This is a genomic window from Rhodococcus daqingensis (assembly GCF_042665615.1).
In the GTDB taxonomy this organism is placed as follows: domain Bacteria; phylum Actinomycetota; class Actinomycetes; order Mycobacteriales; family Mycobacteriaceae; genus Rhodococcus_G; species Rhodococcus_G daqingensis.
On record NZ_JBHTCS010000016.1, the window covers coordinates 115344 to 168373 of the forward strand.

At 69.6% G+C, this 53030-nt stretch carries 50 protein-coding genes (1 of these 50 only partly in view); 33 read left to right on the plus strand and 17 right to left on the minus strand.

All coding sequences use genetic code 11. The features are described 5' to 3' along the window. The 5 genes from ACFQS9_RS13850 to ACFQS9_RS13870 all read left to right on the plus strand — a co-directional run. Positions 1 to 407: the 3' portion of an ABC transporter substrate-binding protein gene (locus tag ACFQS9_RS13850; protein ID WP_378405662.1), read on the plus strand. 397 nt of this gene lie to the left of the window's left edge; only the last 407 of its 804 coding nucleotides appear in the window; its start codon lies beyond the left edge, outside the window; its stop codon occupies positions 405 to 407. A 20-nt stretch (positions 408 to 427) separates the two neighbouring features. Beyond that, positions 428 to 1417, plus strand: coding sequence for an amino acid ABC transporter permease (locus ACFQS9_RS13855; RefSeq protein WP_378405568.1), 990 nt, complete (start codon positions 428 to 430; stop codon positions 1415 to 1417). Further along, on the plus strand, positions 1414 to 2175 hold the full coding sequence (locus ACFQS9_RS13860; RefSeq protein ID WP_378405570.1) for an amino acid ABC transporter ATP-binding protein: 762 nt from the start codon (positions 1414 to 1416) through the stop codon (positions 2173 to 2175). Before ACFQS9_RS13855 ends, ACFQS9_RS13860 begins: the two co-directional genes overlap by 4 nt. Before the next feature lie 65 nt (positions 2176 to 2240). Then, positions 2241 to 3086 carry an SPFH domain-containing protein gene (locus ACFQS9_RS13865; RefSeq protein WP_378405572.1) on the plus strand — a complete coding sequence of 282 codons (846 nt, stop codon included), beginning with the start codon at positions 2241 to 2243 and terminating at the stop codon, positions 3084 to 3086. A 4-nt stretch (positions 3087 to 3090) separates the two neighbouring features. Further along, positions 3091 to 3252: a type II toxin-antitoxin system antitoxin gene (locus ACFQS9_RS13870; protein WP_378405574.1), complete on the plus strand. Its 162-nt coding sequence runs from the start codon at positions 3091 to 3093 to the stop codon at positions 3250 to 3252. Between the two features lie 11 nt (positions 3253 to 3263). Here ACFQS9_RS13870 and ACFQS9_RS13875 read toward each other — a convergent pair whose 3' ends face one another. Beyond that, a complete protein-coding gene (locus tag ACFQS9_RS13875) occupies positions 3264 to 4127 on the minus strand; it encodes a class I SAM-dependent methyltransferase (protein ID WP_378405576.1) in 864 nt (287 codons plus the stop codon). Positions 4128 to 4345: 218 nt separating this feature from the next. On the opposite strand from ACFQS9_RS13875, the gene rpsA reads away from it, so the two are divergent. Beyond that, positions 4346 to 5821, plus strand: a complete 1476-nt coding sequence (gene rpsA, locus ACFQS9_RS13880) for a 30S ribosomal protein S1 (RefSeq protein WP_378405578.1) — start codon at positions 4346 to 4348, stop codon at positions 5819 to 5821. A 76-nt stretch (positions 5822 to 5897) separates the two neighbouring features. Here the strand turns inward: rpsA and ACFQS9_RS13885 are convergent, their stop codons facing one another. Both ACFQS9_RS13885 and ACFQS9_RS13890 read right to left on the minus strand, forming a co-directional pair. Next, a complete protein-coding gene (locus tag ACFQS9_RS13885) occupies positions 5898 to 6143 on the minus strand; it encodes a hypothetical protein (RefSeq protein WP_378405580.1) in 246 nt (81 codons plus the stop codon). Positions 6144 to 6266: 123 nt separating this feature from the next. Continuing rightward, the gene (locus ACFQS9_RS13890; protein ID WP_378405582.1) at positions 6267 to 6479 is read right to left on the minus strand and encodes a hypothetical protein; all 213 of its coding nucleotides are present in this window, start codon (positions 6477 to 6479) and stop codon (positions 6267 to 6269) included. Positions 6480 to 6602: 123 nt separating this feature from the next. Between ACFQS9_RS13890 and coaE the strand changes: the two genes are divergently transcribed. Beyond that, a complete protein-coding gene (coaE, locus tag ACFQS9_RS13895) occupies positions 6603 to 7823 on the plus strand; it encodes a dephospho-CoA kinase (RefSeq protein ID WP_378405584.1) in 1221 nt (406 codons plus the stop codon). Between the two features lie 28 nt (positions 7824 to 7851). Here the strand turns inward: coaE and ACFQS9_RS13900 are convergent, their stop codons facing one another. Beyond that, the gene (locus tag ACFQS9_RS13900; protein WP_378405586.1) at positions 7852 to 8361 is read right to left on the minus strand and encodes a ribonuclease FAU-1 family protein; all 510 of its coding nucleotides are present in this window, start codon (positions 8359 to 8361) and stop codon (positions 7852 to 7854) included. Between the two features lie 80 nt (positions 8362 to 8441). Between ACFQS9_RS13900 and uvrB the strand changes: the two genes are divergently transcribed. Together uvrB and ACFQS9_RS13910 are read left to right on the plus strand one after the other, a co-directional pair. Then, the gene (gene uvrB, locus ACFQS9_RS13905) at positions 8442 to 10604 is read left to right on the plus strand and encodes an excinuclease ABC subunit UvrB (protein ID WP_378405588.1); all 2163 of its coding nucleotides are present in this window, start codon (positions 8442 to 8444) and stop codon (positions 10602 to 10604) included. 74 nt (positions 10605 to 10678) lie between these two features. Further along, the gene (locus tag ACFQS9_RS13910; RefSeq protein WP_378405590.1) at positions 10679 to 11545 is read left to right on the plus strand and encodes an SCO6745 family protein; all 867 of its coding nucleotides are present in this window, start codon (positions 10679 to 10681) and stop codon (positions 11543 to 11545) included. Positions 11546 to 11558: 13 nt separating this feature from the next. Here the strand turns inward: ACFQS9_RS13910 and ACFQS9_RS13915 are convergent, their stop codons facing one another. After that, positions 11559 to 12497, minus strand: coding sequence for an ABC transporter permease (locus ACFQS9_RS13915; protein WP_378405592.1), 939 nt, complete (start codon positions 12495 to 12497; stop codon positions 11559 to 11561). Continuing rightward, on the minus strand, positions 12494 to 15307 hold the full coding sequence (locus tag ACFQS9_RS13920) for an alpha/beta fold hydrolase (RefSeq protein ID WP_378405594.1): 2814 nt from the start codon (positions 15305 to 15307) through the stop codon (positions 12494 to 12496). Before ACFQS9_RS13920 ends, ACFQS9_RS13915 begins: the two co-directional genes overlap by 4 nt. Before the next feature lie 148 nt (positions 15308 to 15455). Here ACFQS9_RS13920 and ACFQS9_RS13925 point away from each other — a divergent pair, with 148 nt between their 5' ends. Next, positions 15456 to 15908, plus strand: coding sequence for a universal stress protein (locus ACFQS9_RS13925; RefSeq protein ID WP_378405596.1), 453 nt, complete (start codon positions 15456 to 15458; stop codon positions 15906 to 15908). Positions 15909 to 15977: 69 nt separating this feature from the next. Here ACFQS9_RS13925 and ACFQS9_RS13930 read toward each other — a convergent pair whose 3' ends face one another. The 4 genes from ACFQS9_RS13930 to ACFQS9_RS13945 form a co-directional block, all read right to left on the minus strand. Then, positions 15978 to 18278: a HelD family protein gene (locus tag ACFQS9_RS13930; protein ID WP_378405598.1), complete on the minus strand. Its 2301-nt coding sequence runs from the start codon at positions 18276 to 18278 to the stop codon at positions 15978 to 15980. Between the two features lie 135 nt (positions 18279 to 18413). Next, positions 18414 to 18821, minus strand: a complete 408-nt coding sequence (locus ACFQS9_RS13935) for a DUF4440 domain-containing protein (RefSeq protein ID WP_378405600.1) — start codon at positions 18819 to 18821, stop codon at positions 18414 to 18416. Then, complete coding sequence (locus ACFQS9_RS13940; protein WP_378405602.1) at positions 18818 to 19579, minus strand: DoxX family protein; 762 nt, start codon at positions 19577 to 19579, stop codon at positions 18818 to 18820. The genes ACFQS9_RS13935 and ACFQS9_RS13940 overlap by 4 nt, the downstream gene beginning before the upstream one ends. A gap of 51 nt (positions 19580 to 19630) precedes the next feature. After that, positions 19631 to 20320, minus strand: a complete 690-nt coding sequence (locus ACFQS9_RS13945; protein WP_378405604.1) for an MBL fold metallo-hydrolase — start codon at positions 20318 to 20320, stop codon at positions 19631 to 19633. A 170-nt stretch (positions 20321 to 20490) separates the two neighbouring features. Between ACFQS9_RS13945 and uvrA the strand changes: the two genes are divergently transcribed. Continuing rightward, positions 20491 to 23415, plus strand: a complete 2925-nt coding sequence (gene uvrA / locus ACFQS9_RS13950; protein WP_378405606.1) for an excinuclease ABC subunit UvrA — start codon at positions 20491 to 20493, stop codon at positions 23413 to 23415. A gap of 542 nt (positions 23416 to 23957) precedes the next feature. Here the strand turns inward: uvrA and ACFQS9_RS13955 are convergent. Together ACFQS9_RS13955 and ACFQS9_RS13960 are read right to left on the minus strand one after the other, a co-directional pair. After that, positions 23958 to 24377, minus strand: a complete 420-nt coding sequence (locus ACFQS9_RS13955; RefSeq protein ID WP_378405608.1) for a DUF1801 domain-containing protein — start codon at positions 24375 to 24377, stop codon at positions 23958 to 23960. A 73-nt stretch (positions 24378 to 24450) separates the two neighbouring features. Further along, entirely contained in the window at positions 24451 to 24795 is a 345-nt protein-coding gene (locus ACFQS9_RS13960) for a DUF1844 domain-containing protein (RefSeq protein WP_378405610.1), read from the minus strand. A gap of 291 nt (positions 24796 to 25086) precedes the next feature. On the opposite strand from ACFQS9_RS13960, the gene infC reads away from it, so the two are divergent. The 8 genes from infC (at position 25087) to ACFQS9_RS14000 (ending at position 31861) form a co-directional block, all read left to right on the plus strand. Then, on the plus strand, positions 25087 to 25791 hold the full coding sequence (gene infC, locus ACFQS9_RS13965) for a translation initiation factor IF-3 (RefSeq protein WP_378405664.1): 705 nt from the start codon (positions 25087 to 25089) through the stop codon (positions 25789 to 25791). Between the two features lie 54 nt (positions 25792 to 25845). Continuing rightward, positions 25846 to 26040, plus strand: a complete 195-nt coding sequence (rpmI, locus tag ACFQS9_RS13970; protein ID WP_378405612.1) for a 50S ribosomal protein L35 — start codon at positions 25846 to 25848, stop codon at positions 26038 to 26040. Between the two features lie 68 nt (positions 26041 to 26108). Beyond that, positions 26109 to 26498 carry a 50S ribosomal protein L20 gene (rplT, locus tag ACFQS9_RS13975; protein ID WP_027503191.1) on the plus strand — a complete coding sequence of 130 codons (390 nt, stop codon included), beginning with the start codon at positions 26109 to 26111 and terminating at the stop codon, positions 26496 to 26498. Positions 26499 to 26521: 23 nt separating this feature from the next. Continuing rightward, positions 26522 to 27334 (plus strand): TrmH family RNA methyltransferase, encoded by an 813-nt coding sequence (locus ACFQS9_RS13980; RefSeq protein ID WP_378405614.1) that lies wholly within the window; start codon positions 26522 to 26524, stop codon positions 27332 to 27334. Between the two features lie 64 nt (positions 27335 to 27398). After that, positions 27399 to 28469 carry a phenylalanine--tRNA ligase subunit alpha gene (gene pheS, locus ACFQS9_RS13985; protein ID WP_378405616.1) on the plus strand — a complete coding sequence of 357 codons (1071 nt, stop codon included), beginning with the start codon at positions 27399 to 27401 and terminating at the stop codon, positions 28467 to 28469. A gap of 64 nt (positions 28470 to 28533) precedes the next feature. Then, a complete protein-coding gene (pheT, locus tag ACFQS9_RS13990) occupies positions 28534 to 31020 on the plus strand; it encodes a phenylalanine--tRNA ligase subunit beta (protein WP_378405618.1) in 2487 nt (828 codons plus the stop codon). 112 nt (positions 31021 to 31132) lie between these two features. Then, positions 31133 to 31603, plus strand: a complete 471-nt coding sequence (locus tag ACFQS9_RS13995) for a hypothetical protein (RefSeq protein ID WP_378405620.1) — start codon at positions 31133 to 31135, stop codon at positions 31601 to 31603. 66 nt (positions 31604 to 31669) lie between these two features. Beyond that, positions 31670 to 31861: a hypothetical protein gene (locus tag ACFQS9_RS14000; protein ID WP_378405622.1), complete on the plus strand. Its 192-nt coding sequence runs from the start codon at positions 31670 to 31672 to the stop codon at positions 31859 to 31861. A 58-nt stretch (positions 31862 to 31919) separates the two neighbouring features. Here the strand turns inward: ACFQS9_RS14000 and ACFQS9_RS14005 are convergent, their stop codons facing one another. Next, entirely contained in the window at positions 31920 to 33572 is a 1653-nt protein-coding gene (locus tag ACFQS9_RS14005) for an acyl-CoA dehydrogenase family protein (protein ID WP_378405624.1), read from the minus strand. A 31-nt stretch (positions 33573 to 33603) separates the two neighbouring features. Continuing rightward, positions 33604 to 34224 (minus strand): TetR/AcrR family transcriptional regulator, encoded by a 621-nt coding sequence (locus ACFQS9_RS14010; RefSeq protein ID WP_378405627.1) that lies wholly within the window; start codon positions 34222 to 34224, stop codon positions 33604 to 33606. A gap of 124 nt (positions 34225 to 34348) precedes the next feature. On the opposite strand from ACFQS9_RS14010, the gene ACFQS9_RS14015 reads away from it, so the two are divergent. The 12 genes from ACFQS9_RS14015 to ACFQS9_RS14070 all read left to right on the plus strand — a co-directional run bounded on the left by ACFQS9_RS14015 (position 34349) and on the right by ACFQS9_RS14070 (position 48567). Further along, positions 34349 to 35875, plus strand: a complete 1527-nt coding sequence (locus ACFQS9_RS14015) for a class I adenylate-forming enzyme family protein (RefSeq protein WP_378405629.1) — start codon at positions 34349 to 34351, stop codon at positions 35873 to 35875. A gap of 95 nt (positions 35876 to 35970) precedes the next feature. Further along, positions 35971 to 36459 carry a DUF420 domain-containing protein gene (locus tag ACFQS9_RS14020; RefSeq protein ID WP_378405631.1) on the plus strand — a complete coding sequence of 163 codons (489 nt, stop codon included), beginning with the start codon at positions 35971 to 35973 and terminating at the stop codon, positions 36457 to 36459. A gap of 56 nt (positions 36460 to 36515) precedes the next feature. Then, on the plus strand, positions 36516 to 37589 hold the full coding sequence (argC, locus tag ACFQS9_RS14025) for an N-acetyl-gamma-glutamyl-phosphate reductase (protein WP_378405633.1): 1074 nt from the start codon (positions 36516 to 36518) through the stop codon (positions 37587 to 37589). Continuing rightward, a complete protein-coding gene (gene argJ, locus ACFQS9_RS14030; RefSeq protein ID WP_378405635.1) occupies positions 37586 to 38824 on the plus strand; it encodes a bifunctional glutamate N-acetyltransferase/amino-acid acetyltransferase ArgJ in 1239 nt (412 codons plus the stop codon). The genes argC and argJ overlap by 4 nt, the downstream gene beginning before the upstream one ends. Continuing rightward, entirely contained in the window at positions 38821 to 39741 is a 921-nt protein-coding gene (gene argB / locus ACFQS9_RS14035; protein WP_378405637.1) for an acetylglutamate kinase, read from the plus strand. Before argJ ends, argB begins: the two co-directional genes overlap by 4 nt. Before the next feature lie 97 nt (positions 39742 to 39838). Continuing rightward, a complete protein-coding gene (locus tag ACFQS9_RS14040) occupies positions 39839 to 41017 on the plus strand; it encodes an acetylornithine transaminase (protein ID WP_378405639.1) in 1179 nt (392 codons plus the stop codon). Beyond that, on the plus strand, positions 41014 to 41967 hold the full coding sequence (gene argF, locus ACFQS9_RS14045) for an ornithine carbamoyltransferase (protein WP_378405641.1): 954 nt from the start codon (positions 41014 to 41016) through the stop codon (positions 41965 to 41967). The genes ACFQS9_RS14040 and argF overlap by 4 nt, the downstream gene beginning before the upstream one ends. Continuing rightward, a complete protein-coding gene (locus ACFQS9_RS14050; RefSeq protein WP_378405643.1) occupies positions 41964 to 42482 on the plus strand; it encodes an arginine repressor in 519 nt (172 codons plus the stop codon). The genes argF and ACFQS9_RS14050 overlap by 4 nt, the downstream gene beginning before the upstream one ends. A gap of 70 nt (positions 42483 to 42552) precedes the next feature. Beyond that, positions 42553 to 43752 (plus strand): argininosuccinate synthase, encoded by a 1200-nt coding sequence (locus tag ACFQS9_RS14055; protein WP_378405645.1) that lies wholly within the window; start codon positions 42553 to 42555, stop codon positions 43750 to 43752. Between the two features lie 2 nt (positions 43753 to 43754). Continuing rightward, a complete protein-coding gene (gene argH / locus ACFQS9_RS14060; protein WP_378405647.1) occupies positions 43755 to 45197 on the plus strand; it encodes an argininosuccinate lyase in 1443 nt (480 codons plus the stop codon). A gap of 103 nt (positions 45198 to 45300) precedes the next feature. Continuing rightward, entirely contained in the window at positions 45301 to 48276 is a 2976-nt protein-coding gene (locus ACFQS9_RS14065; protein WP_378405648.1) for an acyl-CoA synthetase, read from the plus strand. Positions 48277 to 48348: 72 nt separating this feature from the next. After that, positions 48349 to 48567: a Trm112 family protein gene (locus ACFQS9_RS14070; RefSeq protein ID WP_378405649.1), complete on the plus strand. Its 219-nt coding sequence runs from the start codon at positions 48349 to 48351 to the stop codon at positions 48565 to 48567. Between the two features lies 1 nt (position 48568). On the opposite strand, the gene ACFQS9_RS14075 is transcribed toward ACFQS9_RS14070, so the two are convergent. Genes ACFQS9_RS14075 through ACFQS9_RS14085 form a run of 3 tightly spaced genes read right to left on the minus strand, consistent with a single transcriptional unit; the run spans position 48569 to position 50675 of the window. Beyond that, complete coding sequence (locus ACFQS9_RS14075) at positions 48569 to 49183, minus strand: TetR/AcrR family transcriptional regulator (protein ID WP_378405651.1); 615 nt, start codon at positions 49181 to 49183, stop codon at positions 48569 to 48571. Continuing rightward, positions 49180 to 49935, minus strand: a complete 756-nt coding sequence (locus ACFQS9_RS14080) for an ABC transporter permease (RefSeq protein WP_027503212.1) — start codon at positions 49933 to 49935, stop codon at positions 49180 to 49182. Before ACFQS9_RS14080 ends, ACFQS9_RS14075 begins: the two co-directional genes overlap by 4 nt. Beyond that, the gene (locus ACFQS9_RS14085; protein ID WP_378405653.1) at positions 49932 to 50675 is read right to left on the minus strand and encodes an ABC transporter ATP-binding protein; all 744 of its coding nucleotides are present in this window, start codon (positions 50673 to 50675) and stop codon (positions 49932 to 49934) included. The genes ACFQS9_RS14080 and ACFQS9_RS14085 overlap by 4 nt, the downstream gene beginning before the upstream one ends. Positions 50676 to 50785: 110 nt before the next feature. Between ACFQS9_RS14085 and ACFQS9_RS14090 the strand changes: the two genes are divergently transcribed. Together ACFQS9_RS14090 and tyrS are read left to right on the plus strand one after the other, a co-directional pair. Next, entirely contained in the window at positions 50786 to 51412 is a 627-nt protein-coding gene (locus ACFQS9_RS14090) for a DNA-3-methyladenine glycosylase (protein WP_378405655.1), read from the plus strand. Then, complete coding sequence (gene tyrS / locus ACFQS9_RS14095; RefSeq protein WP_378405657.1) at positions 51409 to 52683, plus strand: tyrosine--tRNA ligase; 1275 nt, start codon at positions 51409 to 51411, stop codon at positions 52681 to 52683. The genes ACFQS9_RS14090 and tyrS overlap by 4 nt, the downstream gene beginning before the upstream one ends. Positions 52684 to 53030 lie beyond the last annotated feature (347 nt).

Genomic DNA, 53030 nt, shown 5'->3' on the forward strand with positions numbered 1-53030 from the left:
TCCGGGTCGGCGTGCAGACCACCACGACCGAGGACATCGACGAGGTGCCCGCGAAGAGCGAGGCCTGCGTGGCCGCGGGCAGGCCGCCGATCAAGAAGCTGAAGTTCGACAGCCAGGACGACGCCGCCAACGCGTTGATCCTCGGCCGGGTGGACGCACTCTCGGCCGACTCGCCGGTGACCGCGTACGCCATCAAGCGCAGCGGTGGACGGCTGGAGGCGGCCGGTGAGGTGTTCGATTCGGCGCCGTACGGCTGGCCGCTCGCAAAGGGGTCGCCGTTGGCGCCCGCGTTGCAGCGGGCCATGCAGCACCTCATCGACGGCGGCCAGTATCAGCAGATCGCGGACAGCTGGGGAGTCGGGTCGGGGACGATCACGCAGTCGCAGGTCAACGGGGCGGCCGGCTGAGCCGGGGAAGGTGGAGACCGATGCCAGCAGTGAGTGAGAGCGCCGACCCCGCGAGAGGTGGGTCCGCGGAACCGGAAGCGATCAAGGCGATTCCGCTGCGCAGGCCAGGGCGCTGGATCGCCGCCGCGGTCGTCGTGATCCTGCTGGGGCTGTTCGTGTACGGCGCCGCGACGAATTCCGCGTTCAGCTGGGATGTCTACGGCCGGTACCTGTTCGACCGACGGATCTCCGCGGCAGCGTGGAAGACCATCGAGCTGACGGTGCTGTCGATGGCGCTGGCGGTGGTGCTCGGCGTCCTGCTCGCCGTGATGCGGCTGTCGCCCAACCCGGTGCTGCGGACGTCCGCGTGGGTCTACCTGTGGGTGTTCCGGGGCACCCCGGTGTACGTGCAGCTGGTGCTCTGGGGCCTGTTCCCGTCCATCTACAAGACGCTGGACCTGGGCATTCCGTTCGTGCACCAGTTCGTGCACATCGAGCTGCAGGGCATCGAGGCGGCGTTCCTGTTCGCGATCATCGGGCTCGGGCTCAACGAGGCCGCCTACATGGCCGAGATCGTCCGGGCGGGCGTCAGCTCGGTCAGTGAGGGGCAGACCGAGGCGTCCACCGCGTTGGGCATGTCGTGGTCGCAGACCATGCGCCGGACGGTGCTACCGCAGGCGATGCGGGTGATCATCCCGCCGACCGGCAACGAGCTGATCAGCATGCTCAAGACCACCTCGCTGGTCATCGCAGTGCCGTACAGCCTCGAGCTCTTCGGCCGCCAGCGGGACATCGCGGCCGTGAACTTCCAGCCGATCCCGCTGCTGCTGGTGGCCGCGACCTGGTACCTGGCGATCACCAGCATCCTGATGATCGGGCAGTTCTACCTGGAGCGGTACTACTCGCGGGGCCTCTCGCGCACGCTCACCGCTCGTCAGCTGCAGGCGCTCGCCGACGCCCAGGGCAAGCCGGTCGTGATCATGCCGCCGCCCGACACCCTGCCCGACACACCAGGAGGCGAACGACGATGACCCCGATGGTGAAGGCGGAGCGGGTCTGCAAGAACTTCGGTGCGCTGAAGGTGCTGCGCGGCGTGTCGCTGGAGGTCGGGCGCGGTCAGGTCATGTGCCTGGTCGGGCCGTCCGGGTCCGGGAAGTCGACCTTCCTGCGCTGCATCAACCACCTCGAACAGGTCAACGCGGGTCGGCTGTACGTCGACGGCGACCTGGTCGGATACTCCGAGCGCGGCGGCAAGCTCTACGAGCTGCACCCGCGGGCCGCGTCGCTGCAGCGCCGCGACATCGGCATGGTGTTCCAGCACTTCAACCTGTTCCCGCACCGCACCGCGCTCGAGAACATCATCGAGGCGCCGACGCAGGTGAAGAAGGTCCGCAAAAAGGACGCCGTCGAACGCGCCCGCGACCTCCTCGATCAGGTCGGGCTGAGCGAGAAGGCGGACGCCTACCCGGCGCAGCTGTCCGGTGGTCAGCAACAGCGGGTGGCCATCGCGCGGGCGCTGGCGATGGACCCGAAGCTGATGCTGTTCGACGAGCCGACCTCCGCACTGGACCCGGAGCTGGTGGGGGAGGTGCTCGGGGTGATGAAGAACCTCGCCCAAGAGGGGATGACCATGGTGGTGGTGACCCACGAGATGGGATTCGCCCGCGAGGTCGCCGATCAACTGGTGTTCATGGACGGTGGCGTGGTCGTGGAGTCCGGCAGCCCGAGGGAGATGCTGGCCAACCCGCAGCACGATCGGACCAAGCTGTTCCTGTCCAAGCTCCTGTAGTGCACCCACCCGACGGCGCGCTATCATTGTGATATCACTTTGATAGCGGACAAGAGGTGGGTGACATGGAGCGTCGGGCGTTTCGGTTGAACGGGTTCGCGGTGCTGCTCGGGCTGGCGATGCTCGCGGCGGTGGCCGCGGCGGCGGCGTTCGTGGGCATCGCGGGGGCCGTGGCGGCGATCGTGCTCGCGGTGGCGGTCGTGCTCCTCGCGACCGGCTTCACGGTGATCAACCCGAACGAGGCCCGGGTCGTCCAGTTCTTCGGCCGCTACGTCGGATCGGTCTCCGATGCCGGGTTCCAGTGGGTGGTGCCGCTGACCACCAAGCGCCGGGTCACCCTGCGGGTGCGCAACTTCGAGACCTCGAAGCTGAAGGTCAACGACGCGGCGGGCAATCCGGTCGAGATCGCCGCCGTGGTCGTCTACAAGGTCGTCGACAGCGGCAAGGCGTCCTTCGCGGTCGACGACTACGAGGAGTACGTCGCGATCCAGTCCGAGGCGGCGGTCCGGCACCTGGCCACCACGCATCCCTACGACTCGGACCGGGCACAGGACACGAGCCTGCGCGACGGCACCGAGGTGGCGGCCGAGCTCACCGCCGAGCTCAGGGACCGGACCGACCTGGCCGGTGTCGAGGTGATCGAGGCGCGCATCACCCATCTCGCGTACGCGCCGGAGATCGCGCAGGCGATGCTGGTGCGCCAGCAGGCGGCCCAGGTGGTCGCGGCCCGCACGATGATCGTCGAGGGAGCCGTCGGGATGGTCGGCCTCGCGCTCGAGAGGCTCGGCGAGCAGGGCGTCGTCGAGCTCGACGAGGAGCGCAAGGCGAACATGGTGTCCAACCTGCTGGTGGTCCTGTGTGGGGACAAGGCCACCCAGCCCGTCGTCAACGCGGGCTCGCTGTACTCCTGATCCCATGGCCGAGCGCAAGAAGGTGCTGCTGCGGCTGGACCCCGCGGTCTACGACGCTATCGCCAAGTGGGCGGCCGACGACCTGCGCAGCGTCAACGCGCAGCTGGAGTTCGCGCTGCGACGGGCGCTCGACGAGGCCGGCCGCAGGCCCCGCGACCCCGACTGACCCGCGCGAGGTCAGTCGGGTTTGCGGCTGACGAAGATCGCGGTGCCCGGGAAGATCTGGCCGCGCAGCGGACTCCACTGACCCCATTCGCGATCCAGCCACTCCGGCCAGTCGGGTTCGACGATGTCGCGCACCTCGAGCCCCGCCGCGACGAGCTCGCGCACCCGGTCGCCGATCGTGCGGTGGTGCTCGACATAGGTCGGCGTGCCGTTCTCGTCGACCTCCACGTAGGGCGTCCGGTCGAAGTACGGCATCGTCGCGGTCAGGCCCGTCGGGCCGGGGTCGTCGGGAAAGATCCAGCGGATCGGGTGGTTCACCGCGAACACCCACAGCCCGCCGGGGCGCAGCACCCGGGCCACCTCGCGCATCACCAGTGCCGAATCGGCGACGAAGGGAACCGCGCCGAAGGCGGAGCAGACGATGTCGAAGCTCGCGTCCGCGAACGGCAGCGACTCCGCGCCGGCCTGGACCAGGGGCACCCGGGGCCCGCCCTTCGCCATCGCGTCGCGGCCGCGGGCGAGCATGCCCATCGACAGGTCGAGCCCGACCGCCCGTGCGCCCTGGCCTGCGAGCCAGCGCGCGCACGGCGCGGAGCCGCAGCCGACCTCGAGCACGTCCCGGCCCGCGACGTCGCCGAGCAGGTGCACATCGCCCTCGTGCAGGCCTTCCGGGCACCAGACGAACTCGCCGCCCGTCGAGTCCACACCCAGGAACTCGCCGTGCGTGCGGTGGTAGTCGGCGGCGTCGGCGTCCCACCAGGCACGACTGGCCCGCTCGCTGTCCGCCGAGTCGAGCCGGTCGCGGCTCACGCCGCTGGTGCCGAGGATCGAGTTGGCCTCGCCGTGACGGTCGTCCGGACCGCTCTGCTGTGTCATCGCTGCTGCATCATTCGTCGACCCCGGGCATGGGGTCCACAGTAGGGTTTCCCGTCTGCGCCGACGCACCCGGGTTTGCCCAGCTCGCCACAGGTCGCGTACCCTAATCCACGCGAGTGTCTGCCGGGTGGTGCCGGATTCGGCGCGGCCGGTGGGGATTCGCGAGTCTGACAGAACACCATCAACCGACTACCCAACCGTCCGGAGCAACTCAACACATGCCCTCCACCACCGTCACCTCGCCGCAGGTAGCCATCAACGACATTGGCTCCGCCGAGGATTTCCTCGCCGCCATCGACGCCACGATCAAGTACTTCAACGATGGTGACATCGTCGAGGGAACCATCGTCAAGGTCGACCGTGACGAGGTCCTGCTCGACATCGGTTACAAGACCGAAGGCGTCATCCCTTCCCGCGAGCTCTCGATCAAGCACGATGTCGACCCCAATGAGGTCGTTTCCGTCGGCGACGCCGTCGAGGCTCTTGTTCTCACCAAGGAGGACAAGGAAGGTCGACTGATCCTGTCGAAGAAGCGCGCACAGTACGAGCGCGCCTGGGGCACCATCGAGGAGCTCAAGGAGAAGGACGAGGCCGTCAAGGGCACCGTCATCGAGGTCGTCAAGGGCGGCCTGATCCTCGACATCGGCCTCCGTGGCTTCCTGCCCGCGTCGCTGGTCGAGATGCGTCGTGTCCGCGATCTGCAGCCGTATGTCGGCAAGGAGATCGAGGCCAAGATCATCGAGCTCGACAAGAACCGCAACAACGTGGTCCTGTCGCGTCGCGCCTGGCTCGAGCAGACCCAGTCCGAGGTCCGCAGCGAGTTCCTGCACCAGCTCCAGAAGGGCCAGGTCCGCAAGGGCGTCGTGTCCTCCATCGTCAACTTCGGTGCCTTCGTGGACCTGGGCGGCGTCGACGGCCTCGTGCACGTCTCCGAGCTGTCCTGGAAGCACATCGATCACCCGTCCGAGGTCGTCGAGGTCGGCAACGAGGTCACCGTCGAGGTTCTCGACGTCGACCTGGACCGCGAGCGCGTCTCCCTCTCGCTCAAGGCGACGCAGGAAGATCCGTGGCGTCAGTTCGCCCGCACCCACGCCATCGGCCAGATCGTGCCCGGCAAGGTCACCAAGCTCGTTCCGTTCGGCGCCTTCGTCCGCGTCGAGGAGGGCATCGAGGGCCTGGTGCACATCTCCGAGCTGGCCGAGCGCCACGTGGAGGTTCCGGACCAGGTTGTCGGCGTCGGCGACGATGCGCTCGTCAAGGTCATCGACATCGACCTCGAGCGTCGTCGTATCTCGCTGTCGCTGAAGCAGGCCAACGAGGACTACAACGCCGAGTTCGATCCGTCCAAGTACGGCATGGCCGACTCGTACGACGAGCAGGGCAACTACATCTTCCCCGAGGGCTTCGACGCCGAGACCAACGAGTGGCTCGAGGGCTTCGACAAGCAGCGTGAAGAGTGGGAAGGCCGCTACGCCGAGGCCGAGCGTCGCCACAAGATGCACACCGCTCAGATGGAGAAGACCGCCGCGGACGAGGCCGCCGAGGCCGCCAACGCCGCCGCCGGCTACTCCTCCGAGACCGGATCCTCCGAGGCCGGCGAGTCCGCCGGTGCCGCTCCGGAGTCCGCTGGTGGCTCGCTCGCCAGCGACGCACAGCTCGCCGCACTGCGCGAGAAGCTGTCCGGCAACGCGTGATCCGATGACCCGCTAGCCGGGTCTCGCAGAGCGACCCCGGTCCTGTCCAAGGACCGGGGTCGCTTTGTCTTCCTGGTCAGGCTCCCGGACTGGAAGCGAGTTCGTCGAGCATGGCAGCCTTCTCCACCAGGTCGTGTTCGGTGGGGTTGTCGCCATCCGGTAGTTCTCGGACGAGGTCCTCGAGGGTGACGATCACCCACGACGAACGCTTGGCCACCTCGTCTCCCGAGAGAACCTTGATCGAGCCCTCCTCCAGCACCAGTGCCGGCTGCGAGAGGGAGCTGTCCAACAGCAGTCGAAGATCGTCGGCTTTGACAGTCATGTCACCAACGGTAGGACGCGGTGGCGTCGACCGCATTCGAATCTGCGTACGCACCAAAGACGAGTGACCCCGCCCGGATCCGGGCGGGGTCACTCGTCTTTGGTGGGATCTGGAGGAGTCCGATCAGCTCACGGCCGCAGGCGCCCAGGCGCTCTGCATGACGGCGGTGCGCTTGCGCATCGTGGCGAAGCTGTGGCGAGCGGGGCTGATCATCTGCGTGAACCAGTTGCGACGGTGCTCGGCCAGCGCGGAAGCGACCTCGGGAATCAAGATGCAATGCACCCCGTCGACGATGCCCAGACGGTGCCGACCCTGCAGGATGTAGTGGCTTTGCATGGATTTCCCTTTTTCTCGAGATGGGTGGCCTGGGGGTCAGTCCGTAGGATACCGAGTCATCGGTAATCCTGGTGCATTTGGGGCTGGTGTGCTTCGGCGTGTTCAGGTGTCAGACTGGTACGCGTGTTGAGAATCGGCCTCACTGGAGGTATCGGAGCGGGTAAGTCCACGGTGTCGAGGATCCTGACGGACCTCGGTGCCGTTGTCGTCGACAGTGACCTGGTGGCCCGTGAGGTGGTGGAACCGGGCACCGAGGGTCTGGCCGGGCTCGTCGCGGAGTTCGGTGAATCGATCCTGCAAGCCGACGGCCGATTGGATCGGCCTGCGCTGGCCGCCCGGGTGTTCGGCGACGATGCCGCGCGGGCCCGCCTGAACGCGGTGGTCCATCCGCTCATCGGCAGGCGCACGACCGAACTCGTCGAGTCCGCCGCCGCGGATGCCGTGGTGGTGCAGGACATCCCGCTTCTCGTCGAGGGCCGGATGGGCGCATTGTTCAATCTCGTGATCGTCGTCTACGTGGACGCGGAGGAGCGGGTGCGGCGCCTGGTCGAGCTGCGCGATGTGCCGGAGCACGACGCCAGGGCTCGCATGGCGGCGCAGGCCACCGACGAGCAGCGGCGGGCCGCGGCGGACGTCTGGCTGGACAACAGTGGGCCGCCGGGGAGCCTCGATGCCGAGGTGAAGGCGCTCTGGGAGCGGCGGCTGGTGCCCTTCGAGGAGAACCTGCGGTCCGGAGCGGTGGTCCGGGTCCACCCGACCCTCGTGCCCGCCGACCCGTCCTGGCCGGACCAGGCGCGTCGTCTGATCGAGCGCCTGCGGTTGGCGTGCGGACCGACGGCGCTGAGTGTCGACCACATCGGCTCGACCTCGGTTCCCGGCCTGGACGCCAAGGACGTCATCGACGTGCAGATCACCGTCGACAGTCTGGCCGCGGCGGACGCGCTGGCCGGCCCGCTGGCCGCGGCCGGATACCCGCGGATCGAGTCCATCACCCGTGACGATCCGAAGCCGGACTACGCCATCGGCGGCGAGGCCGATCCGGCCCTGTGGGACAAGCGGTTCCACGGCGGCGCCGACCCGGGCCGTCCGGTCAACATCCACCTTCGGGTGGACGGCTGGCCCGGGCAGCGGTTCGCGCTGGTGTTCCGGGACTGGCTGCGTGCGGACCCGGCGGCGCGCGCGGAGTATCTCGAGGTGAAGCGGAGGGCACAGGATCGTGCCGCGGGAGCGGCCGACTACGACGAGGCCATCGCGGCATACGTGGACGCGAAGACCCCGTGGTTCGACGCCGCGTACCGGCGGTCGATGGAGTGGGCCGAGCGGACCGATCGGTCGCCGTCCTGAGGGTCGGCCGATCGGCCTGCCCGCCCGGTCAGCGCCAGGTGATCGGCATCCCGACCGAGGCGAGCCAGGCGTCGAGGTCGTGACCGTGCGCGGCGATCCCGTCCGCCGCGGTCATCGCCCGGTGGATCGCTCGCTCGGTGGTGGCGGCGTCGAGCAGCCCGGCCGAGTGCGCGGCGATCAGCTCGTCCACGTCCAGTAGCTCGGTGTCGCGTCCGGTCCGGACCACGAGGTCGAGGTAGTGGTCCTCGGATCGCCACACCCCGTCCGCCACGGTGAACTCACCGATGTCGACGTAGTGGTTCTGATCGCGCGCGTGATACGGGTGGTAGTGGAAGATCGACGCCCGCAGACCGAGCGCCGGGAGGAGCCAGGACTCCAGGTAGTGGAAGTGCGCGTGGTCGGAGGTCCTGGCCATGTACAGGCCCCACGGTTCGAGCCGGTAGTGATCCACCGGTCGAACGAAGCCCTTCGGATCGGTGTTCGTCTTGTCCGCGAGGGAGAAGGACTCAATCTTCGGGGCGTGCACTTCGCCGTCCATGGCTGTTGAACCTACCCGGCGGGACGGGCTCCCGATGAGGATGCCGAGAGCATGTCGGTGCCCCGGCCTACTCTGGATCCATGGCTTTCGCATCCGAGCATCCCGTGGTGGCGCACTCCGAGTTCCGGCCCGTCGGGGACATCGAGCGGTCCGACGGGCGGTTCCAGGTGGTCAGTCCGCACCAGCCCGCCGGCGACCAGCCCGCGGCCATCGCGGAACTGGAGCGGCGGATCCGGGGGGACGAGAAGAACGTGGTGCTGCTCGGTGCCACCGGCACCGGCAAGTCGGCGACGACGGCCTGGCTGATCGAGAAGCTGCAACGGCCGACGCTGGTGATGGCGCCGAACAAGACCCTCGCCGCGCAGCTCGCGAACGAGCTGCGTGAGATGCTGCCGCACAACGCCGTCGAGTACTTCGTCTCGTACTACGACTACTACCAGCCGGAGGCGTACATCGCGCAGACGGACACCTACATCGAGAAGGACTCGTCGATCAACGACGACGTCGAACGCCTGCGCCACTCCGCGACCTCCAGCCTGCTGTCGCGTCGTGACGTGGTCGTGGTCGCGTCGGTGTCGTGTATCTACGGCCTCGGTACCCCGCAGTCCTACCTGGATCGGTCGATCCAGCTCGACGTCGGCGTGGAGGTGCCCCGCGACGCGCTGCTGCGCCTGCTGGTCGACGTGCAGTACAACCGCAACGATCTGTCCTTCACTCGCGGTTCGTTCCGCGTGCGTGGGGACACGGTGGAGATCATCCCGTCATACGAGGAGCTCGCGGTTCGCATCGAGTTCTTCGGCGACGAGATCGAGGCGCTGTACTACCTGCACCCGCTCACCGGCGATGTGGTCCGCCAGGTCGATTCGGTGCGGATCTTCCCGGCCACCCACTATGTCGCCGGTCCCGAGCGAATGGAGCGCGCGGTCAAGGACATCGAGGCGGAGCTGGAGGAGCGGCTCGCGGACCTGGAGGGGCGGGGCAAGCTGCTCGAGGCGCAGCGGCTACGGATGCGGACCAACTACGACATCGAGATGATCAAGCAGGTCGGGTTCTGCTCCGGGATCGAGAACTACTCGCGGCACATCGACGGCCGCGGTGCGGGCACGGCGCCCGCCACGCTCATCGACTACTTCCCCGAGGATTTCCTGCTCGTCATCGACGAGTCGCATGTCACCGTTCCGCAGATCGGGGCGATGTACGAGGGCGACATGTCCCGCAAGCGCAACCTCGTCGAGTTCGGGTTCCGGCTTCCGTCTGCCACCGACAACCGACCGCTCACCTGGGAGGAGTTCACCCAGCGGATCGGGCAGACCGTCTACCTGTCGGCCACGCCGGGCAAGTACGAGCTCGGTCAGGCGGGAGGCGAGTTCGTCGAGCAGGTCATCCGGCCCACCGGCCTCCTCGACCCGGAGGTGGTGGTCAAGCCCACCAAGGGCCAGATCGACGACCTGGTGCACGAGATCCGGGAACGCACCGAGAAGGACGAGCGGGTCCTGGTGACCACCCTGACCAAGAAGATGGCCGAGGACCTCACGGACTACCTGCTGGAGCTGGGGATCCGGGTTCGGTACCTGCACTCGGACATCGACACACTTCGCCGGGTGGAGCTGCTCCGACAGCTGCGGCTGGGGGAGTACGACGTGCTCGTGGGCATCAACCTGCTGCGCGAGGGCCTCGACCTGCCGGAGGTGTCGCTGGTCGCGATCCTCGACGCCGACAAGGAAGGCTTCCTGCGCAGCTCCACGAGCCTGATCCAGACCATCGGCCGCGCGGCGCGCAACGTCTCCGGTCAGGTGCACATGTATGCGGACAAGATCACCGATTCGATGGCCCACGCCATCGAGGAGACGGATCGTCGCCGGGAGAAGCAGATCGCCTACAACCGGGAGATGGGGGTCGATCCGCAGCCGCTGCGCAAGAAGATCGCCGACATCCTCGACCAGGTCTACGAGGAGGCCGACGACACGGCCGCGGGCGTCGACGTCGGTGGCTCGGGACGCAACGTGAGCCGCGGGCGCCGTGCCCAGGGGGAGGCGGGCCGGGCGGTCAGCGCGGGCGTGTACGAGGGCCGGGACGTGAAGTCGATGCCGCGGGCGGAGCTGGCGGACCTGGTCAAGGAACTGACCGATCAGATGATGAACGCGGCACGCGAGCTGCAGTTCGAGTTGGCCGGTCGATTGCGCGACGAGATCCAGGACCTCAAGAAGGAACTGCGCGGGATGGACGCCGCCGGCCTCAAGTAGGCCGTGGGCCGGGCGGTGTCGTCGCCGGCGACCGGGCCGGAGGCGTCCCGGTCGCGCCCGCTACGGTCGAGCACATGGACGCACGGACGGCGGGGCAAGCGGCCCGGACCCTTGATCTGATCCACGGCATGTCGTACTTCGCGCCGGAGGTGAACGAGAGTCTCGTCGCTGCGGGTCTGAGCCCGGGCCGCATGTGCTACTTCGCGGGGCGGTCCGCCGCGATGGGTGCGGTCGGCGCCGGCGTGGTCGCCGCGACGTTCTACAACTTCAACCCGGCGGCGATCTCGCCGGTGATCCCCGTGGCCTGGACGCAGGCTCGACCGGAGGAGGTCGTGGCGGCCCGGTACCGCGGGGTGGACGCGGCGATGCGACGGATCTTCGGCGCCGAGGCGATCGCGGCGCCGGCCTTCGACGAGGCCGCGGCGCTCGCCGCGACCGCGGCGCGCGCCATCCCCGACGCGGCCGGCCGCCCGCTGTACGCCGGGCACGCCGGGACCGCCTGGCCGTCCGAGCCGCATCTCGTGTTGTGGCACTCGCTGACGCTGCTCCGCGAGTACCGCGGTGACGGTCACATCGCGGCCCTGCAGACGGCGGGACTCTCCGGCCTCGAGGCGCTTGTCACGCACACCGCGACCGGCACCGGGTTCCAGGAGCAGTTCGCCAAGTCCCGTCGCGGCTGGTCCGACGAGCAGTGGAACGAAGCCGTCGACTCGCTCACCGAGCGGGGTCTGCTCGATGCGGGCGGGGAGCTCACGCCGGCTGGCTGGGAACTGCGCGAATGCGTCGAGGACCTGACCAACGAGATGGCGGTGGCGCCGTGGGCATCGCTCGGCGAGGAGGCGGCGGCGCGGCTGCTCGAACTCGGCACCGGGCTGCGCGCGGTCCTGGTGGCGCAGGAGGTGTTCCCGGACGGGGTGTACGGGTCGGCGGTGCCGCGCTGACCGTCGGCGCTGCCTAACTCGTGATGTCCTTGACCGCGAACTTCTGCCAGGCCACCAGACCGAACACCGCCGCGTAGGCCAGCGCGGAGAACGACCCGAGCACGATGTCGTGCCAGTCCACCGTCGGCGCCAGCAGCCTCGTCCAGGCGAACGAGAAGTGTCCGGGCAGGTAGTCCCGCCACTGGCCGAGCGCGGTGATCTGGTCGAGGATCTGCACCAGGATGGACACCATCACGGTGCCACCGACCGCACCCAGCGGCGCATCGGTGAGCACCGAGAGCAGCAGGGCCAGGCCCGCGACCCAGGTCAGGTTCACCGCGATGTAGGCGAGCGCGACGAGCAGCCGTCCCACCGCCTCGCCGTAGCCGAGGGAATCGCCGAACGGGGTCACCAGCGGCCCCGTCCCATACAGGGCGGTGCCGAGCGCGAGCGCCACCCCGAACAGGATCAGGATCGACAGCACGGACAGGGCCGCGGACACGATCGCCTTCTGCTGCAGCAGCCGGCTGCGCGGCACGGGGATGGCCAGCAGGTACCGCAGCGACGACCACGACGCCTCGCTGGCCACCGAATCGCCGAAGAACAGTGCCACCACCACGATCAGCAGGAAACCGACCGACATGAACAGGCAGAACACGGTGAAGTTCACGCCGCCCCTGGTGCCGAGTTCGATCAGGTCGACGGCTCCGGAACCGGAGTCCGACCCGCCGATGGCGAACGCGACCGCCAGGATCACCGGCAGCAGCGCCAGGAACCCGAGGGCCAGATGGGTTCTCCTGCGCTTGAACTGTCGCTTGAGCTCGGTGCGCAGCGGCAGGGTGTGCGACGCCCGGTAGCCGTCCGCCCGGCCGTCGGTATGGGACGTGACGGCACCGCCGTCGGTGTGGGACGTGACGGCACCGCCGTCGGTGTGGGACGTGACGGCACCGCCGTCGGTATGCCTGCTCGTCATGAATCCTCCCGGTCGTGCTCGCGATGGTCGGACACGTCCACCAGCCGGAGGAACACGTCCTCGAGGCGCGTCGTCTTCGACAGTCCCCGCACCCCGATGCCCGCACCGACCAGGGTGTTCACCAGCGCCGCGGGGTCGGTCCGGCCGAGATCGACCCGCAGCCTGGGGTGTTCACCCTCCATCAGGCGTACCGGCCCGAGCCCGTCGACCGACTCGAGGACCGTGGCCGCCCGGACCGGGTCGTCGACCCGCAGCTCGGTGGCGCCCTCGGTGGAGGTGAGTTCCTCCACGGTGCCGGAGCTGATCACCCGGCCGTGGTTCATCACCACCACGTCGGTACAGGTCTGCTCGACCTCCGCCAGCAGGTGGCTGGAGACGAGGACGGTGCGTCCGGTGCGCGCGTAGTTGATCAGCACCTCGCGCATGGCGCGGATCTGCGGCGGGTCGAGTCCGTTGGTCGGTTCGTCGAGAACCATCAGGTCCGGCAGCCCCAGCATCGCCTGGGCGATGGCGAGCCGCTGCCGCATCCCCTGGCTGTAGGAGCGGACCTTCCGTTCGATCGCGTCGCCGAGGTCGGCGATCTCGAGCGCCTCGTCCATCCGGGCCTCGGCGGACGGCCGCCCGGTGGCCTCCCAGTACAGCCGCAGGTTGTCGATGCCGCTCAGGTGCGGGAGCAGGCCGGACCCCTCGACGAAGGACCCGAGCCGGGAGAGCACGGGCGCGCCGGGGGTGACCTTGTGCCCGAAGACCCGGATCTCGCCCTCGCTCGGGGTGATCAGTCCCATCAGCATCCGCAGCGTGGTGGTCTTGCCTGCCCCGTTCGGGCCGAGCAAGCCGAGGACCTGGCCGCGGCGGAGGGTGAAGCTCACCCCGTCGACCGCCCGGAACCCGTTGTCGTACGTCTTGCGGAGGTCGGTGATGACCAGGGGCGTATCGACGAGGGAGGGTTCGACCTCGGCCGCCACGCGGCGCCGACGCCGGATCGCACCGATCGTCACGAGCAGCGCGGCCCCGCCCAGGATGCCGGCGATGCCGATCAGCGGGGCGACCGGCAGCGAGCGGCTCGACGTGGTCGCCGGCACGCTCGGAACGCGCAGTGCGGCGTCGGGGTCGAGGGCCACGGTGTACTGCGCCGGGCTCAACGGATTCGCGTAGGCCTGGTCCGTGGTGGTGACGACCACTTCGATGTGGTGCCCCTCCGGCACCTGGTACGCGAGCGCGGGGAGTGTGACCGAGATCGGGAGTGGTCCGGCGGCCGCACCCTCGGGCAGCCGGATCGCGGAGACCCCTCCGCCGGGCAGGGTCCGCCCGCCGTCGGGGCTCACGTCGTACAGCTTCGCGAACAGCACGCCCTCCCCGGGGGCGGCGGCGGTGGTGATGGTGAGCCGCACCGACGTGCCGCCGGTGATGGTGAGTGGCCGATCGAGCGGTGCGGTCGCAAACGAGGCGGACTGGCCGGGCGGGTCCGCGGCCAGCTCCACCGCCGGTCCGCCCGCTGCGTTGAGACTCGACAGCGCCGCGCCGAGGCCCGGGACCGCGGACAGCGCGGCGGGCGAGGCGCCGGGCGGCCGCAGGATGCTCTGCGAAGCGGGTCCGGCGAGAGGGAGCTCGATCGCGGGAGCCGGCGGCGCGCCCGGAACCAGGCCCGGATAGTCCGCCGCCGTCATCCGCCGGTAGGAGGGCCGACCCTGATCGGTCGGGGTGCCGGGTAGCGAGAACACGAACTCCTCGTCGACCTCGCCGGATCCGCGCAGCCGCGCGGACAGGAATCGCGCCGTCGCGGACTCACTGAACCGGGTGCCCTCGCCCCCGGCGTCGTGTCCACCGGGGAACCACCGCACCTGGACGGGGGTTCCCGCCGCCGCGATCTGCCGTGCGGTCGCGTCGGACTGGTCCAGTCCGAACAACGTGTCCTGTTCGCCCTGGATCAGCAGCGTGGGTGCGGTGATGCCGGCCGCGACCGCGGCGGGGGAGTGCGCGCGGAGCAGTGCGAGCAGTTCCGGGCTCGGCCTTCCGGACACCGCGGCCGCCGCATACTCCCGGCAGAACTCGATCGCGAATCGCCCGCACGGACCGGGTACCTGCCGGGGTTCGCCCCCGTTCGTGCCGGCATCGAGAGGTGCGGCGCCCGCGCCGAAGAAGATGCCCGCCCAGCCGCGCTTGAGCACGCCGGGGCCACCGTACCCGGCCGCCGCGGGCGTCGACGGCGCCATCGGCTCGGTGGTACCGAAATTCGGAAACAGGGCATGGCCCAGGTCATTCCACGTGATCGCCGCGGCGATCGCATCGATCCGCGGGTCGAGTCCGCCGAGCATCAGTGACAGTGCGCCGCCGTAGGATCCGCCCGCGACGCCGATGCGTGGGTCGCCGGGACCGTCCTGCTGTACGTCGCCCCGCGCGGCCAGCCAGTCGACCAGACCCCGTGCATCCGCAACCTCACGATCCGGATCGTTCAGCGAGATCTGCCCGGTGCTGAGCCCAAACCCCCTGGCGCTGTACGCGAGCACCACGAACCCGTCGTCCGCGAGCGCACGCGCCTGCGCGGCGACGGAATCCTTGCTGCCGCCGAATCCGTGCGCGAGCAGGACGGCGGGTGCCGGGGTTTGCTGTGGAAGATACAGGCGGGCATCGATTTTGACCTGATCGGTGTCCGTGGGGTCGGCGGGGAGTGTCAGGGTGACGTCCTCCGTGACGGGTGCCGGATGGTCGGCGATCGACCTGGTCACGACGACACTGCCGACGCCGACGGCGACGAGGGCGGCGGCCACGACGATCCGGGTCCTGATTCCACGCGGCCGGGGGATTCGCATGAGATCTAATGTAGCGAGGCGGCCCCGATGTGCGTTGTGCCGCAATTCCCCCTAACCCGATCGCGATCCGGCTAGGGTCTTTCCCAGCGGCCGGGCTGTCCGTGATTCTGCGGGGCTCCGGTGAGACCTGAGCACCTTGGAGGAATGAATGAGCGCCTACCGCACCATCGTCGTCGGAACCGATGGCTCGGATTCGTCTCTGAAGGCAGTGGACAAGGCTGCGTCGCTGGCGTCGGATGCCGGCGCGTCCCTGGTCATCGCCTGCGCCTACTACCCGGCGGACCCGAAGGACATCGAGGCCGCGCAGGACACCCTCCGTGAGGACGCCTACCAGATCACCGGTTCCGCGCCGACGTTCGAGATCCTGCGCACCGCCCGCGAGCGGGCGCACGCGGCGGGAGCGACCAACGTCGTCGAGCGCGCGGTGGTCGGTGCCCCGGTGGACTCGCTGCTCGCCCTCATCGACGAGGTCAAGGCCGACCTGCTGGTGATCGGCAACCGTGGGCTGAACACCCTCACCGGGCGTCTGCTCGGTTCGGTGCCCTCCGATGCGGCGCGCAAGTCCACGTCCGACGTCCTGATCGTGCACACGGTCCGCTGACCACCCGCGTTCTTCCCGCCCCCGCCGGTTTCTCCGGCGGGGGCGGTTTTGTGATCGGGGTCGCGAAAACTATTCGAGTACAGAGAGTTTGGACAGTCCGTCGGGCAGAGGATGCGCGTGTACGACGCCGAGTCGCTGGGTGGCGCGGGTGAGTGCGACATAGAGGTCGTTCAAGCCGCGCGGCGACTCGTCCACGATCAGGCTCGGCTCCACGATCAGGACCGAGTCGAATTCGAGTCCCTTCGCCTGCCGGACCGAGAGCACGCTCACCGACTCGGAGATCAGATCCAGGTACTCGTCGACGCCGGACTCGCTGGTCAGGACCGCGACGAGGCCGGGGCCGGTCTCGGCCGCGACCAGTCGGCGGACCTGCTCGGCGACGGCGCCGACCGGAACTCGCCTGGCCCACGGCCGCGTCCCCGAGTCGCGCACGGAGCGGGGGACCGTCTGGGTGGGGTCGATCCGGGCGAGCACGTCCTGCGCGACCGCCATGATCTCGGACGGCGTGCGGTAGTTCACCGTGAGCTCGGTCAGCTTCCACCGCCGGGCGACATACGGCTCGAGCACGGTCTGCCACGACGAGCTGCCGGCCGGATCGCCGGTCTGGGCGGTGTCGCCGACCAGGGTCATCCACCGATTGGGGATGCGCCGCATGAGCATTCGCCAGGCCATCTCCGAGAGTTCCTGCGCCTCGTCGACGATCACGTGCCCGTAGGTCCAGGTGCGATCGGCGGCGGCGCGCTCGGCCGCGGTCTGGGACTGACGCAGATCCTGGCGTTGGGCGAGCTGGCTCGCGTCGATCAGGTCGTAGGCCATCAGGATCTCGGGATCCAGCTCGTCCTCGAGGTCCTGCGGGGCCGAACCGGTGAGGATGTCCAGCGCACCCTGGGCGTCGGCGATCTGCGCCCGCCATTCGCGGTTCGCGCGCTCCCGTTCGGCCGCGTCGTCGACGCCGAGCAGTTCGGCGAGCTCGTCGAGCAGGGGAGCGTCGGCGGCACTGAACCCGGCGACCCCGGTGCGGTGCAGCAGCTCGCGGTGGTCGGCGCTGAGCTCGCGCGCCGCCGTGGCCAGGCGCTTTCGGGAACCGAGTAGGTCCGCGAGCACCCGCTGCGGCGTCAGCTGCGGCCACAGCCCGTCGATGGCGGCCATCACGTCCTGGTCGCCCCGCATCTCGTCTCTGATGTCGGCGACGTCATCGCGGCTGAGCAGGTTCGCTCCGCCGAGGACGTTCGATCCGATCCGGGCGGCATGCTGATCCGCCAGGGCCTCGATCACCGCCGAGACGAAGATCGGCCGGGCGAGGTTGTGCGGGCGCCGCGACGAGCGGGCCCGTCCGCGCGCGCGGGCGACGATCTTGCGATCGAGGGTGATCGGATAGGAGTCGAACGTCAGCCGGATCGGTTCCGGTGGGGTCTCCTGCCGGTCCCGGACCGCCTGCTTGAGGACCTCGACCATCGCGAGGGAACCCTTGACCTCGCCACACTCGAGCGAATCCTGATGTGTGGCACGCACTCCCGGGTAGAGGTCGCCGATGGTGGAGAGCAGCACGCCGGTCTCGCCGAGCGAGGGGAGCACCTGTCCGATGTAGTCGAGGAAGGTGTCGTTGGGTCCGACGATCAGCACCCCGCTCTTCGCGAGCTGCTGCCGGTAGGTGTAGAGGAGGTACGCGGCCCGATGCAGCGCCACCGCGGTCTTTCCGGTTCCGGGTCCGCCCTGCACGACCATCACCGACTTGTGTTCGGAGCGGATGATCGCGTCCTGCTCCGACTGGATGGTCTCGACGATGTCGTTCATGTGGCCGGTCCTGGCGGCGTTCAGTGCGGTGAGCAGGGCGCTCTCGCCCGCAACGCCGCCCGCGCCGTCGAGGGCGCCCGCCCGCTCCGCGGTGGCCAGGTCCAGGTACTCGTCGCCGAGCCCGGTGACAGTCCGGCTGCGGGTCCGGATGTGCCTGCGCCGGGTGACGCCCTCGGGCGCGGCCGGGGTGGCCAGGTAGAACGGCCGGGCCAGCGGGGCCCGCCAGTCCAGCAGGAGCGTCTCGTAGTCGTTGGACTCGTCGAGGATGCCCACCCTGCCGATGTAGCGCCGCGCGTCGCCGTCGGGGCGTTCGGTGTCCGGATCCTGACCGTCGAGGTCGATGCGGCCGAAACAGAGCCCGTTCTCCGCCGCGTCGTACTTGGCGATGTCCTCGGTGTACATCAGGCTGAACGACTCGCGCTCGCTGCGGGCCTGCGGTGTGCCGCCCTTCTCGAGGAGCACCTTGCGCAGGCGGGTGGCGGCATAGTCGCGCAGCGAATCCAGACGGTCGTACAGCATCGTCACGTACTGCTGCTCGCGCTCACGTTCGTCGTGCTGCAGCGCCTCGTCTGGCAAGTGGTCTCCTCGGACGGAAGGGAGGGAAAAGTGCCCAGCGAGTCTAGTGGGCAGGCGACCCGGACGCAGAAGTCCCAGGTCGGCGCGCTGGTCGGGGCAACGCGGTGTGGTCCGGGGCATCGCCGGGTCGCCTGGTCAGGCGGCGAGGAGGGTCTCGTGCACCGAGCGCCACCGCAGCCCGTTGCGCGCGCCCGGCTCCGGGACGAGCACGGCGGTGACCACCCGTACGCCGGACCCGTCGTCGGTGTGGTGTGTCTCGTGGAACCGGGCGATGGCCACATCGGCGGTCACGAGCTGAACCTCGATAGCGGTGATCGCGATCCGCAGGCCGGGAACGGCGTTGCCCGCACCGCGCAGCGAGTCCGCGAGTTCGTCGCCGGAGACGACTCGTCCCTCCGTGGTGACGAGGGAGAAGTCCGCGGTGTGAGCGCCGATGAACTCGCTCAGCAGCGCGGGGTCCGCGGCGGTCCCCAGCCACCGTTCCAGCGCCAGGTGGTGGTCCTCGATCTCGCGGATGACCTGGGTGTCCGTCGCCGCTGTCACGAGCGCGGTTCCGTGACGGTCCGCCGGGCCCGCCGGACGGCGCGCTCGGCGCCCTCGCCGACCGTATGGCCGAGTCGGGTCCCGCGTTCGGCCGCCACCTCGGTCCACTCGGCGCCGTGTTCGCGCGCCAGCGCGAGGAGCTCGGGCGCACGTTCCTGTGCCACCTCGGCCAGCGCGGCCCCGCGCCCGGCGGCTTCGGCGGCCAGTTCACGCACCCGTTCGGATGTGGAATGCAGTCGCTCGCCGACCGCGGCCTGAGCCCCGCCGTCCGGGGCTGGGGGCAGCGCCGCCAGAACAGCGTCGGACGCCCGGCGGGCGGCACGGCGGCCCCGCCAACCGAGGGACGGCCTGCCCTCGGTGTCGACGCCCGCGATGAGCAGGCCGCCGAGCAGACTCATGTTCTTGAAGAACTGGGTCCGGTGCGCGGCCCGCTGTGCCGGGTCGGACTCCGCCCAGAAGGCGTGGCTGGCAAGGGTGGTCGGCAGCAGGCTGCCCGCCAGCGTCAGCGACGCGATGCGGGGCACCGTGCCGGTGGCGAGCAGCGCGCCCGCGCCCGCCTGGATCGCCCCGTTCAGCCGGACCAGGTTCTCGGGGTGCGAGGGGACCAGCGCCGCGACCCCTCCGGGGAGGGCGCCGTGCGCGCGCTGGATGAACGGCTCGGCGAGCGCCGCCTTACCGGCCGGATGCCGGAGGGCATCGATGCCGCCGGTGATGAACACCGCCGCGAGCAGGGGGCGGGCGATTCGACGGACCAACATGAGGTGGCCTCCTCGTGATCGGGTGTATTCCACCCTAGCCACGGCCGGGTGTCACCAACCGCGTTCCTGCCACTCCGCGAGGAAGGGGCGCTCGGCGCCGAGCGTGGTGTCCTTACCGTGTCCCGGGTACACGACGGTGTCGTCGGGGAAGCGCTCGAAGAGCTTGGTCGTCACGTCCCGGTAGAGCGAGGCGAACTTCTCCTCGTCGGCGGTCTTGCCGACGCCACCGGGAAACAGCGAGTCGCCGGAGAACAGGTGGACCTGGCCGGAGGCCGGGTCCGTCAACGCCAGCGCGATCGAGCCGGGGGTGTGACCGGCGAGATGGATGACCTCGAGTGCGAGCCTGCCCACCTCCACCAGGTCGCCGTCGGTGACGGTGCGGTCGGGCGCGACCGGGAGCGGATCGGCGTCGAGGGCGTGCGCGATGGTGGGCACCCCGGTCTTGTCGACCACCTCGGCGAGCGCGAGCCAGTGGTCCGGGTGCTGGTGGGTGGTGACGATCGAGGTGAGGGTCGGCGCGGCGGTCGACACCAGGCTCACGAGCCGGTCGGCGTCGTTCGCGGCGTCGATGAGCAGGGATTCGCCGGTCTCGGAACAGACCACGAGATAGGCGTTGTTGTCCATGGGGCCGACGGAGATCTTGGTGATGCTCGCGCCCGCGAGGGATCGCCGCTGCGGGGCGGAGTCGGCCGTGAGTTCGCCGGTGTAGTGGTCGTCGATTGTCATCTGCTGCCCGTCCATGGAGGGGACGCTACCGTCGAATGAGGGCCGGCGAGGGTTCGGGCGCGCGAACGCGCGCGGCGGGGCGCGGGCCCGTCCGGTCGCCGCTCCACCGCACGTGTCGGTACCCCGGCCTACCATGTGCAGCGCGTGAGGACTCTCGCCTCAGCGCCGACGAGAAGGGACATCGAGTGGCGGACCGCCTGATCGTGCGAGGAGCGCGTGAGCACAACCTGCGAGGCATCGACATCGACCTGCCCCGGGACAGTCTCATCGTCTTCACCGGGTTGTCCGGCTCCGGGAAGTCGTCGCTCGCATTCGACACCATCTTCGCGGAGGGCCAGCGCCGCTACGTCGAGTCCCTGTCGGCCTACGCCCGCCAGTTCCTCGGCCAGATGGACAAGCCGGACGTCGATTTCATCGAGGGCCTCTCGCCCGCGGTGTCGATCGATCAGAAGTCGACCAACCGCAACCCGCGGTCCACGGTCGGCACCATCACCGAGGTGTACGACTACCTGCGGCTGCTCTACGCCAGGGCCGGCACCCCGCACTGCCCCGTGTGCGGCGAGCAGATCGCCAAGCAGAGCCCGCAGCAGATCGTCGACCAGGTGCTCGCGATGGAGGAGGGCACCCGCTTCCAGGTGCTCGCACCGGTCGTCCGCACCCGCAAGGGCGAGTTCGTCGATCTCTTCGACCAGCTCAACACCCAGGGATACGCCCGAGTCCGGGTCGACGGGGTGGTGCATCAGCTGACCGACCCCCCGAAACTCAAGAAGCAGGAGAAGCACGACATCGAGGTGGTCGTCGACCGCCTGACGGTGAAGGCGAGTTCGAAACAGCGGCTCACCGACTCCGTGGAGACCGCGCTGCGCCTGGCCGACGGCATCGTCGTGCTCGACTTCGTCGACCGTGACGAGGGCGCTCCCGACCGGGAACGCCGCTTCTCGGAATCGCTGGCCTGCCCGAACGGGCACGCGCTCTCGATCGACGATCTCGAGCCGCGATCCTTCTCGTTCAACTCGCCGTACGGCGCGTGCCCGGAGTGCACCGGCCTCGGCATCCGCAAGGAGGTCGACCCCGACCTGGTGGTGCCGGACCCGGAGCTGAGCCTCGAGGACGGCGCGATCGCACCGTGGTCGATGGGACAGACCTCGGAGTACTTCGGCCGCCTGCTGTCCGGGCTCGCCGACATCATGGGTTTCGACATGTCGACCCCATGGAACGAGCTGCCCGCCAAGGCCCGCAAGGCGGTCCTCGAGGGCAGTGCGGACCAGGTCCACGTCAAGTACAAGAACCGCTACGGGCGGACCCGGTCCTACTACGCCGAGTTCGAGGGCGTGATGCCCTTCCTGCACCGCCGGCTCGAGCAGACCGAGTCCGAGCAGATGAAGGAACGCTACGACGGGTACATGCGCGACGTGCCGTGCCCGGCCTGCGACGGGGCCCGGCTGCGGCCGGAGATCCTCTCGGTCACCATCTCGGCCGGTGAGCACGGCAAGAAGTCGATCGCCGACGTCGCCGAGCTGTCGATCTCGGACTGCGCGGAATTCCTGAACAGCCTCACCCTCGGCGCCAGGGAGGAGGCCATCGCCGGTCAGGTCCTCAAGGAGGTGCAGGCGCGGCTGGGGTTCCTGCTCGACGTCGGGCTCGAGTACCTGTCGCTCTCGCGCGCGGCGGGCACCCTCTCCGGCGGCGAGGCCCAGCGGATCCGCCTGGCCACCCAGATCGGCTCCGGACTGGTGGGCGTGCTGTACGTGCTCGACGAGCCGTCCATCGGTCTGCACCAGCGTGACAACCGGCGGCTGATCGAGACACTGACCCGGCTTCGGGATCTCGGCAACACGCTCATCGTGGTCGAGCACGACGAGGACACCATCCGGACCTCGGACTGGGTCGTCGACATCGGCCCGCTTGCGGGCGAGCACGGCGGCAGGGTCGTGCACAGCGGCCCCTACCAGGAGCTGCTGACCTGCGAGGAATCCCTCACCGGCGCATATCTTTCCGGTCGGTCGACGATCGAGGTGCCCGCGATCCGCAGGCCCGTCGACAAGAAGCGGCAGGTCACCGTGGTCGGGGCGAAGGAGCACAACCTCAAGACCATCGACGTGAGCTTCCCGCTCGGTGTGCTCACCTCGGTGACCGGCGTGTCCGGCTCGGGCAAGTCGACGCTCGTCAACGACATCCTCGCGACCGTGATGGCCAACAAGCTCAACGGGGCGCGCCAGGTTCCCGGTAGGCACACCCGGGTCAACGGGCTCGATCAGCTCGACAAGCTGGTCCAGGTGGACCAGTCGCCGATCGGGCGGACCCCGCGCTCGAACGCGGCCACCTACACCGGCGTGTTCGACAAGATCCGCACCCTGTTCGCCGCGACGACGGAGGCGAAGGTGCGCGGCTATCAGCCGGGACGGTTCTCCTTCAACGTCAAGGGCGGCCGGTGTGAGGCGTGCTCGGGCGACGGCACCCTCAAGATCGAGATGAACTTCCTGCCGGACGTGTACGTCCCCTGCGAGGTGTGCCACGGGGCCCGGTACAACCGGGAGACCCTGGAGGTGCACTACAAGGGCAAGACCATCGCCGAGGTGCTGGACATGTCGATCGAGGAGGCGGCGGACTTCTTCGAGGCGATCACGTCGATCCACCGTTACCTCAAGACGCTGGTCGAGGTCGGGCTCGGCTACGTCCGGCTGGGTCAGCCGGCGCCGACCCTGTCCGGCGGCGAGGCGCAGCGCGTGAAGTTGGCCGCCGAACTGCAGAAGCGCTCGACGGGCCGCACCGTGTACGTGCTCGACGAGCCGACCACCGGCCTGCACTTCGAGGACATCCGCAAGCTCCTCGGCGTCGTCAACGGTCTGGTGGAGAAGGGCAACACGGTGATCGTGATCGAGCACAACCTCGACGTGATCAAGACGTCGGACTGGGTGGTCGACATGGGCCCCGAGGGCGGTTCGGGCGGCGGCACCGTCGTCGCGGAGGGCACCCCGGAAACGATCGCCGCGGTCCCGGCGAGCTACACCGGCAGGTTCCTGCGCGAGGCGCTCGATGCCGCGCCGGTCGCGCCTGCCGCGTCGCCGAAACGCAAGCGTGCACCGCGCAAGGTCGCCGCGAAGGTGTGAACGACGCGAGGGCCGGGACCGGATACGGTCCCGGCCCTCGCCGGCGAAACAATCGTGTCGAGCTAGACGCCCGTGCTCGGGGGGGTCTGGGCCGAGCCGCTGGCGACGCCCGCGAGCAAGGAGTTGACGATGTTGGCAATCGATCCGAACAGGCCGTCGATGTCACCGGGGTTGGGCATGTGAGCTCCTTCAATGCGATGTGCGGTGTTCATTACCGAGTCGCTGGAAGCCAGCGTTCTCGTTGGCTGGAGACGAATCGAGCTGTGCCGCCTCCTCACGTGCAGGAAGGATGACGACGGGCAGAACGAATGTGATCCCCCGACTGCAGCGAAACCCCGAACCGATCCGGTTGGCTGGGTCTTTCGTGGATCGTCCGAATGGGTGTCCTCGCTGCATCCGGAATCTTTGTACACGAACCGGACTGGACGCGCGTACGGAATCTGAGGCCCGCTTTCCGCGAACGATTGTGACGTCCATCACAGGCGGTCCGATGGGCTGTCGAGTGGGGGAACGGTGCTGCTCAGGACGCTGATTAGGTCCGCTCAGGAGTCCGCGGACATCGCGCGGGCAGCGCTCACCGAGGCCTCGATCAGCGAGCGCAGTTCGGCCTCGTCGACGTCGGTGAGTCGCTTGATGTAGAGGCAGCCCTTGCCGGTGCGATGCTTGCCCAGGCGCTGCAGTGCGTCGCGGTGGTCTTCCAGGCTCAGGCTCAGATAGAGGGTGAGGGCCGTCGACCGGGGGGCGAATCCGATCAGTGCCGTGTTGCCGTGATGCCCACTGGCGTAACGGTAGGTGCGGTTGCCGAAGCCGATGATGCTCGAACCCCACAGGGCGGCAGGCTCACCGGTGGCGGCCTGCATCAGGTCGATCAGGCGCCGGCAGTCGGCTCGGGTGACGTCGTCGGCCAGCGAGTCGAGGAATTCCTCGACGCTGTCGCCGGTCGGCTGGGTCTTGTTCGCCACGTGTTCAGTATCGTCGCTCGGGGTCGCCGCCATCGCGTGAACGGAGCACCCGATGGCGGCGGGGAGGGCGAGGTCAGTACACCGGTCCGGTGTACTTCTCGCCGGGGCCGTTGCCCGGCTCATCGGGATGGGCCGACGCCTCGCGGAAGGCGCGCTGGAGCGCCTGGAGCCCCTCGCGGATCGGGCCTGCGTGCGGGCCGAGGTACTCGACCGAGGCCGTGACCAGGCCAGCGAGTGCGGTGATGACCCGGCGGGCCTCGTCCAGGTCGAGGTGCTCGCTCTCGTCGGGGTCGGGGGAGGAGAGGCCGAGCTTCTCGGCGGCCGAGCTCATCAGCATCACTGCCGCGCGGCTGATGACCTCCACTGCGGGCACATCGGCCAGCTCGCGGACGTCGCCCGTGTGAGTTTGCTCTGTCATGCCTGCTAGACTTCCATACACGACCGCCCCCGAGGATATCGGGGGCAGCAAGTGGAGTCCGACTCCCACCGCTATCCGGCACATCAAACACGCTGGTCAGTGGTCCGGTCGCCCGCCCCAAGGGCTGGTTTCGCACGGTGATCCGTGTGAAGTCCGTGCCGGGACGGGTTCCCTCTTTCGAGGGGATGAGTGTCGCGATCTGATCGCGGCGGTCGTCGAACCGGTCGACATCGGGCCCCGCATGGTGAAAATCCAGCGGGGCTCTTTTGTTGGGAGAGTGCGGGCAACGGGCTGCCGGCGGTCAGGACGACCACGCCGCTCAACCTAGGAGGCCCCATCAGCACTGAGACCCGCATCAACGATCGCATCCGCGTACCCGAGGTTCGACTCGTCGGACCTGGCGGTGAGCAGGTCGGGATCGTGCGTGTTGAAGATGCACTCCGCTTGGCCCTCGAGGCCGATCTCGACCTGGTCGAGGTGGCGCCCGACGCCCGTCCGCCGGTGTGCAAGATCATGGACTACGGCAAGTTCAAGTACGAGGCCGCGCAGAAGGCGCGCGAATCGCGCAAGAACCAGACGCTGACCGTGATCAAGGAGCAGAAGCTCCGTCCGAAGATCGACGACCACGACTACGAGACCAAGAAGCGCAACGTTGTCCGCTTCCTCGAGGCCGGGTCCAAGGTCAAGGTCACCATCATGTTCCGCGGTCGCGAGCAGTCCCGCCCCGAACTGGGCTTCCGGTTGCTGCAGCGCCTCGGCGCCGATGTCGCCGACCTCGGCTTCGTCGAGACCTCGGCGAAGCAGGACGGCCGCAACATGACGATGGTGCTCGCCCCGCACAAGGGTGCCAAGACCCGGGTCAAGGCCCAGGAGAGTGCTCAGGCACCGGTGCCCGTGGTCCCGAGGCCCGCGTCGGCGCCCGCGCCGGAGGCACCCGCCGCGCCGGCCGCTCCGGCACCGGCCGAGGGTGCTGCGCCCGAGGCGCCGACCAGCTAGCCAGACCAGCACCACCGAAATGCAGTACCGAAGAAACAGAGAACTGAGGACTCCATGCCCAAGATGAAGAGCCACAGCGGCACCGCGAAGCGATTCAAGGTGTCCGGCAGCGGGAAGATCCTGCGCCAGAAGGCGGGCCGTCGCCACCTGCTCGAGCACAAGCCCACCAAGGTGACCCGTCGCCTCGATGGCAAGGCCGTCGTCAGCAAGGCTGACACGCCCCGCATCAAGCGCCTGCTCGGCATCTGATCGAAGACCAGCACTTTTTGACCAACCCAGGAGCGCCCGTCGCGCTCCGAGATTGACAGGATTTCCCAGTGGCACGCGTAAAGAGGGCGGTCAACGCCCAGAAGAAGCGTCGTTCGATTCTTGAGGCCTCCAAGGGCTACCGTGGACAGCGCTCGCGCCTGTACACCAAGGCCAAGGAGCAGCAGCTCCACTCGCTCACCTACGCGTACCGCGACCGCCGCGCGCGCAAGGGTGACTTCCGCAAGCTGTGGATCACGCGTATCAACGCCGCCGCGCGCGCGAACGACATGACCTACAACCGCTTCATCCAGGGCCTGAACGCCGCGGGTGTCGAGGTCGACCGCAAGATCCTCGCCGAGCTGGCCGTCTCCGACGCCGAGGCGTTTGCCGGCCTGGTCGCGATCGCGAAGGCCGCGCTGCCTGCCGACGTGAACGCACCCGCCGGGGAAGCAGCCTGAGCAAGCTGAACCAGGAGCGACCCGTGGACCCGTTCACCGAGCGGACTCCACGGGTCGTTTCTGCTGTCAAGCTGTTGCGCGGCGCCGAGCGCAAGAAGGCGGGGCGTTTCCTGGCCGAGGGCGCGAACTCGGTGACCGCGGCGCTCGCCACCGGCCGGGTGGAGGAACTCTTCCACACCGAGGATGCGGGCGCGCGATACGGCGACCTCGTCACCGCGGCCGCGGCCGCGGGTGTGCGGGTCTCGCCGATCACCGAGCGGGCTGCCAAGTCGCTCAGCGACACGGTGACCCCGCCGGGGCTGGTCGCGGTCTGCGGACTGCTCGACATCCCGCTGGACGAGGCGTTGGCGGGATCGCCCACATTGCTGGCCGTCCCTGTCGCGGTGTCCGAACCCGGCAACGCGGGAACGGTGATCAGGGTGGCGGACGCGGTCGGAGCCGACGCCGCGATCCTGGCCGGCGACAGCGTCGATCCGCACAACGGCAAATGCGTCCGGTCCTCCGCAGGCAGCGTGTTCCACCTGCCGATCGCGCGGGAGCGCGACGTGGCGCACGTGCTCGAGCAGATCACCGCCGCGGGGGTGCAGATCCTGGCGACCGCCGCCGACGGCGAGGTCGACCTCGACGACGCGGACGAGTTGCTGGCCAGGCCGACCGCGTGGCTGTTCGGCAACGAGGCGCACGGCCTGGACCCGGCGATCGCCGCCAGGGCCGACCACCGGGTGCGGATTCCCATCCGCGGCCGCGCGGAGAGCCTGAACCTGGCGACCGCGGCCGCCATCTGCCTCTACGCGAGCGCGCGGGTGCAGCATCGGCAGGACCGACCGACAACCTAGGATTGTTCTGCCGCGCGCCGGGTGCGCGCGGCGCGACGACCATCGACGAGGAGTTTGACCAGCCGTGGCAAAGAACGAGGCCGAGAGTTCAGGACCGATCGACACCGACGCGCTGACCGAAGACGCGCTCGGTGCCGCGGCCGAGCGGGCCGAGTCGGCATTCGCCGCCGCAGGCGACCTCGACGCACTGGCCAAGGCGAAGATCGACCACCTGGGCGACAAGGCGCCGCTGTCCCTCGTCCGGCGCGCCCTCGGCTCGCTGCCCGGCAAGGAGAAGGCCGACGCGGGCAAGCGGGTCAACGCGGCGCGCACCAGGGCCACCACGGCCTTCGACGCCCGCCGCGAGGTGCTGCTGGCCGAACGCGACGCCGCGGTGCTCGTCGCGGAGGCGATCGACGTGTCGCTGCCCGTCGGACGCCGTCCGGTCGGCGCCCGGCACCCCATCACCATCATCTCCGAGCAGGTCTCCGACGTGTTCGTGGCGATGGGCTGGGAGATCGCCGAAGGGCCCGAGGTCGAGACCGAGCACTTCAACTTCGACGCGCTCAACTTCCTGCCGGACCACCCCGCCCGGACGATGCAGGACACCTTCCACATCGCGCCCGAGGGTTCGCGGCAGGTTCTCCGCACGCACACCTCGCCGGTGCAGGTCCGGACCATGCTCTCGCGTGAGGTCCCGATCTATGTGGTGTGCCCCGGTCGCACCTTCCGGACCGATGAGCTGGACTCGACGCACACACCGGTCTTCTCCCAGCTCGAGGGCCTCGCGGTCGACAAGGGCCTGACCATGGCACACCTGCGCGGCACCCTCGACGCCTTCGCGCGGGCGCTGTTCGGTCCCGATACCCGGACCAGGATGCGGCCCAACTACTTCCCGTTCACCGAGCCGTCCGCCGAGGTGGACGTCTGGTTCCCCGGCAAGAAGGGCGGCGCGGGCTGGGTCGAGTGGGGTGGCTGCGGGATGGTCAATCCGAAGGTCCTGCGGGCCAGCGGAATCGATCCCGACGAGTACTCCGGATTCGCGTTCGGTATGGGTCTGGAGCGAACCCTGCAGTTCCGCAACGGCATCCCGGACATGCGCGACATCGTCGAGGGCGACGTGCGATTCACCCTGCCCTTCGGTGTCCAGGCCTGACGGGCATGGAGCCTGCGGAATGCCCAGACAATCGAGACCTCGAGAACGAGAGAGCTGAGTAGACGTGCGAGTAGCGCAATCGTGGCTGACCGAGATCCTGCAGCGGGCGACCCCCGACTGGGAGGTGACGGCCGAGGAGCTGGACGCCGGTTTCGTTCGCGTCGGCCTCGAGGTCGAGGAGGTCGACGTCCTGCACCGGGTCCCCGGACCACTGGTGGTCGGACGGGTCGTCTCGATCACCGAGCTCACCGAGTTCAAGAAGCCCATCCGGATGTGCCAGGTGGACGTCGGCGAGGCCGAGCCCCGCGGAATCGTCTGCGGCGCCCGCAACTTCGCCGAGGGTGACCTGATCGTCGCGGCCCTGCCCGGCGCTGTCCTTCCCGGTGACTTCAAGATCGCCGCGCGCAAGACCTACGGCCAGGTGTCCGACGGCATGATCTGCTCGGTCGCCGAGCTCGGCATCGGCAAGGACCATTCGGGCATCCTCGTGCTCGAGCCCGGTACGGCCGCGCCCGGCGCCGACGCCAACGAACTGCTCGGCCTCGGCGACACGATCATCGAGCTGAACATCACCCCCGACCGCGGGTACTGCTTCTCGGTGCGCGGGCTGACCAGGGAGCTGGCCTGCGGGTTCGATCTGGAGTTCGCGGACCCCGCGGTGCTGCCCACGCACGAGTCGGCAGGCGAGGCCTGGCCGCTGACGGTACTGCCGGAGTCCGGTTCGCCCCGTTTCGCGCTGCGTCGTGTCACCGGAATCGACCCCGCCGCCGTCACCCCGTGGTGGATGCAGCGCCGGCTGCTGCTCTCCGGGGTGCGTCCGATCTCCCCGGCGGTCGACGTCACCAACTATGTGCTGCTCGAACTGGGGCAGCCGCTGCACGCCTTCGACGCGAACAAGCTCATCGGCGGCCTGGTCGTGCGCCGGGCCGCGGCCGACGAGAAGCTGACCACCCTCGACGGGGTCGAGCGGACCCTCGACGCCGAGGACGTGGTGATCGCCGACGACACCGGCGCGGTCTCCCTCGCGGGCGTCATGGGTGGTGCCAGCACCGAGGTCGGCGTCGGCACCACGGAGGTGCTGCTCGAGGCCGCCATCTGGAACCCGCTCGCGGTGTTCCGGACCTCCCGCAGGCACAAGCTGATCAGCGAGGCCAGCAAGCGCTACGAACGCGAGGTCGACCAGGCCCTGCCCGCCGCGGCGCTCGACCGTGCCGCCGCACTGCTCGTGGAGATCGCGGGCGGCCGGATCGAGCCGGTCCTCACGGATGTGGGCGGGGTCGACGAGCCCGCGCCGATCCGCATGGACATCGACCTGCCCGATCGGGTGGCGGGCGTGGCGTACCCGAACGGGACCGCGGCGCGGCGGCTGACCCAGGTCGGCTGCGGTGTGGATGTGGGGGTCAGCGAGACCGGCCACGGCCAGCTCGTGGTCACCCCGCCCACCTGGCGTCCGGACCTGGAGCAGCCGGCGGATCTGGTGGAGGAGGTGCTGCGCCTCGAGGGCCTCGAGCAGATTCCGTCCGTGCTGCCCGCGGCACCGGCGGGCCGTGGCCTGACCCCGCAGCAGCGTCGCCGTCGCGCCGTCGGCCGGGCGCTCGCGTTCGACGGGTACGTCGAGGTGCTGCCGACGGTGTTCCTGCCCACCGGCGTGTTCGACGCCTGGGGCCTCGATGCCGACGACGCGCGTCGCAACACCTCGAAGGTGCTCAATCCGCTCGAATCCGATCGTCCGGAGCTCGCGACAACCCTGCTGCCCGGACTGTTGGAGATCTTGTCCCGCAACGCTTCTCGTGGTCAGCGCGATCTTGCGTTGTTCGGCATCGCGCAGGTCGTCCTTCCGGGTCCCGACACCAAGCCGGTGCAGGCACTGCCGGTGGACCGGCGTCCGAGCGATGACCAGATCGCCCATCTGCTGAAGTCGCTGCCCGATCAGCCGACCCACGTCGCCGCGGTGCTGACCGGGCTCCGGGAGCCGAGTGGTCCGTGGGGCGCGGGCCGCGGCGTCGAGGCGTCCGACGCGTTCGCTGCCGCGGAGACGGTCGCGCGGGCGGCGGGCGTGCACCTCGAGCGCCGGGCCGTCCAGTACCTGCCCTGGCACCCCGGCCGCGGCGCCGAACTGCTGGTCGACGGTGTGGTCGTCGGGCACGCGGGCGAGCTGCACCCGGCGGTGCTCGAGCGGAGCGGTCTGCCGCCGCGTACCTGCGCGGTGGAGATCGACCTCACGGCGCTCCCGATCGCCGAATCGCTTCCGGCGCCCAGGGTCTCGCCGTTCCCGGCGGTCCTCCAGGATGTCGCGGTGGTGGTCGAGGCGTCCGTGCCGACCGCGGCCGTCGAGTCCGCATTGCGGGCGGGAGCGGGGGAGCTGCTCGAGGAGATCCGGCTGTTCGACGTCTTCGAGGGCGCGCAGGTCGGCGAGGGGCGCAAGTCCCTGGCCTTCGCACTGCGATTCCGCGCGGTGGACCGCACGCTCACCGAGGACGAGGCCTCCACGGCCCGCGACGCCGCGGTGGCTGCGGCGTCCGCCGCGGTAGGGGCGCAGCTCCGCGCCTGATCCGTCCGCCGAGAGTGCACCTGGCGGGGCATCGGCCGGGTCGGCCGCCCGGCAGGTGCACTCTCGACATGGGCTGCCGTAGCCTTCAGGCAAGTCGACGGAATGAGGTGTCATGACCGATTCCCTGAGTGTTGCCGAGGGGCTGGGCCGGCTCACCGACCAGGAGTTGCTGCGCGCGATCGTCGCGGCGACCGCGGGCCGTCCCGCGCTGGCGTCGGTCGCGGCCGCCGCGAACGCGATCAGCGGTGAGGTGCCGGCCGCGCCGGGCGTGCCGATCCCGGCCGAGGTGCCGATGCCGGTCGACGTGCCCGTGGTGACCGACCCGACGGCGGCGGCCGGTGCCCCGGGCCCGACGGGTCCGGGGTTGCCCGGCGCGGTCCCCGTACCCGACTACACCGAATCCGGTGTGCCGACCTTCGATTCGGTTCGCGAGAAGATCGAGACCCGGAGCGGGACGGCGGCAGGCAGGACCGAGCTCGACGCCGAATCCCCGGCGGGTCGCACCGTCGCCGAACAGTGGGACGAGCGGCAGAAGGCGGCGAAGAGCAAGCTCGACGAGATCCGAAAGTCCATGGACACCTAGAGCGCTCGGCGTACGGTGTAGCCATCCCACTGTGCAACTTCATCACCAAGACGTGGAGGTAGTGCCATGGTCTGGTCGGAAATCGGGGTCGTCTTCGGCTACGCGGTCGTCTTCATCACCGTGGCGGTCGTCCTCATCGGAGTCACGATGCTCTTCATCGTGTCGATCTGGGAGAACTTCGGGCAGCGCAAGCCGCGCGGATTCCCCGACGAGCCCGGTGATGGCCGGCGCCGATCGGCAGCACTTCGCCTGGAATGAACGACCGGCGGGCCGGTCGGGTGACGGTTCCGCCGCAACCCGACCGGCCTCGACCGGCCTAGTTGCGGTCCAGGATCGTTCCGAAGTCGGTGCCCACGGGGAGCGTGCCGTATTCGAGGTCGCGCTCGGGTCCGAGCCGCGCCGCCAGGAAGGCCTCGGCGACCGTGGACGGTGCGGTGCGCAGGAGCAGCGAGCCCTGCAGGCCGAGCGCCATCGCGGCGGCCACGGGACGCGCGCGCAGCTGAGCCTGCGCGGTGTCGAGGGTGGCCAGCTCGGCCAGCGCGCCGCGGATCCGGGTGAGGTGTTCGTCGAACAACCGCGACTCCCCGGACGCCAGCGCGAGCTCCGCGTCGAAGGCGGCGACGGATTCGGGTTCGCGCGTCATGGCCCGCAGCACGTCGAGGGCGATCACGTTGCCGGAACCCTCCCACACCGCCATCACCGGCTGCTCGCGGTAGCGGCGGGCCAGCGGGAACGCCTCGGTGTACCCGTTGCCGCCGAGGCATTCGAGGGCCTCGTAGGCGTGGTGCGGTCCGCGCTTGCAGATCCAGTACTTGGCGACCGCGGTGGCGAGCCGGCGGAACGCCTTCTCGGAGTCGTCGGCGTCCTCGTCGTGGGCGCGGGCCAGGCGAAGCGCGGTGGCGGTGGCGGCCTCCGATTCGAGCGCGAGATCCGCGGCGACCGCCGTCATCGCGGGCTGGTCGATCAGCGTCGCGCCGAACGCGGCGCGGTGGCGCACGTGCCACAGTGCCTCCGCGACCGACTGGCGCATGCCCGCGGCCGAGCCGTACACGCAGTCCAGGCGGGTGCGCGAGACCATCTCGATGATGGTGCGGACGCCGCGGCCCGGCTCGCCGACCAGGTGTCCGATCGTGCCGTCGAGCTCGATCTCCGACGAGGCGTTGGACTTGTTGCCGAGCTTGTCCTTGAGGCGCTGGATGCGGAAGACGTTGCGGGTGCCGTCCTCGAGTACCCGGGGGACCAGGAAACAGGACATGCCCTGCTCCGAATACGCCAGGATCAGGAACCCGTCCGACATCGGCGCCGAGCAGAACCACTTGTGCCCGGTCAGCGACCAGCTGCCGTCGGAGTTCGGGACCGCGCGGGTGGTGTTGGCCCGCACGTCGGATCCGCCCTGCTTCTCCGTCATCGCCATGCCGAACAGCACGCCGGGCTTGTGGCCTGGCGCGGCGAGGACGCCGTCGTACCCGCGGGCGTAGAGGCGCGGCAGCCACAGCTCGGCCAGTTCGGGGGAGAAGCTCAGGGCCGGGACGACCGAATGGGTCATGGAGACCGGGCAGGAGTGGCCGGGCTCGACCTGCGCGAACATCATGAACGTGGCGGCGCGAGCGACGTTGGCGCCGGGCCTCGGGTCGGCCCACGCGGAGGTGTGGGCGCCGTGCTCGACCGCCGCGCCGATGATCCGGTGGTAGCTCGGGTGGTACTCGACCTCGTCGATCCGGTGACCGTACCGGTCGTGCGTGTGCAGGGTCGGGAGCACGGTGTTGGCCAGCTCCGCGTCGTGCTGGAACTCCGCGGTGCCGACCAGCGCGCCGACCTCGGTGAGATCGTGCTGCGCCCACTCGGCGTCGTAGCGGCGCACGCCCTCGACGAGCGGGACGTTCGAGGTGAACTCGTTGACATCCAAGCGCGGGGGCGCCTGGTTGAAGACCTCGTGGGTGCGGTGCGGCGAGGCGACTGTGTCGGTCATGTGTTGGTTCCTTTTTGGGTATCGGCTGCGGTCAGGCGGTGAAACCGACCGCGCGCAGGCACAGTTGGAGGATGGCGGCGACGATGTCGTCGTCGGAGAAGGTCTCGGGCAGCTCCACCGGGGTTGGGGAGAGCCGGCCGGTGAGGGACTCGCTGATCGCGCCGATCAGCGCGGCCGCGGCGATCCCGACGTGCTGCTCGGGCAGTTCGCCCGCATCGATGCCCTCGCGCAGGATCGCGGTGGTCAGCTCGACGTAGGAGCCGCGGTAGACGAGCCGCTCCTCGTCGATGCGGGGATCGACCGGCTCGAACAGCAGCGACCAGGCCATCTGACGGCCCCGGATGGCGCGGCGCGCGAACGTCTCGACGAGCGCGCGCAGTCGGTCCGCCGCGTCGGTGTGCCGGGCGACGGCGGTCCGAACCTCGTGCAGCTCCTGGTCCGCGCCGCGGCGGAACACGGCGGCCAGCAGGTCGGCCCTGCCGTCGAAGTACGAGTACACCGACCCGACGCTCACACCGCAGTTCTCCGCGATGGCCTTGACCGAGGCTGCGACGAATCCGCCCGCCGCCACCAGCTTCCCGGCCTCGGCGAGCAGCACCTCGCGACGCTCCGCCTGGGCCGCGCGGGTCTTCTCCGTCGCTCGGTAGGCCATCGTCGGCGCCTTTCGTAAAACTATGAATCGTGATTCAATCCTTGTCGATCCCGACTGTAGAACGAATCGCCGTAGACGGCAATCCGGCCGCGACGACAAGCCGGGCGCCACCCGAGGAGGACCCATGGACCTGACGACGATGCTGGAGAGCACCTGCCGGAAGTTCCCGGACAAGGAGGCGGTGGTCTACGGGGCCGAGCGCCTCAGCTACCGCGAACTCGTCGCCGCGTCGAAGCGGGCGGCCGAGGTGCTGCGCGGACTGGGCGTCCGGCACGGCGACCGGGTCGCGGTGATGACCTACAACAGCCCCGGGTTCGTGATCGCGGCCTTCGGGGCGTGGCGCGCGGGCGCGGTGCTGGTGCCGGTCAACCACAAGCTGGCGCCCCCGGAGGTCGAGTACACGCTCGCGCACTGCGGCGCGAGGGTCGGCGTGGCGTCCGCGGACCTGCGATCGATCGTGGAGGCCGGGGCGCCCGGGGTGCGCTGGCTGTACACCGAGGCGGGCGGGGAATCGGACCCGGCACGGGATTTCGACGCGCTCGTCGAGGCAGCGGACGAGTGGGAGGGCGTGCCGGTGGACGAGACCGAGATCGCGCAGATCCTCTACACCTCCGGTACCACCAGTGCACCGAAGGGATGCAGGCACACGCACCGCTCGATCGCGACCGTTCCGCCGTACATCGCGGCCACGATGGGACTCGATCGGGACGATCGGTTCCTGATCGCGATGCCGATCTGGCACGCGTCGCCGCTGAACAACTGGTTCATGACGACGATGTTCCTCGGCGGTACCGCGGTGCTGATGCGCGAGTACCACCCGCTCCGCTTCCTGGAGACCGTTCAGGCGGAGCGCATCACCGCGTTCTTCGGGGCGCCGATCGCGTACCTCGCGCCGGGGCAGCTGGCCAGGGCCCAGGGCATCGACCTGGCGTCCTTCGATCTCGGTTCCGTGCGGCGCTGGATCTACGGCGGCGCACCCATCGGCGCGGGCACCGCCACGCAACTGGCGCAGGCCTACCGGTCCGACGCGTTCTACCAGGTGTACGGGATGAGCGAGATGGGTCCGGCCGGCACCGCGCTGTACCCCCACGAACAGGTGAGCAAGGCCGGCTCCATCGGCCGGGCGGGCATGCCCGGCATCGACCTGCGGGTGGTGCGACCCGACGGGAGCGACGCGGCCCCGGGCGAGGTCGGGGAGATCTGGCTGTCGGGGGACACCCGGATGGTCGGCTATCTCGACAACGACGCCGCCACGGACGAGGTGTTCGAGGGTCGCTGGTACCGGACCGGAGATGTGGCGCGGGTCGACGAGGACGGCTACCTGTTCATCGTCGACCGCACCAAGGACGTCATCATCACCGGCGGCGAGAACGTGTACTCGCAGGAGGTGGAGGAGGCGATTCGCCCGCGCGCGGACATCGTCGACGTCGCGGTGATCGGGCGCCCGCATCCGGAGTGGGGCGAGACGGTGGTCGCGGTGGCGGTCACGGTCGGCGGCGCGGCGCTCGAGCTGGACGAGTTGCGGGACTACCTGGCCGACAAGCTGGCCCGCTACAAGATTCCGCGGGAGCTGGTCGTCGTCGACGAACTGCCCCGGAATCCGTCCGGCAAGCTCACCAAGCACGTGATCCGGGAGGCGGTGCTGTCCTGACCGGCGCGGGGCCCGCCGGTCCGGCCTGATACCGTCCGAACCACATCTTCCCGACACGGTGTCGGGAAGATTGGGACAAGGGTGTGGTTTCGGCGATGAACGACTTCAGTGGGATCGACGGCTTCCTCGGCACGAGGGCCTCCTCGGCCATGGACATGATGGTGCTGTTGATGGCCCTGGTGGTGGCGGTCCTCGGTTGGAGCATCTACCAGGTCAGGGTCGGCAGGCGCTTCCGGCTGCACAGGTCGGTACAGCTCGCGCTCGGGGTGGCGCTGCTCGTGGCGGTCGTCCTCTTCGAGCTGGACGTGCGCTTCAACGGATGGGAGGAGCGAGCGGCGGGTGTGGTCGGCGGCTCGGCGTCGAGCCTGGTGTGGTCGGTGCTGTCGGTCCACCTGGTCTTTGCGGTCTTCTCGGTCCTGCTGTGGCCGGTGGTGATCGTTCGGGCGGTGCGGAACTTCGGCGGCTCGCCGCGTCCAGGGGCGCACAGTGCGTGGCATCGGCGGTGGGCGCGGATCGCCGCGATCGGCATGACCCTGACCGCGGTGTCCTGCTGGGCCTTCTACTGGGTCGCGTTCGTCGTCTGACGGCTGCCCGCGCCCTGGCTATGAATGGGCTTGCATGATGATGCATAATCAATCGTATGGTCACTTCTGCAGCTTCCTCAGGCCCGGCGTCCACGCCGATCCGGGTCGCCATCGCCGGTGCGAGCGGCTACGCGGGCGGTGAGATCCTCCGCCTCCTGCTGGGGCACCCGGCCTACCGCGACGGTTCGCTGACCATCGGCGCGCTCACTGCGGGAAGCAACGCGGGCAGCACCCTCGGCGAACATCATCCGCACCTGCTGCCGCTGGCCGATCGCGTCCTCGAGCCGACGACCATCGAGCAGCTCGCCGGCCACGACGTCGTGTTCCTCGGTCTGCCGCACGGCAATTCGGCCGAGATCGCCAAGCAGTTGCCCGAGAGCACCATCATCATCGACTGCGGCGCCGACTTCCGGCTGGCCAGCGCCGCCGACTGGGAGAAGTACTACAAGAGCGAGCACGCCGGGACCTGGCCGTACGGCCTGCCGGAACTGCCGGGTCACCGAGAGAAGCTCGCGGGTGCGACCCGGATCGCGGTCCCCGGCTGCTACCCGACCGCCGCCAGCCTCGCGCTCGCGCCCGCGGTCGCGGCCGGGATCGTCGAGCCGCGGGTGACCGTGGTCGCGGTCAGCGGCACCTCCGGCGCGGGCCGCGCGCCCAAGGCGGACCTGCTCGGCTCGGAGGTGATGGGTTCGGCGCGGGCATACGGAGTCGGCGGCGTGCACCGGCACACCCCCGAGATCATCCAGAACCTCTCGGCCCTCGCGGGCACCGACGTCACCGTCTCGTTCACCCCGGTGCTGGCCCCGATGCCGCGCGGCATCCTGGCCACCTGCACCGCGCCGACCTCGGTGACCGAGGACGAGGCGCGCGCGGTGTACGAGAAGGCCTACGCCGATGAGCCTTTCGTGCACGTGCTGCCCGAGCACGTGTTCCCGCAGACCGGCGCGGTGATCGGATCCAACGCCGCCCAGATCGGCGTCACGGTCGATGACGCCGCGGGTCTGCTCGTCGTCGTCGCCGCCATCGACAACCTCACCAAGGGGACCGCGGGCGGCGCCGTGCAATCGATGAACCTTGCCCTTGGCCTGCCCGAGACCGATGGTCTCTCGACAGTGGGAGTCGCCCCGTGAACACCACCCCCGTCATCCCAGACTCGGTCGCCGTCGCCGGCGGCAAGCTCGTGCGCACCCAGGGCGTCACTGCCCCCGCGGGCTTCCGCGGCGCAGGCATCGCCGCGGGCATCAAGGCGAGCGGCAACCCGGATCTCGCTCTCGTGTTCAACGAGGGCCCGGACACCGCGGCCGCGGGCGTGTTCACCACGAACAAGGTGAAGGCTGCGCCGGTGCTGTGGTCACAGCAGGTGCTGACCGGCGGCAAGCTCCGCGCGGTCGTGCTGAACTCCGGCGGGGCGAACGCCTGCACCGGGGCGCCCGGATTCCAGGACACCCACCAGACCGCCGAGCACGTCGCCGCGACGCTGAGCGACTGGGGCACCGAGACCGGCGCCGGGGAGGTCGCGGTGTGCTCGACCGGGCTGATCGGCGACCGGCTGCCGATGGACAAGCTCCTCGCCGGCGTCACCGAGATCGTGCACGAACTGGCGGGCGGGATCTCCGGCGGTACCGACGCGGCCTACGCGATCATGACCACCGACACCGTGCCGAAGCAGGCGGCGCTGCACCACACGAACAAGTGGAACGTCGGCGGCATGGCGAAGGGCGCGGGCATGCTCGCGCCCGCGCTGGCCACCATGCTCTGCGTCGTCACCACCGACGCGGTCGCCACCGCCGAGCAGCTCGACGAGGCGCTCCGCAACGCGACCCGGCTGTCCTTCGACCGGCTGGATGTGGACGGCGCGACCTCCACCAACGACACCGTGCTGCTTCTCGCCTCGGGCGCAAGCTCCGTCGCGCCCAGCCAGGAAGAGCTCAACGCCGCCGTGCTCGCGGTCTGCGACGACCTCGCCGACCAGTTGATGGCCGACGCGGAGGGTGTCACCAAGCGGGTCACCGTCACGGTGTCCGGTGCGGCCTCCGAGCAGGACGCGCTCGTCGCCGCGCGGACCGTCGCCCGCGACAGTCTGGTCAAGACCGCGCTGTTCGGCTCCGACCCGAACTGGGGACGCGTCCTCGCGGCCGTCGGCATCGCTCCGATCGAACTCGACCCGAATCGGATATCGGTGTCCTTCAACGGAAGCCCGGTGTGCATCGACGGGGTCGGCGCGCCAGGAGCCCGCGAGGTCGACCTCACCGGCATCGACATCGCGCTGCGTATCGAGCTCGGCGTCGGTGACGCGGAGGTCTCCATCCGCACCACCGACCTCTCGCACGCGTACGTGGAAGAGAACTCGGCGTACTCGTCATGACCGGGCACATCGACAGCATCGAGCACATCACCGCCGCCGAGAAGGCGCACGTCCTCGCGGAGGCGCTGCCCTGGCTGGAGCGGTTCCACGGCAAGATCGTCGTGGTCAAGTACGGCGGCAACGCGATGGTCGACGACGACCTCAAGCGGGCCTTCGCCGCCGACATGGCCTTCCTGCGCACCGTCGGGATCCATCCCGTCGTCGTGCACGGCGGCGGTCCGCAGATCAACGCCATGCTGGCGCGCCTCGGCATGGAGGGCGAGTTCCGCGGCGGCTTCCGGGTCACCACACCCGAGGTGATGGACGTGGTCCGGATGGTGTTGTTCGGTCAGGTGGGGCGCGAGCTCGTGGGCCTGATCAACAGCCACGGTCCGTACGCGGTCGGGATCTCGGGCGAGGACGCGCACCTGTTCACCGCGACCAGGCGCACGGTCCAGGTCGACGGGGTCGCCACCGACATCGGGCTCGTCGGGGACGTCACCACCGTCAACCCCGACGCGGTGCTGGACCTGATCGAGGCCGGCCGGATCCCGGTGGTCTCCACGATCGCTCCGGACGCGGACGGGGTCGTGCACAACATCAACGCCGACACCGCGGCCGCGGCGCTGGCGGAGGCGATCGGCGCCGAGAAGCTGGTGATGCTCACCGACGTCGAGGGTCTGTACACCGACTGGCCCGACCGTTCCTCCCTCGCCAGCGAGATCGACTCGGCCGCACTGGAACTGCTGTTGCCGAAGCTCGACGCGGGGATGGTCCCCAAGATGGAGGCCTGCCTGCGGGCGGTGCACGGCGGGGTGTCGTCCGCGCACGTGATCGACGGCCGGGTGGCGCACTCGGTGCTCCTGGAGCTGCTCACCGGCGAGGGCATCGGCACCATGGTCACCCACGCCGCCACCTCGAACTTGGAAGGACAGTGATGACCGTGTTCCCCGTCTCGGCCTTTCCATCCGCTCCTCGCTGCGTTCCTCGCTGCGCTGCGGTACTCACTGCGATGCTCCGGAAGGACCTCGACTCATGACCGAACCATTGCAGCAGCGCTGGTCGAACGCGCTGATGGACACCTACGGCGTACCGCGGGTAGCCCTGGTCCGCGGCGAGGGCGCGGTGGTCACCGATGCGGACGGCAAGCAGTATCTCGACCTGCTGGCCGGGATCGCGGTCAACATCCTCGGACACGCGCACCCCGCCGTCGTCGAGGCGGTCACCGCCCAGCTGTCCACGCTCGGTCACACCTCCAACCTGTACGCCACCGAGCCGGGCATCGCGCTCGCCGAGCAGCTGCTCGCGCACCTCGGCGCACCGGGCCGGGTGTTCCTGTGCAACTCGGGCACCGAGGCCAACGAGGCCGCCTTCAAGCTCGCGCGGGCGACCGGCAGGCCCAACATCATCGCCGCGGAGAAGTCGTTCCACGGTCGCACGATGGGGGCGCTCGCGCTCACCGGGCAGCCCGCCAAGCGGGCCCCGTTCGAGCCGATGCCGCCCGGCGTCTCGCATGTGCCCTACGGCGACATCGAGGCGCTCGACCGGGCGGTCGACGCCGACACCGCCGCGGTGTTCCTCGAACCGATCATGGGGGAGAGCGGCGTCGTCGTGCCGCCGGACGGCTACCTCGCGGCCGCCAGGAAGATCACCGCGGACCGCGGTGCGCTGCTGGTCCTCGACGAGGTCCAGACCGGGATCGGTCGCACCGGCTGGTTCTACGCGCACCAGGCGGTCGGGATCGTGCCGGACGTGATGACCCTGGCGAAGGGGCTCGGTGGCGGCATGCCGATCGGCGCCTGCATCGCCACCGGCGCGGCGGCCGAGCTGTTCGGGCCCGGCAAGCACGGCACCACGTTCGGTGGCAACCCGGTGTGCGCGGCCGCCGCGCTCGCGGTGCTGCGGACCATCGCCGACCAGGACCTGATCAGCCACGCGGATGCCCTCGGCAAGGCGATCACCCAGGGGATCGAGAACCTGGGTCACCCGCTGGTCGATCATGTCCGCGGAGCCGGACTGCTGCTCGGCGTCGTGCTGACCCGAGAGGTGGCCCCGGCGGTGGAGGTCGCCGCCCGCGACGCCGGGTTCCTGGTGAACGCCGCCGCGCCGGACGTCATCCGGCTGGCACCGCCGCTGATCCTCACCGAGGAGCAGGCGGACGGATTCGTCGCGGCGTTGCCCGCGATCCTCGATGTGGCGGAGGCACAGAAATGAGCACGACCATCAAGCACTTCTTGAGGGACGACGACCTGACGCCCGCTCAGCAGGCGGAGGTCCTCGCGCTCGCCGCGGAGCTGAAGCGGTCCCCGTTCGCGAAGCGGACGCTGGAGGGCCCGCGCGGCGTCGGCGTGATCTTCGAGAAGAACTCCACCCGGACGCGCTTCTCCTTCGAGATGGGCATCGCGCAGCTCGGTGGGCACGCGGTCGTCGTCGACGGCCGCAGCACCCAGCTCGGCCGCGAGGAGACGCTGCAGGACACCGGTCGGGTGCTCTCGCGGTACGTGGACGCGGTGGTCTGGCGCACCTTCGGGCAGAAGCGGCTCGAGCAGATGGCGGCGGGGTCCACGGTGCCGATCGTCAACGCGCTCTCCGACGAGTTCCACCCGTGCCAGGTGCTGGCGGACCTGCAGACCCTCGCCGAGCGCAAGGGCGAGCTCAAGGGCCTCAAGCTGACCTACCTCGGCGACGGCGCCAACAACATGGCGCATTCGCTGCTGCTCGGCGGCGTCACGGCGGGCATCGACGTCACGATCGCGGCGCCTGCTGGCTTCGCGCCGCTCGGGTACATCGTCGAGGCGGCCAGGGCCCGCGCGGAGCAGACCGGCGCGACGATCACGCTGACCGATGACCCGGTCGCGGGCGCCAAGGGTGCCGACGCACTGGTCACGGACACGTGGACGTCGATGGGACAGGAGAACGACGGCCTGGACCGGGTCGGGCCGTTCCGGCCGTTCCAGGTCAATGCGGCGCTGCTGGCGCACGCGGCGCCCGACGCGACGGTGCTGCACTGCCTGCCCGCGCACCGCGGCGAGGAGATCACCGACGAGGTGATCGACGGGCCGCAGAGCGCGGTGTGGGACGAGGCGGAGAACCGGCTGCACGCACAGAAGGCGTTGCTGGTGTGGTTGTTCGAGCAGCAGGGCGGACCGGAGAACCGGCCGTGACGAGCGTCAAGCCGATCGCGGTCGCGTCGGCGAAGGTCGCGGTCGCGCCGACCCGAGCGGGCAGGCAGGCCCGGATCACCGCGCTGCTGTCGGTGCACGAGGTGCGCAGCCAGCCGGAGCTGGCCGCGCTGCTCGCGGCTGAGGGCATCGAGGTCTCCAACGCCACGCTCTCGCGGGACCTCGAGGAGCTCGGGGCCGTGAAGCTGCGGGCCGCGGACGGCGGCGCGGGCGTGTACGTGGTGCCCGAGGACGGCAGCCCCGTCCGCGGGGTCTCCGGCGGCACCGACCGGCTCTCCCGGCTGCTCGGCGAGCTGCTGGTGTCCACCGACGCCAGCGGAAACCTGGCGGTCCTGCGGACACCGCCCGGCGCCGCGCACTACCTCGCGAGCGCCCTCGACCGGGCTTCGCTGCCCGAGGTTGTCGGAACCATCGCCGGGGATGACACCATTCTTGTGATCGCCCGCGAACCACTCACCGGCGCGCAGCTGGCCGAGATGATCGAAAAACTGGCCTGACGGCCTCGGATCCGTCGGCTGACAACTGAAGATCTTGTGAAGAGCTACAACCTGAAGGAGCACACAGACCATGGCTGAACGCGTCGTACTCGCCTACTCGGGCGGGCTGGACACCTCGGTGGCCATCAGCTGGATCGGCAAGGAGACGGGCAAAGAGGTCGTCGCCGTCGCCATCGATCTCGGCCAGGGCGGCGAGGACATGGAGGTCGTGCGCCAGCGTGCCCTCGACTGCGGCGCGGTGGAGTCCGTCGTGGTCGACGCCCGCGACGAGTTCGCCGACGAGTACTGCCTGCCGACCATCCAGGCCAACGCGCTGTACATGGACCGGTACCCGCTGGTGTCGGCGATCAGCCGCCCGCTGATCGTCAAGCACATCGTCGAGGCGGCGCGTGCCCACGGCGGCACGGTGGTCTCGCACGGCTGCACCGGCAAGGGCAACGACCAGGTCCGCTTCGAGGTCGGCTTCGGCGCCCTCGCGCCCGACCTCGAGGTCATCGCCCCGGTCCGCGACTACGCGTGGACCCGCGAGAAGGCGATCAAGTTCGCCGAAGAGAACAACATCCCGATCAACGTCTCCAAGAAGTCGCCGTTCTCGATCGACCAGAACGTGTGGGGCCGCGCCGTCGAGACCGGGTTCCTCGAGGACCTGTGGAACGCCCCCACCAAGGACGTCTACGACTACACCCAGGACCCCACGCTCAACTGGAACACCCCCGACGAGCTGATCATCAGCTTCGAGGCGGGCAAGCCCGTCGCGATCGACGGCAAGCCGGTCACCGTGCTCGAGGCCATCCAGGAACTCAACAAGCGCGCGGGCGCACAGGGCGTCGGCCGCCTCGACGTCGTCGAGGACCGTCTCGTCGGCATCAAGAGCCGCGAGATCTACGAGGCCCCCGGCGCGATGGTGCTCATCACCGCCCACCAGGAGCTCGAGCACGTCACCCTCGAGCGCGAGCTCGGCCGGTACAAGCGGCAGATGGAGCAGCGCTGGTCCGAGCTGGTCTACGACGGCCTGTGGTTCTCGCCGCTCAAGGAGGCGCTCGACACCTTCGTCGCGAAGACCCAGGAGCGGGTCACCGGCGACATCCGGCTGTTCCTGCACGGCGGCGCGATCACCGTCAACGGACGTCGCAGCTCGGAGTCGCTCTACGACTTCAACCTGGCCACCTACGACGAGGGTGACACCTTCGACCAGTCCTACGCCAAGGGCTTCGTCAACATCCACGGCCTGTCCTCCAAGGTCGCGGCCAAGCGGGACCTGGGTCTGTAGGCATGTCGGAGAGTTCGCACGGTACGACCGCCGGGGGCACCAACACGGGTGCGCTGTGGGGCGGCCGGTTCGCCTCGGGTCCCGCCGAGGCCATGGCCGCGCTGAGCAAGTCGACGCACTTCGACTGGGTGCTCGCGCCCTACGACGTGCGTGCCTCTCAGGCGCACGCCCGGGTGCTGCACAAGGCCGGCCTGCTCAGTGACGCCGACCTGGCGACGATGCTGGACGGGCTGACCCGCCTGGCCGACGACGTGGCCAGTGGGGCGTTCGTGCCTGCGGACTCCGACGAGGACGTGCACGGCGCCCTCGAGCGCGGCCTGATCGAGCGGGTCGGCGCCGAGGTCGGGGGACGCCTGCGCGCCGGCCGTTCCCGCAACGACCAGGTGGCCACCCTGTTCCGGATGTGGCTGCGCGACGCGGCCCGCCGGGTGGCGGCCGGGGTGCTCGACGTCGTCGACGCCCTGGCCACCCAGGCGGCCGCGCACCCCGATGCGGTGATGCCCGGCAAGACGCACCTGCAGGCCGCGCAGCCGGTGCTGCTCGCACACCACCTGCTCGCGCATGCGCATCCGCTCCTGCGCGACGTGCAGCGCCTGGAGGACTTCGACAGGCGTGCCGCGGTGTCCCCGTACGGTTCGGGGGCGCTGGCCGGTTCGTCGCTCGGGCTGGACCCGGAGGCCATCGCGGCGGAGTTGAACTTCGACTCCTCCTCGGAGAACTCCATCGACGCCACCTCGTCGCGGGACTTCGCGGCGGAGGCGGCGTTCGTGTTCGCGATGATCGCGGTCGATCTCTCGAGGATGGCCGAGGAGGTCATCATCTGGAGCACCCCGGAATTCGGCTACATCACGCTCGCCGATGCGTGGTCGACCGGTTCGTCGATCATGCCGCAGAAGAAGAACCCCGACGTCTCGGAGCTCACCCGCGGCAAGGCCGGACGACTGATCGGCAATGTGACGGGCCTGCTGGCGACGCTGAAGGCTCAGCCGTTGGCGTACAACAGGGATCTGCAGGAGGACAAGGAGCCGGTCTTCGACTCGGTGGCGCAGCTGGAACTGTTGCTGCCCGCGATCACCGGCCTCGTCTCCACCCTCGAGTTCCACACCGACCGGATGGCGGAGCTGGCCCCGGCCGGGTTCACCCTCGCCACCGACATCGCGGAATGGATGGTGCGGCAAGGGGTTCCGTTCCGAGTCGCGCACGAGGCCGCCGGCGCCTGCGTCCGGGTCGCCGAGGGCAGGGGAGTCGGCCTCGAGGAGCTCACCGACGAGGAGCTGGCGGGCGTGGACCCGGCGCTCACCCCCGCGGTGCGTGAGGTGCTCACGGTCGCCGGTTCGATCGCCTCGCGTAACGCTCGGGGCGGCACCGCCGGTGTACAGGTCGCCCGGCAGCTCGGCGGCGTCCGGGAGGCCTCGCGCGTGCGTCGTGCCTGGATCGAACGGTGAGCCACCCCTGAGGGAGCGTTCGGTGGGGTGCGTTCACCGCGTGCGCGCGGGGAATATAGTGTGATCTGAGTCACCATCGATCATCCCTTGGGGGGACGCAGAAGTGAGTTGGTATCCAGAGGTTCTGAACGGCTCGGTGCGTCGTGTCGTGGCCACCGCTCAGAACGGCCTCGAGGTGATCCGCCTGGGCGGACTGGAGACGGAAACCCGTCCCTCGCAGTTCCGGGTGGTCGAGCGGGAGCCGATGTTCCGGCTGCGCCGGTACTTCGCGGACGAGGCCGCCGACGGCTCGCGGCCGCCGATCGTGCTCGTGCCGCCGATGATGATGTCGGCGGACGTCTACGACGTCGCGCAGGACCAGGGCGCGGTCGGTGTCCTGCACGCGATGGGTCTCGACCCGTGGGTGGTCGACTTCGGGTCGCCGGACAGCGAGGACGGCGGCTGGAACCGCACACTGGCCGACCACGTCGTCGCCATCAGCGAGATCATCGACCGGGTGCACGAGCACACCGGCCGGGACGTGCACCTCGCCGGATACTCCCAGGGCGGGATGTTCTGCTACCAGGCCGCCGCCTACCGGCGGTGCAAGAACCTGGCCAGTGTGATCACGTTCGGGGCGCCTGTCGACACGCTGGCGGCGCTCCCGCTCGGCATCCCCGAGGGCGTCGCGACCAGGGCCGCCGACTTCCTCGCCGATCACGTGTTCACCCGGCTCTCGATCGCGGGATGGATGGCGCGCACGGGCTTTCAGCTGCTCGACCCCGTCAAGACCGCGAAATCCCGGCTCGACTTCCTGCGTCAGCTGCACGACCGGGAGGCCCTGCTGCCGCGCGAGCAGCAGCGGCGTTTCCTGGCGACCGAGGGATGGGTCGCCTGGTCGGGTCCGGCCGTCGCGGAGCTGCTCAAGCAGTTCATCGTGCACAACCGGATGATGTCCGGTGGATTCGTCATCCAGGAGCGGCTGGTCACCCTCGCGGAGCTGAGCTGCCCGATCCTGGCCTTCGTGGGTGAGGTCGACGACATCGGCCAGCCCGTGGCCGTGCGGGGGATCCGGCGGGCGGCGCCGCGTGCCGAGGTCTTCGAATCGACCTTGCGGGCAGGCCATTTCGGTCTCGTCGTGGGGTCGGCCGCGGCCACCCAGACCTGGCCGACGGCCGGTGAATGGGTCCGCTGGCGCGAGGGCCTCGGGCCCCGGCCCGAGAGCATCGACGAGATGACCTATGAGGACCAGCCCGCGACCGAGACGGGCGTCTCGGTGAGCGACAGGATCCTGCACACCGGGGCGTCCATCGCCGAGGTGGGCGTCGGTATCACCAGGGGCGTACTGGACATCACCTCGCAGACGGTGCGCGGGACCAGGGAACTGTCCGCGGAGGCGGTGCGGGTGCTGCCCCGGCTGGCCAGGCTCGGTCAGATCCAGCCACACACGACGATCTCGCTGGGCAAACTGCTGGCCGAGGCCGGCGCGAAATCGCCGAAGGGCGAGTGCTTCCTGTTCGACGACCGCGTGTACACCAACGAGGCCGTCAACACCCGAATCGACAACGTGGTCCGCGGGCTGATCTCGACGGGTGTGCGCCCGGCCGAACGCATCGGCGTGCTCATGGAGACCAGGCCGAGCGCGCTGATCGCGATCGCCGCGCTCTCGCGGATCGGCGCGGTCGTGGTCATGCTGCCGCCGACCGCCGACCTGTCCGCGTCGGTGCGCCTCGGCGGGGTCCAGACGATCATCACGGACCCGGACAACCTGCGCTCCGCCACCGCACTCGGGGTCGACGTGCTGGTTCTCGGTGGCGGTGAGTCGCGGGTTCTGGACACCGAACCGGACTCGGCCACAATCGATCTCGAGAAGATCGACCCGTCGAAGGTGAAGTTGCCCGCGTGGTACCGACCGAATCCCGGACGCGCACAGGAGCTCGCCTTCGTGTTGTTGAGCCGGTCCGGCGGCCATCTCGAGGCGAAGCACATCACCAACCACCGCTGGGCGCTGTCCGCATTCGGTACCGCGACCGCGGCGAATCTGGGCCGCGGTGACACGGTGTACTCGATTGCTCCGCTTTATCATTCGTCCGTACTCCTGGCCACGCTCGGCGGCGCGATCGCCGGTGGATCGAGGATCGCGCTGACCCGGGGGCTCGATCCCGCGCAGTTCGCCGCCGAGGTGCACCGCTACGGCGTGACCGTGGTCGCCTACACGTGGACGATGATGCGCGAGCTGGTGAACTGCGAGGATCTGCCCGTCGGCCCCGGGCACCCGATCCGCCTGTTCATCGGTTCCGGAATGCCGCGCGGCCTGTGGCTGCGGACGATGGAGCGATTCGCGCCGGCGCAGGTCCTCGAGTTCTACGCCTCCACAGAGGGCGCGGTGGTCCTCGCGAACGTCTCGGGTGCCAAGCCGGGCTCGAAGGGCCGTCCGCTGCCGGGTAGCACGCCGGTCCGGATTGCCGCGTACGACCCGATCCGGGGCGAGTACCTGGTCGACGAGGAGGGGCTGGTTCGTGAGTGCGGGGTGGGGGAGGTCGGGCTGCTGCTCGGTCACGCGACCCACAACGAGGCGATCAGCGGCGCCATGCGCGGGGTGTTCGGCGCGGGCGACGCCTGGGTGCCCACCGAGCACCTCTTCACGGTGGACGCCGACGGCGACTACTGGGTGATGGACGAGAAGGACGCCGTGGTCCGGGCCAAGCGCGGCCCGGTGTTCGGGCAGCCGATCGTCGACGCCCTCGGTGGACTGGAACGGGTGGACATCGCGGTCACCTACGGGGTCGCGGTCGGCGACGAGGAGCTGGCCGTGGTCGCCCTGACGCTGCTCCCCGACAGCTCGCTCAGTGCGGTCGATCTGGCGGATGCGCTCGCGGACCTCGAACCCGGGCAGCGCCCGGACCTGATCCACGTCGTTCCGGAGATCGCGATCAGCAACTCCTACCGTCCCCGGCGGAGTGCACTCAAGGCGGCGGGACTGCCGAAGCCGAGCGTGCGCTCGTGGTACTACGACCCGGAGAAGGACGGCTACCGCCGCCTGACCCGAGCGGTGGTCGCCGAGCTGCGGGAGCAGGGGAGTCGGGCGCTGACCGGGTAGCCGGGTAGCGTTACCGACGATATCGGCCCCGGCCGATCCGCACCCGTCCGCACGTTTCGAGAGGACCTTTCCGTGGCGCTAGATCCCACCCTGCTGAGCATCCTGGCCTGCCCGCAGGACAAGGGTCCCCTGCTACTCGTCGACGACGAGTTGCTCTACAACCCGCGGCTGCACCGGGCCTACCCCATCGAGGACGGCATCCCGGTCCTGCTGGTCGACGAGGCGCGGACCGTGGGTGAGGAAGAACATGAGGCGCTGCTCGCGCGCGCCAAGGGATCCGCGGGCGACTAGGTCAGCCAACCGTTCCGGTCAGGTAGCGCTGCAGGGTCGGTCCGATCAGGGCGACGACCTCGTCGACGGACAGCGAGGCGATCGGTTCGAGCCGGAGCAGATACCGGGTGATCAACAGCCCGGACAGTTGCGATGCGACAAGGGTCGACCGCAGCGGGCCGCTTCCCGGTGGGTCGTCGAACCTCCCGACCAGCTGGCGCAGGATCACCTCGGTGAGGAAGTTGCTCACCAGGCCGGTCGACTCGCCGGAGATCGCGGCGCGGAAGGCAGCGAGCACGGCGGTGCCCTGTGGGGACTCCCAGACCCCGAGGACCCCGCGCAGCAGCAGCTCGCCGATCTCCTCGATCGGGGCGTCGAGCACAGAGTCGAGGACCACCCGGGGATCTACAGGCATGGCCACCGCGGCGAGGAACAGTGCTCGCTTGGTGCCGAAGTAGTGGTGCACCAGCGCCGAGTCGACCCCGGCTTCCGCGGCGATTGCGCGCACCGAGGTCCTCTCGAAACCGGTGTCCGCGAACTGGTTCCTGGCGGCGGTGAGGATGAGCTCCTTGGTGTCCGGGTTACCGGGCCTGCGTCCGGATCGAGTTGCGGCCCCGGTGGGGCCGCGTGAGGTCATGGCGTTCGCCTGCGCAACGTTGCCGCGGCGAGGCACAGGGCCACGACCGCGAAGCCGGCGACAACGCCGAGGTCGCGCCACATCACCGCGGTACTGCCGGGGTACCGCGCGACCTGCTGCAGGGCCTCGACCGCGTAGCTCAGGGGCATCACGTTCGAGATCCATTCCAGCCATTGCGGCAACTGGTCGCGGGGCACCAGCAGGCCGCACAGGAACAGCTGCGGGATCACGATCACCGGCATGAACTGGACCGCCTGGAACTCGGTCCTGGCGAAGGCACTGCAGAGCAGTCCCAGCGCGACGCCGAGCACAGCGTCGAGCACCGCGATCAGCACCACCAGCCCGACGCTGCCCGCCGTCGTGAGCCCGAGCAACCCGAACGTCACCAGGCACGCGAGCGCCGCCTGCGCCGCGGCGGCGAGCGAGAACGCGGTGCCGTAGCCGCCGAGCAGGTCCAGCTTGGACATCGGGGTGGTGAGCAGGCGCTCGAGGGTCCCGGAGCTCCGTTCGCGCTGCATCGCGATGGAGGTGACCAGGAACATCACCACGAACGGGAGGATCCCCAGCATGGTGATCGCGATCCGGTCGAACAGCGACTGCTCGCCGGGTGGGGTCGGCACGTTCACGTAGAGGAAGTAGAGCAGTGTCATCAGCAGCGCGGGGACCAGCAGGATCATCGCGACGGTCCGGTGATCGGCGCGGAGCTGGCGGAGGATTCGTCCGGTGCTGGCGGTGTAGATCCTCGCGTTCATGACTGCTGCGCTCCCACGGTGCGGCTGCGGATCAGGGTGAGGAAGGCGTGCTCGAGGCTCGACTGCCCGGTCTCGGTGCGCAGTTCGTCCGGGCTGAGCTGGGCGATCAGGCTGCCCTCGCGCAGCAGGAGCAGCTCCGGGCAGTGTTCGGCCTCGTCCATCACGTGGCTGGAGACGAGCAGTGTGGTGCCAGAGGCCGCCAGGTCCGCGAACCGATCCCACAGGTCGGCCCGCAGCACCGGGTCGAGCCCGACGGTCGGCTCGTCCAGGATCAGCAGTTCCGGATCCCCGACCAGGGCGCAGGCGAGGGATACCCGGGCGCGCTGGCCGCCGGAGAGCTGCCCGGCCTGTTGATCGGAGTAACCGCCGAGCGCGACCGCGTCGATGACCTCGGCCGCGGCGGCCGCCGGGCGGCCGTACAGGGCGGCGAAGTACCGGACGTTGTCGCGGACCGAGAGGTCGAGGTAGACGGTGGGGGACTGGGTGACGTACCCGACCCGATGGCGCAACGAGGCGGATCCGGCGGGCTCGCCGAGCACGGTGACCGACCCCGATTCGACGATCTGGGTTCCCACGATCGCCCGCATCAGGGTCGTCTTGCCGCAGCCGGACGGTCCGAGCAGGCCGGTGATGGAACCGCTCCTGACGCTGAGGTTCAGCGTGTGCAGCACTTCGTTTCTGCCGCGGCGGACGACGAGATCGGTGATCTCGATCGCCGGGCGGTCCGTCGATCCTGGCATCGGAGCCTCAATTCATCGACTGATGAAATCATCCTTGGATGAATTCTCTGCCCGGTCGGGGTCGGGTGTCAACACCCCGGTCGGCACGACTTCGAGGCACAATCGGCGAGATGTCGGAGCGAGAACTGGCCGCCGCGGATCCCCTCACGGCGGCACGTCTTGTGCTCGGGGCCCGGCTCAGCGCGGGCGGCGTCACGGTGCGAGTGGTCGAGGTCGAGGCGTACGGCAGCGACGAGGCGGGGCCGTGGCCGGATCCGGCCGCGCATTCCTATCCGGGACCGACCCAGCGCAACGCCGTGATGTTCGGGCCGGCAGGCCGGCTGTACGTCTACCGCAGTCACGGTCTGCACCTGTGCATGAACGTCTCCTGCGCGGGCGTCGGTACCGCGGGCGCGGTGCTGCTCAGGGCGGCCGAGGTGCTGGAGGGCGAGGACATCGTGCGGCGGCGCCGCGGCGCGGACAAGCGCGATCGAGACCTGGCACGGGGGCCGGGAAATCTCGGACAGGCGCTCGGAATCAGCCTGGCGGACAACGGGACCGACCTCTTCGCGACCGATTCCGTGATCCGGTTGCGGCTCGATCCGATGATCGATCACGCGGTAGGCCCCCGCGTCGGGGTGAGCCGAGCGGCCGAGTGGCCCTGGCGAATCTGGGATCCCACCTCGCCCGCGGTTTCCGCGTACCGCCGCAGCCCGCGTGCGCCGGTCGTCCAGGGTGGGAGAGAATCGAGCACGTGACTGTGAACATCATCGACGAACTCCACTGGCGTGGCCTCATCCAGCAATCCACGGATATCGACGTGCTGCGGCGCGACGCCGATGCCGGTCCGGTCACGCTCTATGCCGGCTTCGATCCCACGGGACCCAGCCTGCACGCCGGTCACCTGGTGCCGTTGCTGGCGCTCAAGCGATTCCAGATGGCCGGGCACCGGCCGATCGTGCTCGCCGGTGGCGCGACCGGGCTCATCGGCGACCCTCGCGACGTGGGGGAGCGCACGATGAACTCCGTCGACACCGTCGCGGAGTGGTCGGAGCGCATCCGCGCCCAGCTCGAGCGGTTCGTCGAGTTCGAGGGCCCCGGCGCGGCCGTCATCGTGAACAACCTGGACTGGATCGGCAAGCTGTCCGCCGTCGACTTCCTGCGCGATGTCGGCAAGCACTTCTCCGTCAACGTGATGCTGGCCCGCGACACGGTAAAGCGCAGGCTCGAGTCTGACGGGATGTCGTACACGGAGTTCAGCTACATGCTGCTGCAGGCGTACGACTACCTGCAGCTCCGTCGCGAGCACGGCTGCTCGCTCCAGGTCGGAGGATCCGATCAGTGGGGCAACATCATCGCCGGCGTCGAACTGAACCGGCGGGTGGACGGGGAATCGGTGCACGCGCTCACCGTTCCGCTGGTCACCTCCGCGGACGGCAAGAAGTTCGGCAAGTCGACCGGCGGCGGCAGCCTGTGGCTCGACCCCGAGATGACCAGTCCCTACGCCTGGTACCAGTACTTCGTGAACACCGCGGACGCGGACGTCGTCCGCTACCTGCGGTGGTTCACGTTCCTCACGCAGGAGGAGCTCGCCGCGCTCGAGGAGGAGACGCTCACGCGGCCGCAGGCCCGCGCGGCGCAGCGCCGCCTGGCGGCGGAGATGACCACGCTGGTGCACGGTGCCCACAACACGGCCGCGGTCGAGCACGCCAGCCAGGCTCTGTTCGGCAAGGCCGAGCTGGCCGAACTGGACGAGTCGACCCTCGCCGCGGCACTGACCGAGGCCTCGGTCGCGCAGGTTCGGCCCGGCGACGCCTCGACCATCGTCGACCTGCTGGTGACCAGCGGCCTCTGCGAGAGCAAGGGCGCGGCACGCCGCACCATCAAGGAGGGCGGCGCATCGGTGAACAACCAGCGGATCAGCGACGAGGAATGGGAGCCGCAGGCGACCGATCTCCTGCACGGCCAGTGGCTGGTGATCCGTCGCGGAAAGCGGAACTTCGCCGGCATCCAGGTGCTGTCCGCCTGAGTCGACCGCGCCGGGGTGGCGCGAGTCACATCGATGTGATTCGATGGATTCGCGCCCCCCCAGGGCGGTGCGCGCCGCCCTCGACCTGCGACTGTGCGACGGGCCGCGCCGCTGACCTGGGAATTTGACGCTGTGTTGATGTTCGCGTAACTTTTGTCGAGTCAGAGCGACACGGACACCGACCCGGACCGAGAGGCCAGGGACACGAGGTTGGACGTAGGCGCCAGACGAAATCCCAACGCCTGCTTGATCATTCGGCCCAGTTTTGACGGGGCGGATTCGACGAGCTAGGCTGGAACAGTTGCCCCGGAGTGGCCGAGAACGTGTTTCTCGGTGGCGATGGTGTG

Bases quoted from the DNA above. Each gene is read 5' to 3' on its own strand.
- ACFQS9_RS13855 (WP_378405568.1), top strand. From the start codon at position 428: ATGCCAGCAGTGAGTGAGAGCGCCGACCCCGCGAGAGGTGGGTCCGCG.
- ACFQS9_RS13860 (WP_378405570.1), top strand. From the start codon at position 1,414: ATGACCCCGATGGTGAAGGCGGAGCGGGTCTGCAAGAACTTCGGTGCG.
- ACFQS9_RS13865 (WP_378405572.1), top strand. From the start codon at position 2,241: ATGGAGCGTCGGGCGTTTCGGTTGAACGGGTTCGCGGTGCTGCTCGGG.
- ACFQS9_RS13870 (WP_378405574.1), top strand. From the start codon at position 3,091: ATGGCCGAGCGCAAGAAGGTGCTGCTGCGGCTGGACCCCGCGGTCTAC.
- ACFQS9_RS13875 (WP_378405576.1), bottom strand. From the start codon at position 4,127: ATGACACAGCAGAGCGGTCCGGACGACCGTCACGGCGAGGCCAACTCG.
- rpsA (WP_378405578.1), top strand. From the start codon at position 4,346: ATGCCCTCCACCACCGTCACCTCGCCGCAGGTAGCCATCAACGACATT.
- ACFQS9_RS13885 (WP_378405580.1), bottom strand. From the start codon at position 6,143: ATGACTGTCAAAGCCGACGATCTTCGACTGCTGTTGGACAGCTCCCTC.
- ACFQS9_RS13890 (WP_378405582.1), bottom strand. From the start codon at position 6,479: ATGCAAAGCCACTACATCCTGCAGGGTCGGCACCGTCTGGGCATCGTC.
- ACFQS9_RS13900 (WP_378405586.1), bottom strand. From the start codon at position 8,361: ATGGACGGCGAAGTGCACGCCCCGAAGATTGAGTCCTTCTCCCTCGCG.
- uvrB (WP_378405588.1), top strand. From the start codon at position 8,442: ATGGCTTTCGCATCCGAGCATCCCGTGGTGGCGCACTCCGAGTTCCGG.
- ACFQS9_RS13910 (WP_378405590.1), top strand. From the start codon at position 10,679: ATGGACGCACGGACGGCGGGGCAAGCGGCCCGGACCCTTGATCTGATC.
- ACFQS9_RS13915 (WP_378405592.1), bottom strand. From the start codon at position 12,497: ATGACGAGCAGGCATACCGACGGCGGTGCCGTCACGTCCCACACCGAC.
- ACFQS9_RS13920 (WP_378405594.1), bottom strand. From the start codon at position 15,307: ATGCGAATCCCCCGGCCGCGTGGAATCAGGACCCGGATCGTCGTGGCC.
- ACFQS9_RS13925 (WP_378405596.1), top strand. From the start codon at position 15,456: ATGAGCGCCTACCGCACCATCGTCGTCGGAACCGATGGCTCGGATTCG.
- ACFQS9_RS13940 (WP_378405602.1), bottom strand. From the start codon at position 19,579: ATGTTGGTCCGTCGAATCGCCCGCCCCCTGCTCGCGGCGGTGTTCATC.
- ACFQS9_RS13945 (WP_378405604.1), bottom strand. From the start codon at position 20,320: ATGGACGGGCAGCAGATGACAATCGACGACCACTACACCGGCGAACTC.
- ACFQS9_RS13960 (WP_378405610.1), bottom strand. From the start codon at position 24,795: ATGACAGAGCAAACTCACACGGGCGACGTCCGCGAGCTGGCCGATGTG.
- rpmI (WP_378405612.1), top strand. From the start codon at position 25,846: ATGCCCAAGATGAAGAGCCACAGCGGCACCGCGAAGCGATTCAAGGTG.
- ACFQS9_RS13995 (WP_378405620.1), top strand. From the start codon at position 31,133: ATGACCGATTCCCTGAGTGTTGCCGAGGGGCTGGGCCGGCTCACCGAC.
- ACFQS9_RS14000 (WP_378405622.1), top strand. From the start codon at position 31,670: ATGGTCTGGTCGGAAATCGGGGTCGTCTTCGGCTACGCGGTCGTCTTC.
- ACFQS9_RS14005 (WP_378405624.1), bottom strand. From the start codon at position 33,572: ATGACCGACACAGTCGCCTCGCCGCACCGCACCCACGAGGTCTTCAAC.
- ACFQS9_RS14010 (WP_378405627.1), bottom strand. From the start codon at position 34,224: ATGGCCTACCGAGCGACGGAGAAGACCCGCGCGGCCCAGGCGGAGCGT.
- ACFQS9_RS14015 (WP_378405629.1), top strand. From the start codon at position 34,349: ATGGACCTGACGACGATGCTGGAGAGCACCTGCCGGAAGTTCCCGGAC.
- ACFQS9_RS14020 (WP_378405631.1), top strand. From the start codon at position 35,971: ATGAACGACTTCAGTGGGATCGACGGCTTCCTCGGCACGAGGGCCTCC.
- argC (WP_378405633.1), top strand. From the start codon at position 36,516: ATGGTCACTTCTGCAGCTTCCTCAGGCCCGGCGTCCACGCCGATCCGG.
- argB (WP_378405637.1), top strand. From the start codon at position 38,821: ATGACCGGGCACATCGACAGCATCGAGCACATCACCGCCGCCGAGAAG.
- ACFQS9_RS14040 (WP_378405639.1), top strand. From the start codon at position 39,839: ATGACCGAACCATTGCAGCAGCGCTGGTCGAACGCGCTGATGGACACC.
- argF (WP_378405641.1), top strand. From the start codon at position 41,014: ATGAGCACGACCATCAAGCACTTCTTGAGGGACGACGACCTGACGCCC.
- ACFQS9_RS14055 (WP_378405645.1), top strand. From the start codon at position 42,553: ATGGCTGAACGCGTCGTACTCGCCTACTCGGGCGGGCTGGACACCTCG.
- argH (WP_378405647.1), top strand. From the start codon at position 43,755: ATGTCGGAGAGTTCGCACGGTACGACCGCCGGGGGCACCAACACGGGT.
- ACFQS9_RS14075 (WP_378405651.1), bottom strand. From the start codon at position 49,183: ATGACCTCACGCGGCCCCACCGGGGCCGCAACTCGATCCGGACGCAGG.
- ACFQS9_RS14080 (WP_027503212.1), bottom strand. From the start codon at position 49,935: ATGAACGCGAGGATCTACACCGCCAGCACCGGACGAATCCTCCGCCAG.
- ACFQS9_RS14085 (WP_378405653.1), bottom strand. From the start codon at position 50,675: ATGCCAGGATCGACGGACCGCCCGGCGATCGAGATCACCGATCTCGTC.
- ACFQS9_RS14090 (WP_378405655.1), top strand. From the start codon at position 50,786: ATGTCGGAGCGAGAACTGGCCGCCGCGGATCCCCTCACGGCGGCACGT.